This is a genomic window from Lentzea californiensis, from assembly GCF_024648825.1.
GTDB classification, from domain to species: domain Bacteria; phylum Actinomycetota; class Actinomycetes; order Mycobacteriales; family Pseudonocardiaceae; genus Lentzea; species Lentzea californiensis.
The window spans coordinates 452,173-509,843 of record NZ_JANBBE010000003.1 but is presented as its reverse complement, the minus strand read 5'-3'; the positions used below and the strand labels follow the sequence as shown (position 1 = coordinate 509,843).

Here is a 57,671-nt window from a genome sequence, read left to right as displayed (position 1 = left end):
CCGTCTGGTGGGCGAACACGTCCGCCACGTCGACACCCAGACCTGCGGCGCGAACGCGAGCCACGATCTGCAGACTCAGGATCGAGTCGCCACCCAGCTCGAAGAAGTTGTCGTGCACACCGACGCGGTCGACACCGAGCACACCACTCCACACCGCCGCAAGCGTTTCCTCCGCAGCGGTCCGAGGTGCGACGTAGGCCTCGCCCGTCGTCTCGGGCTCGGTATCGGGCAGACCGCGCCGGTCCACCTTCCCGTTCGGCGTCAGCGGAAGGCGATCCAACGCCACGAACACCGACGGCACCAGGTAATCCGGCACCCGCTCCCGCAGCCACGACCGCAACGCCGAGCCGCTGAACTCGCCCTCCGCCACGACGTACGCGACGAGGCGCTTGCCGCCGTGCGGCCCGCCATCACGAGCCACCACAACAACGTCACGCACGTCGGGGTGATCGCCGATGACGACCTCGACCTCACCGGGCTCGACCCGGTAGCCACGGATCTTGACCTGCTCGTCGACGCGCCCGAGGAACTCGATCGTGCCGTCAGCACGCCACCGAGCCCGGTCACCGGTCCGGTAGAGCCGGTCGCCGCCGGCACCGAACAGGTCGGGCACGAACCGCGCCGAGGTCAGGTCGGGACGTCCCAGGTAGCCGCGCGCCACACCGGCGCCGCCGACCAGCAGTTCGCCCGGAACACCCACGGGAACGGGCCGCAGCGCGGAGTCGACCACGACCGCGCGGGCGCCGGCCAGCGGCGTGCCGATCGGCACCACGGCAGCGGGGTGGTCCTCCGTCACGGCGTGGAAGATCGAGTCGATCGCCGCCTCGGTCACACCGAACACGTTGCCCGGCACCGCGTTCGGCGCCACCTCGCGCACAGCGGCGGTCAACGCGTCATGCGTCCACATGTCCGTACCGGAGATCACCAGGCGCAACGACTCGACCGGCCCGGCGACCCGGCAATGTGCCGCCAGGTCCCGCAAGAGCATGCCGGGAACGATCTCGGCGATCTCGATCCGGTGCTCCACCAACGTCGCGTGCAGCGACTCCACCGACACGTGCTCGTCGTGCGGCAGGAACACCACGCGCTGACCGAAAGCCAAAGCCCGCGTCATGTCACCGATCGACACGTCGAACCCAGGCCCGGACATCGACAGCACCGGGCCGGGGCCGCCCAGCGCGGCCAGCCCGTCACGCCAACCGGCCACGTAGGACGACAGCGCGGCATGCGTGACCGCGACGCCCTTGGGCCGTCCCGTGGAACCCGACGTGTAAGCGATGTACGCCAACGAGTCCGGGTCGACCGGAGCGAGCTCGCCGACGACGGCCACGTCCTCCACCAGCAGCACTTCACCGGCGAACCCGGCCAGCTCGCCCACCAGCGCCGCGGTCGTGACCGCGACGTCCGCACCGGCATCGGCCAGCAGGAACGCGAGACGTTCGGCCGGAAGCCCGGGGTTGATCGGCAGGTAGACGCCGCCGGAGCGCAGCACGCCCTGGAACGCGACGGCCAGCTCAAGCCCACGCGGCACCAGCACGGCGACCGGCGACTCCACCGTCACACCGGCCCCCTGGAGCCGGACGGCGAGGCCATCGGCGCGAGCGTTCAGCTCGGCGAACGTCAGCCGGTCCTCGCCGCACACCACGGCGACGGCGTCGGTGTCCGACCAGCTGTGGATCAGCTCGGGCACGGACGGCTCGGTGGCCGGGACCGGGGTCTCGCCCCACGCCACCAGTTCCGCGGCCTGCTCCGGCCGCTGCAACGGCACGTCCGCGACGGCCAGCGAAGGCCGTTCCGCGACGGCGGTGAGCACGACCACCAGCTGGTCGAGGACGCGTTCGACCGTCACGGCGTCGAAGGCGGCCGTGGAGAACTCGGCCTCGATGCGCAGCGTGCGCTCCAGGTCGACCGCGAAGGTGAGCGGGTAGTTGCCCTGCTCCACCGAGTCGACGGAGGCGTACCCGTCCGGGATCTCGGCGAGGTCGTCCGGCAGTTCCCGGTGCGGGTAGTTGCCGAACACCACGATGGAGTCGAACAGTGCTCGCCCACCAGGAACGGCCGACCAGCGCTGCACGTCCACCAGCGGCGTGTACTCGAACCGCTGCACCGCGACCTGGTTGTCCTGCAGCTCGCGCAGCCACGACGTGAACGGCACGTCGGCGGGCACGACGGCCCGCACCGGCAGCGTGTTGATGAACAGGCCGACGATCGACTCGACGCCGGCCAGGTCAGCCGGACGACCGGACACGGTGAGCCCGAACAGCACGTCGTCCTCGCCGGACGACGCGGACAGGACCTTGGCCCACGCCGCCTGCACCACCGTCGACAGCGTCACGCGTTCCCGGCGCGCCAGCTCCACCAGCTTCGTGGTGACGCGCTCGTCCAGCATGGTCCTGCGGCGGTCCTGCGCGTAGTGGCCGGCCGCCAGCCGGTCCACCGGCAACGGTGTGGGCGCCTCGAACCCGTCCAGCGCCCTGCGCCAGAACGACTCCGACTCGTCCGGATCACGCCGGTCCAGCCATGAGATGAACTCGCGGTACGACCGCACCGGAGCCAGCGGCGAACCGTCGTAGGCGGCCAGCACCTCGTCCATGACGACGGGCAGGCTCCACCCGTCGCACAGACCCTGGTACAGCCCCCACACCAGCCACAACCGGCCCTCGCCGCGATCGACGAGGTAGAGCCGCATCAACGGCGGTGCCGCCAGGTCGAAGCCCAGTGCACGGTCCTCCGCCAGCAACTCGCGCAGCCGTGTCTGCTGGGTGTCCCCGTCGAGATCCGACCAGTCGCGCACCTGGAGTGGAACGTCCACATCGGACAGCACGACCTGCACCGGTTCGCTGACGCCCTCCCACACGAACCCGCTGCGCAACGCGGCGTGCCGGGAGATCACGGAACGCCAGACACCGGCGAGCCGGTCGGTGTCGATCGGACCGGCGAGGTCGTAGACGCTCTGACCCCAGTAGAGCCCGTCGACAGGAGAACCTGCGACGCCGAACAACATCCCGGACTGCACGGGTGCCAGCCGGTAGACGTCCGCCACCGGATAACGCTCGGCGAGCCCGTCGAACTCGTCCTGCGTCAACGACGCCAACGGGAAGTCGGACGGGGTGAAGCCCGTGACACCCGTCCGGCAGTGCGCCACCAGCGCGCGCAACGCCTCGACGTAGTGCGCGGCGACCCGTTCCACTGTCTCGGAGCGGTGCAGGTTGGTGCTGTGCAGCCAGTCGATCCGCAGCCGTCCGTCGTCCGCGCGGACCACTTCGAGCTGCAACGGGTAGGCCCGCGTTCCGCCGGGGCCCTGCATGGGGCCGGCCAGTTCGGCGGGAAGCTCGCGGCGGATCAGCCCGGCCGAGTCGACGGCGTCGAACGCACCGAGGTAGTTGAACAGCACCGGCCGGTCCGGCGCACCGGCCGGCTCGTCCTGCGCCCACCGCAGCACGCCGTAGCCGACACCGCGGCGCGGCACCGCCCGCAGCTGCTCCTTGACGGCCTTCACCGTCGCGCCGACACCCTCGTACCGGCTCAGCCGCACGGGGAAGATCGAGGTGAACCACCCGACGGTGCGCGACAGGTCCAGGCCTTCCCGGCCGTGGCTCTCCAGGTCGACCGTGACGTGCTCGGTGCCCGCCCACTCCCCCAGGACGTTCGCCAGTGCGGCGAGCAGCAGGTCGTTGGCCTGCGTCCGGTAAGCCCTGTGCGCCTCACCGAACAGCGCCGCGGTCGTGTCGGCGTCCAGCCAGGTGCTCACCACGGTGCTGGACGCCTCGGTGTTCGGGCCGTCGCCGTCGGCGGGAAGCGCGACCACGTCCGACGTCGCCGCCGCCCAGTGCTCCCGCTCGCCGCCGGCCTCCAGCTCCAGCAGGTGTTCCGCCCACTGCTGGAACGACGTCGTCTTGGGCCCCAGCGCCTCCGAGCGGTACGCGGTGCCGAGGTCCTCCAGCAGCACGTTCCACGAGACGCCGTCCATCACCAGGTGGTGCACGGTCAAACCCAGCCACGCGGGCTGATCACCGCGGTCGAAGTAGACGGCGGCCACGAGCGGGCCGTCGTTCAGGCGCAACGACGTCTGCGCCGCGGTCATCTCCGCGACCACAGCCTCATCGCCCACGACGACGCGCAGGAACCCACCGGTCCCGACCGGAGCGTTGTGCTGGCCGTCCGGACCGAACCGGATCCGCAGCGCGTCGTGGTGCGCGACGAGGACGTCGAGCGCCTGACCCAGCCGGACCGGGTCGGTGCCGGGCGCCAGCTCGAACACACCCGACCAGTTCCAGTGGTCCCGGTTCGGGACGTCCTGCGCCAGGAACCAGTGCTGGATCGGCGTCAACGGCACAGCCCCGGTTACAACGCCCTGTTCCGCCAGCGAGACCGCAGGTGCTTCCCGCACCACGAGCGCGAGCTCGGCGATGGTCTGGTGGGCGAACACGTCCGCCACGTCCACACCCAGATCAGCGGCACGAGTGCGCGCCACGATCTGCAGACTCAGGATGGAGTCGCCGCCCAGTTCGAAGAAGTTGTCGTGCACGCCAACGCGTTCGACACCGAGCACACCGCTCCACACCGCCGCGAGGATCTCCTCGACGGCGGTCCGAGGCGCGACGTAGGTCTCGGCGACCGCCTCCAGCTCCGGCTCGGGCAGACCGCGCCGGTCCACCTTCCCGTTCGGCGTCAGCGGCAACCGGTCCAACGCCACGAACACCGACGGCACGAGGTAATCCGGCACCCGCTCCCGCAGCCACGCCCGCAGCACCGAGCTGCTGAACTCGCCTTCCGCGACAACGTACGCGACCAAGCGCTTGCCACCGTGAGGCCCACCATCACGTGCCACCACAACGACGTCACGCACGTCCGGGTGATCGCCGATGACGACCTCGACCTCGCCCGGCTCGACCCGGTATCCACGGATCTTCACCTGCTCGTCGACACGACCCAGGAACTCGATCGTCCCGTCGGCACGCCACCGAGCCCGGTCACCGGTGCGGTACAACCGACCGCCGGATCCACCGAACACGTCGGGAACGAACCGCTCCGAGGTCAGGTCGGGCCGGCCCACATACCCCTGGGCCACACCGGATCCACCGACCAGCAGCTCACCGGGCACCCCCACCGGCGCCGGTCGCATCCTGGCGTCCACCACGACGGCACGGGCACCGGCCAGCGGCGTGCCGATCGGCACGACCGCGGCAGGGTGGTCCTCGCCGACCGGGTGGAAGATCGAGTCGATCGCCGCCTCGGTCACACCGAACACGTTGCCCGGCACCGCGTTCGGCGCCACCTCCGCCACAGCGGTCGTCAACGCGTCGTGCGTCCACATGTCGGTGCCGGAGATCACCAGGCGCAGCGACTTCACCGGCCCGGCCTCCCGGCAATGAGCCGCAAGGTCGCGCAACAGCATGCCCGGCACGATCTCCGCGACCTCGACCTCGTGGTCCACCAAGGTCTCGCGCAGCGACTCCACCGTCACGTGCTCGTCGTGCGGCAGGAACACCACCGTCCGGCCGAACGCCAACGCCCGCGTCATGTCACCGATGGACACGTCGAACCCAGGACCCGACATCGACAGCACAGTGCCGGGACCGCCCAGATCGGCGAGCCCTTCCCGCCATCCCGCCACGTACGACGACAACGCGCCGTGAGACACCGCAACGCCCTTGGGCCGTCCAGTCGACCCTGACGTGTAGGCCACGTACGCCAACGCGTCGGGATCGATGCGCACCGGCAGGGCGCCGAACCCCGGAGAGTCCTCGTCCAGCACCAGCACCTCGGCGAGCCCGGCCACCTCACCGGCCAGCGCCGGAGTCGTGACCGCGACCGTCGCACCGGCGTCGGCCAGCAGGAACGCCAGCCGCTCCGCGGGAATCCCCGGGTTGACCGGCACGTAGACGCCACCGGCGCGCAGCACGCCCTGGAAGGCGACGGCGAGGTCGATCCCGCGCGGCACCAGCACCGCGACCCGCGAGCCCACGGTCACTCCGGCGTTCTGAAGCCGGCCGGCCAGTGCGTCGGCCCGGAAACCCAGCTCGGCGAACGTCAGGCTCTCCGCACCGCAGACCACCGCGACCTCGGGCGAGATCCGAGCCCAGTCGTCGACCAGGTCCGGCACCGGCCGCTCGGTGGCGGGCTCGGGGGTCTCGCCCCACGCCACCAGTGCCGCCGCCTGCTCCGGCCGCTGCAGGGGCACGTCCTGCACGGGCAGGTCCGGCCGTTCGGTCACCGCCGTCAGCACGACGGTGAGCTGGTCGAGGATCCGTTCGACCGTCACCGCGTCGAACGCGGCGGTGGAGAACTCGGCCTCGATCTTGAGCTCGGCCTCCACGTCGACCGCGAAGGTGAGCGGGTAGTTGCCCTGCTCCACCGAGTCGAGCAACGGCGACAGCTCGAAGCCGGCGGCCCGGCTCCGGCCGCCGGGGTAGTTGCGCAGCACCACGATGCTGTCGAACAACGCGCGGCCACCGGGCACGGACGACCAGCGCTGCGCGTCGACGAGCGGCGTGTACTCGAACCGCTGCACCGCGCCCTGGTTGTCCCGCAGCTCCCGCAGCCACGACGTGAACGGCACGTCCGCGGGCACGGCGACCCGCACCGGCAGCGTGTTGATGAACAGACCCACGGTCGACTCGACCCCGGGCAGGTCGGCGGGGCGGCCCGACACGGTCAGGCCGAACACCACCTCGTCCTCACCCGAGGTGGCCGACAGCACCTTGGCCCACGCGGCCTGCACGACCGCCGACAACGTCACGCGTTCCCGGCGGGCCAGGTCGACCAGGGCGGCGGTCACGCTCGCGTCGAGGTGCGTGCGCCGCCGGTCCTGCGCGTAGTGGCTGGTGGCCAAGCGGTCCACCGGCAACGGCGTCGGCGCCTCGAAACCGTCCAGGTAGGACCGCCAGAATCCCTCGGCCTCGCTCGGGTCACGCCCGTCCAGCCACGAGATGAACTCGCGGTACGACCGCACCGGAGCAGGCGACGAGCCGTCGTAAGCGGCCAGCACCTCGTCCATGACGACGGGCAGACTCCACCCGTCGCACAAGCCCTGGTAGAGCCCCCAGAGGAGCCAGTGCTGCCCGAGACCGCGGTCGACGAGGTACAGACGCGTCAGCGGCGGCGCGGCGAGGTCGAACCCCAGTGCGCGGTCCTGCGCCAGCAGCTCCCGCAACCGGGTCTGCTGGGTGTCCCCGTCGAGATCCGACCAGTCGTGCGCCTGGAGTGGAACGTCCACATCGGACAGCACGACCTGCACCGGCTCGCTGACGCCCTCCCAGACGAACCCGCTGCGCAGCGCCGCCTGGCGCGCGATCACCGAACGCCAGGCGCCGGCGAGCCGGTCCGCCTCGACGGTGCCGGTGAGCTCGTAGATCCCCTGCCCCCAGTAGAGCCCGTCCTCCGCGGGAGCACCCACGACACCGAACAACATGCCCGACTGCACGGGCGCCAGCCGGTAGACGTCCGCCAGGCCGGGGAACCGCGCCGCCAGCCGGTCGACCTCATGCTGCGCCAGCGACGCCAGCGGGAAGTCCGACGGCGTGAGACCCGAGACGCCGGACCGGCAGTGCTCGACCACCGCCTCCAGCTCACGCTGATAAGCGCCGGCGAGCCGTTCGACGGTCGCGGCCTCGTGCAGTCCGGCGCTGTAGTGCCACTCGACCTGCAGCCGCCCGTCGGCGGTGCGGGTCACCTCGAGGTTCAGCACGTGGGACCGCGTGCCTTCGCCGGACGTCGCCGCACCCCTTGATGCCGCAGGCAGTTCGCGGCGCAGCAGATCGCCGGTGGCCGCGGCGGCCCCCAGGTAGTTGAACAGCACGGGGCGATCCGGCGCATCGGCCAGTTCTCCGTGCAACCAGCGCAGTGCGCCGTAGCCGACACCTCGGCGCGGCACAGCCCTGAGCTGCTCCTTCACGGCTTTCACCGTCGTGCCGAGATCCTCGTCCCGGCGCAGTTGCACGGGGAAGATCGACGTGAACCACCCGACGGTCCGCGACAGGTCGACCCCGTCGGTGATCGCCTCACGGCCGTGGCTCTCCAGGTCGATGGTCAGCTCGTCGGTGCCCGCCCACGGGCCGAGCGTCCGCACCAGCGCCGCCAGCAGCAGGTCGTTGCCCTGCGTGCGATAGGCCTTGTGCGCGTCGCCCAGCAACGCGGCGGTCGTCCCGGCGTCCAGCCACGTCGTGTGCACCCGTGCGGAACGTTCGTCGTTGAGCCCGTCGCGGTCGACCGGCAGCGCGACCACCCCGGAGGTCGCCGCGGCCCAGTGGTCCCGTTCACCGCTGGGGTCGAACGTCTGAAGCTGCTCGGCCCACTGCTGGAACGAGGTCGTCTTCGGGCCCAGCGCCTCCGAGCGGTACGCGGTGCCGAGGTCCTCCAGCAGCACGTTCCACGAGACGCCGTCCATCACCAGGTGGTGCACGACCAGGCCCAGCAACGCGGGCAGGTCGCCGCGGTCGAAGAACACAGCGGCCACCAGCGGGCCGTCGGCCAGACGCAACGACTTCTGCGCCGCGGTCATCTCCGCGACCACGTCCGCGTCGCCCTCGACCACCCGAAGCAGGCCAGCGGTCTCGACGCCGTCGTTGTGCTGGCCGCCGGACGAGAACCGGAGGCGCAACGCGTCGTGATGCGCGACCAGGGCGTCGAGTGCCCCGGCCAGCCGACCGGGGTCGGTGCCCGGTGCGAGCTCGAACACGCCCGACCAGTTCCAGTGGTCCCGGTCCTCGATGTCCTGCGCCAGGAACCAGTGCTGGATCGGCGTCAACGGCACAGGTCCGGTGACCACACCCTGCTCCGCCAGCGTCACCGCGGGGCTGTCGCGCACCGCGGCCGCCAGCTCGGCGACGGTCTGGCGGGACAGCACGTCGGCCACACCGAGGCCCAGACCGGCGGCACGGGCACGCGCCACGATCTGCAGGCTCAGGATCGAGTCGCCGCCCAGCTCGAAGAAGTTGTCGTGCACGCCGACGCGGTCGACACCCAGCACCTGCGACCACACCGCCGCCAGAGCGTCCTCTGTGGACGTCCGGGGTGCCTCGTACACCTCGCCCGTCTCGGGCTCGGGGTCTGGCAGGCCCCGGCGGTCGACCTTGCCGTTCGGCGTGAGCGGCAACCTGTCCAGCGCCACGAACATCGACGGCACGAGGTAGTCCGGCACTCGCTCGCGCAACCACGACCGCAACGCCGAGCCGCTGAACTCGCCTTCCGCGACGACGTACGCGACGAGGCGCTTGCCTCCGTGCGGGCCACCATCCCGTGCCACCACAACGACATCACGAACGTCCGGGTGGTCACCGATGACGACCTCGACCTCACCAGGCTCGACCCGGTAGCCGCGGATCTTGACCTGTTCGTCCACCCGGCCGAGGAACTCGAGCACGCCGTCCGCACGCCACCGGGCACGGTCGCCGGTGCGGTACAACCGACCGCCGGATCCACCGAACACGTCGGGCAGGAACCGTTCCGCGGTCAGGTCCGGACGGCCCACATAGCCACGGGCCAGACCGGCGCCCCCGACCAGTAGCTCACCCTCGACGCCCACCGGCACCGGCCGCAGCGACCCGTCCACGACGAAGACGCCGACACCGGCCAGCGGTCCGCCGATGGGGACCACCTCGCCCTCGTGCTCCGGCCGCTCCAGGACCGGGTGGAAGATCGAGTCGATCGCGGCCTCGGTCACGCCGAACACGTTGCCCGGCACGGCATTGGGCGCCACGGCCGCGACGGCCGACACGAGTGCGTCGTACGTCCACATGTCCGTGCCGGAGATGACCAGGCGCAACGACTCGACCTGGCCCGCCTCCCGGCAGTGGGCGGCGAGATCGCGCAGGAGCATGCCGGGCACGATCTCGGCGACCTCGACCTCGTGGCCGGCCAGCGTCCGGTGCAGGGACTCGACCGAGACGACCTCGTCGTGCGGCAGGAACACCACCGTCTGCCCGAACGCCAGCGCCCGCGTCATGTCACCGATGGACACGTCGAAACCGGGGCCGGACATGGACAGCACGGTGCCGGGACCACCCAGCGGGGTGAGCGCCTCACGCCAGCCGGCCACGTACGACGACAGCGCGGCGTGCGTCACCGCCACACCCTTGGGCCGCCCGGTCGATCCGGACGTGTAAGCCACGTACGCCAACGCGCCGGGCTCGACGCGCACCGGCGCACCTTCGGCGACCGGGGACTCCTCGCCGAACACCAGCACCGTGGCGAAGCCGCTCAGCTCACCGGCCAGCTCCGGCGTCGTCACCGCGGCGACCGCGCCGACGTCGGCCAGCAGGAACGCCAGCCTTTCCGCGGGCAGTCCGGGGTTGATCGGCACGTAGACGCCACCGGAGCGCAGCACGCCCTGGAAGGCGACAGCCAGTTCGAGCCCGCGCGGCACCAGCACGGCGACCGGTGACTCCGCGGTCACCCCTGCGCGTTGGAGCCGGGCGGCGAGCGCGTCGGCCCGCTCCCCCAGCTCGCGGAAGGACAGCTGGTCCTGACCGCACACGACGGCGGACTGTTCGGGCCGGGTCTCGGCGTACCCCGCGATGAGGTCGGGGACGCTCGCGGCAGCGCCCGGCGTGGCTCCAGATCCCCACCGCCGGGTGAGCCCTGAATCCACAGTGGACGAAGGCAGTCCGTCGTCCACCGGCCCGCGGGCGAGCTTTTCGAGGACATCGAGGAACCGCTGCTCGTGCAGAGCGAGTTCGGCGTCGGCGGCCACGCCGTCCTCGACGTCGACGTCGAGCCACGCCTGATCACCGCGCGACCAGCCGTAGGTGGTGACGGTGAGGTCGCGAACGGGACCGACCGCGAGGTTGCGGGGCGCGTCGGCGTGCACATCGGGGCCGAAGGCGCGTGACCGGTTGAAGTCGACCACGTTGAGCGTGGGACCGAACCAGGCGCCGTTGCCGGCGACGCCGATCCGCCGGGCCAGGTCCTCGCCCCGGTACCGCGACCTGGCGCCGATCTCGGCCAGCCGCGCGGTGGTGGCGCCGGTCAGCTGCCGGACGGTCGTCGTGCCCGGCACGTGCAGGACCACCGGCGCGACGTTGGCCAGCAGGCCGGGGGTCGCGCGGGCCAGCGGACTGCGCCGGGCGGCCGTGGGGAGGCTGAACACCACGTCGTCGCGATCGGTCAGCTGCCGCTGGTAGGCGGCGAACGCCGAGACGAGGAAGTGCGGGACGCGCATGCCCAGTTCGGCACAGCAGTCGAGGACCGCGCCGCGCAACGCCGCGTCGACGGCGACCGTGCGCCGCCGGGACGGCCGCTGCCGGTCGGCACGCCGTTCGTCCTGCCTGTCCCGCACCGCTTCCGCGACCGAGTCCAGCCAGTACCGCTCGTCGGCCGCCCTGTCGGCGGAGTGCTGGTAGGCCTCGTCCTCGGTCACAACATCGGCCCAGGAACCGAAGTAGCGCGGCCGGTGCTCCCCGGAGCAGATCTCGGCGACGCGTTGCGTGAGCAGGTTGAACGAGAAGATGTCCGTGATGAGGTGGTGCGCCCGGTGGTACCACCAGTACTCGGCGCCGGCGACGCGCAGCAGCGCCCACCGCCAGAGGGGCGCCGACCGGTGGTCGATCGGCCGGGCGCCGTCGGCGTGCATCCACGCCCGCGCCGCCTCCGCCGGATCGGCCTCACCGCGCAGGTCCACCACCGGCATGACGTCGTCGGGCAGCTCGCCGGCGAGCGCCTGCCAGGGCGCACCGTCCGCGTGCTCACCGAAGTACAGCCGGTAGGCGTCGGTCTCCTGGGCCGCGACGCGGGCGCCTGCCCGCAGCAGCTCCTCGTCGACGGGCCCGCGGAGCACCACGTACTGCGCGGGGTTGAACTCCGGGGTGTCGCCGAGCAACTCGGCCGACAGCCACATGTCCACCTGCGCCGCCGTCAGCGAGTACCGAACGCCGGGCGCGCGCCGCTCAACCACTGAACTGCTCCTCTTTGCTGATTGTCCCGGCACACCAGGACAGAGAGACCGCTGAAGTCACAGATACAGCGGGTGAAGGAGCCCCTTTCGAAGTCCGGGCTCGTGGACTGTCGCCGTGCACGAGATGCCGGCGGATCAGGTCGCGTCTTCGGGAGTACGCCGCGATATGCGGCTCACTGATGCCACACCCGTGCGGGCAACGCGCACGTCGGCGACCCATGCGTCAATTCTCGGACAACAGCCATGAAAACCCCCTTGCGTCATCCGCCTACACCACCGGACGCGAGAAGCGCACGCGAATCAGCGGGTCGGCGAAAGCACCCCACCCCAAAGAAGCCCCCAGAGCCGCCGAAGCGACAACCGCAGATTAGCCAGGCCCAGGACCTGCATGAATCCGCCGAACAGCCCAATTCAGAAATAGAATAAAGTTCATCAATCCGCTTATACGCCGATCGGCGGACTACTGCACGTTGTTACCTCGCGCACCCACTCAGACACAGGCAGTGACTGAATGCTGTGCCACGCGTCACATGCACCCCGAAAGCCCCAGCCTTCAGCGGCGATTTGGTATTCACGCACGGATTCCCCCACCAGTTGAGACGGGCCGAAGACGAGCTTGCTGTCGTTTGTCGGCCATTCCCCAATTTCGATGCCATTGCACAACGATGTGTCCCGGCACATGCTATAGACGCACGTCCGACTATGACGGTTCCATCGGATTCAATCTTCTTCGTGTTTGATTCTGCGTCAGAGGCGATTGCTGCCAATTGGAGCAATGCGCGGAGCTGATCATCGATAGCATCGCCGTCGCGGTGACCCCCGTGGTCACCACGAGGGGAGCGATTCGGTGTTCACGATCGAGGGCGTGGCGGCGCGAACCGGCTTGGCCGTACCGCTGGCGCGACGCCCGGTGGCGGTGGTCGCGGTGCTCTACGCGGCCCTGGTGTTCCCGTTCGCCGGGAACTACGGACTCTCGGCGGACGAGCTCTACTTCCGGATGCTGGGCGACGATCCGCACTGGGGGTACTTCGACCAGCCACCGCTCGCGCCGCTGCTGGCGAAGGCGGGCGCGGTGCTGTTCGGCGACACGGCTTGGGGTGTCCGGACGCCGGCCCTGCTGTGCGGCCTGGCCGTCGTCGTGCTCGCCGCGCTGGTCACCGCGGAACTGGGCGGCGGGCCACGGGCACAGGTGCTCGCGGCGGCCACCTCCGGCACGTCGGTGACCGTGCTCGTCGTGGCCCACTTCCTGCTGACCAACAGCCCGGACCTCGTCGCCTGGAGCGCGGTGGCGCTGTTCGCGTTGCGGGCGCTGCTGCGCGGGGACGGCCGGTGGTGGCTGGCCGCCGGTGCCACGTGCGGAGTGGCGACCTACGCCAAGTACGTCGTACTCCTGCTGCCGGTGACGCTGGTGCTGGCGCTGCTCGTGGTGGGGCCGCGCCAGGAGTTGCGCAGCCGGTGGCTGTGGGCAGGCGCCGGGCTGACCCTGCTGATCGGCGCGCCGAACGTCATCTACCAGGCGGTCAACGGCTGGCCGCAGCTCGTCATGGCGCGGACGCTGTCCGAGGGCAACTGGACAGACGGGCTGATGTTCCCCCTCTACGTCGCGTTCCTCACGGGGCCGGCAGTGGCCTTCGTCCTGGTCACGGGCGTGGCAGGCCTGCTGCGGCGGCCGCGATGGCGACCGGCGCGGGCGCTGGGGGCGGCCTACCTCATCGGCACGGCGCTGGTGCTCGCCGTCGCGCCCAGCGGCATCGACTACACCGAGGGCTACCTGGTGCCGCTGGTCGCCGCGGGCTGGGTGATCGCGGACGAGTGGCTGACCCGCGGACGGTCGCGGTTGCCAGTGGCCGTCTCGGTGCTGTCGGTCTTCGCCGTGGTGCAGGTGGCGGTGATCGTGCCGGTGCTGCCGGAGCGGATGTTCGCCCGGTTCCCGGCGACGAGCCTGACGACCGAGACCATCGGCTGGGAGCGGGTGGCCCGGCAGACCGCCGACGCCTACGCCGCACTGCCCGAAGGTGAACGGTCGCGCGCCGTGGTGCTGACGAAGAACTTCGGCGAGGCGGGCGCGCTGCACTGGATGCGCGACGACTACCCGCTCCCCCCGATCTACAGCGGGCACAACGAGCTCTACTTCCGCGGATCGCCGCCCGAGAGCGCGGACGTCGTGATCGCGGTGGGGGTGGGCGAGGACCTGCTGGCGCGGGACTTCCGCGAGTGCTCCGTGGCGGCGCGCATCGACAACGGGCAGGGGCTCGCGACCATGGAACAGGGCCGGGCCATCTCGGTGTGCCGCGAGCCGCGGGCGCCGTGGGCCGAGCTGTGGCCCGGCTACCGGCTGATCGGCCCCTACTAGGGCCTGCAACAGCACGACAACGTCGCCACAACAGCACGCCGGTACTTCTTCGGTCGGCAGTCCACAACCGATGGAGGACATGGTGAAAGCCCCACTGGCAACGGCGCTGGCAGGCTTGCTGGCGGCCGCGGCGCTCATCGCTCCGGCCGCGAGCGCGACGCCGTTCCAACGCGACGTCTTCGTCCGGGACAACGTGAGCGACGTCGGCAACGAGCCGAGCACCGGCAGCATCTACCACAGCCCGGACATCAAGGTGTGCACGACGCCGGTGCCGTGCGCGGTGTCCCAGAACCCCGTCGTGGGCGTGAACAACTACGTCTTCGTCACCTTGAGACGCAAGCCGGGCGGCATCGGGACCGTGGACGGCAACCTCCACCTGTACCGCAGCAACCTCGGCGGCGGCACGGCCTGGCCGGGCGGCTGGACCTTCATCGGCACCGCGGGCTCGACCGTGCCGGTCAGCGGTACCACGGTCATGATCACCTGGCCGGGCTGGAACGTGCCCGGCCCCGCGCACTTCTGCCTGCTCGCCCGGTGGGTGTCGAACGCCGACCCGATGACGTTCGCCGAAGTCAGCAACACCCAGCAGAACGCGCAGCGGAACAACAACATCGCGTGGCGCAACGTCGACTCCGTGCGGGTCCGCCCGTTCGAACCCGTCCGCGTGCCGTACACGATCGGCAACCCCGAACGCACCGACGCGCGGCAGAACCTGGTCCTCGAGCAGCCGCGGCCGTTCGCCGGCGCGATCACGTTCGACCTCGGCCAGGAGCTCACGGCGCGGTGGAAGGCCACCGGCGGCAGGGCGACCGGGGTGAAGCAGGTGGGCGAGACGCAGTTCCAGCTCGTCGACACCAAGGCGCGCTTCGACAACCTGACGCTCAAGGCGGACGAGCGCGTCCAGACCGCGCTGACGTTCGAGACCGACAGGGAGGCGGGACCGGCCGAGCTGCACGTGCGCCAGACCGACGCGCAGGGCACGGATCTCGGCGGGGCGCAATACCTCATCAACGAAAAGGACTGAGTATCAACCCCGGTGGGTCCGTCTCCGTTACTCGGAGACGGACCCACCGAAAGGGTTGTCAATGAGAACCATCATGGTGTTGTTGCTGCTTCTGCTCGGGATCGTGCCCGCGCACGGAGCAGCGGACTGCGAGCCGCCGGACTGCCCCGTCGTCGTGGACGCGATCGACGGGCCCGTGCACGAGTCGGCGGACTCGTACACGGCGGCGCTGCAACTGCGCGACGGCCCGGTGCAGCAGAACGTCGAGGTGACCTACAGGTTCGTCGACGGCACCGCGAAGCAGGGTGAGGACTACCAGGCCGTGTCACGCGGAACGGTCGTCATCAAGGCGGGCCAGAGCCAGGCGGGTGTGCCTTACAAGGTGTTGCGCGTGACGGGCGAGCAGAAGACGTTCACCCTGGAGATCACGTCCGTGAAGCCGGGACAGGTCGGCAAGCGCGTCGCCGTGTTCACGATCGGCGGCGAGAGCTGAGCAGCGTGACCGCCTGAGCCAGGTGCCGGGCTGCCTCGGTCCATCGCCCGCTCCGGCCCTCCAGGTCGGCGAACGTGCGGTGGGCCAGGGCCTGCTCGAACCCGTCCGGCGCCTGAACCCTTGCCTCCAGGGCGGCGGTCAGGTGCTCACGGGCGGCGGCGAGGTCACCGAGCGCGAGCTCGGCGTCGGCCAGGTCGCGCAGGGTCGACGCCTCGCGGTGCCCGTCCCCCAGCGCCCGGCACACCGCGAGCGCCGCGGTCAGGCATTCCCTTGCCGCCACGGGATCTCCGAGTGCGAGCCGGGTGACACCGAGGCCGGTCAGCGCGTCCGCCTCGAAGCGGTCGTCGGTGATCTCGCGGCTGATCCGCAGCGCGTCACCGAAGTGGCGCAGCGCCGGTTCGAGGTCGGCGAGCCGGTGGAAGGCGTTGCCCAGCGACATCAGCGTCGCCGCCTCCAGCCGGAGGTTCTCCTTGGCGCGGAACGTCTCCAGTGCCGCGAACAACGGCTCAGCGGCCAGTTCCGGCCGGCCCATCCGGACGTAGGTGTAGCCGAGGTTGCGCCGTGCCAGCGCCACGCCCACCTCGTCGCCCGCGACCCCGTGCACGTCCATCGCCACGCGGTAGGAGTCCAGCGCGAGGTCGAACTCGCGCAGTTCGGAGTGCGCGTTGGCGATGTTGTTGTGCAGCCGTGCTTCCCCGCGGAGATCGCCCGCCTCGCGCACCAGGGCGAGCGCTTGCCGTTGCACCACCATGGCTTCGGCGATGCGCGAGGTCATCTGCAACGCGATGCCCTGTCCCCGCAGCATCTCCGCCTCGGCCCGCTGGTCGCCGAGCGCGCGGGCGGCGACCACGGCGTGCTCGCACTGCTCGACCCGCGCCGCCCAGTTGCCCCGCGCCTCGAAGTAGGCGGTCAGCAGGTACGCCAGCTGCCAGGTCTCGCGGTGCAGTCCCGAACGCGCGGCCAGCCGGATCATGTGCAGCACGTTGTCGCGTTCGGCGTCGAGGCAGGCGAGCACCTCGACCCGGTCGCCGGTGAACGGCAGGTCGTCGCAGCGCGGCCGCGTCACGAGGTCGTGGCGCGGGTTGAGGACCTCCCCCGCGGCGTGGGCGATCGTGAGGTACCGGTCGAGCAGGCGCTCCACCCCGTCGCCGATGTCGCCGCTCTGCCGGGCGAACAGCCGGATCAGGTCGTGCAGCGCGTACCGGCCGTTGCCGACCTCGCTGACGAGGTGCGAGGCGACGAGCTCGTCGAGCCCCGGGCCCATGGCGTCGGCGAGGTCGGCGGGGAAGCTCGCGCCGGGGTGTTCCCCCAGCACCCGGAACAAACGCGCGGCCTGGGGGCTCAGCGTGCGGTGCGCGCTGGCGAACACGGTGCGGACCGTGCGGTCGTCGCCGTCGACCGACAGCACGTCCAGCGGGTCGTTGCGGGTCAGCTCGCGCACGAGGTCGGCGATCCGCCGGCCCGGCCGGATCGCGAGCCGCGCGGCGGCGATGCGCAGCGCGAGCGGCAGCCGTCCACAGTGGACCACCAGCTCCGCGGTCGCACCGGGCTCGGCGTGCACCCTGGACGCGCCGAGGATGTCGGCGAACAGGTCGTGCGCCTCGGGTTCGCTCAACAGGCCGAGGCTGATGGTGTGCACGGCGTGGTGCGTGCCGAGGGCCGAGAGCGCGTCGCGGCTCGTGATCAGCAGCAGGTTCCCCTGGTCGCCTGGAACGAGTGGCAGCACGTCCCGCGCGCGGCGGACGTCATCGAGCAGGATGAGCACTCGCTTGCCGTGCAACAAACTCCGGTACGTCGCGGACGGGTCGGCGGGCACCCGGTCCGCCGGGACGCCGAGGCTGTGCAGCATCTCGGTCAGCGCCTGGGCCGGGGTGAGGCGCTGCAGGTCCAGGAACACCTGCCCGTCCGGGAAGCGGCCGGCGACGCGGCGCGCCCACTCGACGGCGAACGTGGTCTTGCCGACCCCGGCGACACCGGAGACGACGACGATCGGCGGGAGGCCTGCGAGGGAGGCGAACTCGGCGGCGCGGCCGGTGAAGTGGCCCGCCCTGGCGGGCAACTGGGCGGGTCTCGCGCTGTGCAGCGACGGATCGCGGCGGAGGATGGCGGTGTGCAGGGCGGTGACGTCCGGGCCGGGGTCGGCGCCGAGGTCGTCGGCGAGCCGGTGTCTGAGTCTTCGGAACACCTGCAGCGCGTCGGCGTGCCGTCCGCCGAGGTGCAACGCCCGCATCAGCAGCCCGACGAGCCGTTCCCGCGTCGGGTGGCCGACTACGAGTCGTTCCAGCTCCTCGATCGCGTTCCGCCCGTCGAGCCGCTCACCCCAGTACGTCTCCAGCGCGGCGATCCGCTGGTCCCGCAACCGGTCGATCTCCGCCCGGCCCCAGCCGAACAGCTCCGTGCCCGCCAGCGGCTCGCCCCGCCACAGGCTGAGGTCCCTGGTCCGTTCGAACGTCACCGCGTCGACGGACGCGTCGAGCTGGTAGCCGCCGGGCTTGGTCATCAGCGCGCCGGGCAGGCCGCAGTCGGCGAGCGCCTGCCGCAGCCGCGCGACATGGCTGTGCAACGACCGCACGGCCGTGCGCGGCGGATCCTCGCCCCACAGCACGTCCACGAGGCAGTCGACGGAAACAGGTGTGCCCGCGCGCAGGGCCAGCACCGCGACGATGCTGCGCTGCCGGGCCCCGGTCAGCACCGCGAGGCCGTGCGGGCCGCACACCTCGACCGGCCCGAGAATCCTTACCTCACCACCTGTTCCCAGCACATCGCGTTACGCTAGCTTCCCGCAATGTGCTGGTGGCAGCGCTGATCGTGGGACAGAACCGGCAGTTCGCCGCTGCTCAGCGGAGCAGTTCCGCGAGGTGGACCACGTCGTCGCGAGCCCACGTCCGCCGCGCTCCGCCGTGCAGGACGACCCGTGCGTCGTCGTCCAGAGCCACCTCGACCACCTGGCCGATCGGGCCTATCGAGCCGTGCAGCCGGATGGTGTCACCCGGCTCCAGTTCGTCCGCGCGGCACGTGTCGACGTTGCGGGCCGTCGAGGCCGGCCGCAGTCGCGTGGTGAAGAGCCACCACAGGACGCCGGACACCACCGGGGTCGTCAACGTCAGGACACCCGCGGCGACCGGGAACTCGGTCACCAGCGCGGCCGCTCCGACCAGCGCCCACAGCAGTCCCGCCACCGCGGCCAGCAGCACCGAGCTCACGGGGTGGTCGCCGACCTGCAGCCAGCCCGTCGTGCGCACCCAGCCCTCGGCGGTCAGTCCGCGGGGCCGTCCGCCGTCCACCCGCGTCGGTGCCGGGTCGGCCTCCACCGCTTCGGCGAACAGGTCGACGTGGTCCTCAGTCCGCACGCTGCCACCTCAGCTGTCCCCTGGGTCCGCGGGTGCAGACGATCTCGGTCCCCTTCGGCGACGTCCTGCGCGTCCCTTCGAGGAGACACCGCTTGCCCTCGAACCTGGCGAGCCATTCGTCGTCGCCGGGTTCCTCGGTGGCCGTGGGAGGTGGCTCCGGCGCGGGTTCCTCGGTCGTCGTGGTGGGCACCGGCGGTGGTGTCGTCGTGGTCGTCGTCGGAACAGCCGTGGTGGACGAGGTCTGCGGTGTGCTGGACGGCGGCGCCAGCGCGTCGTCGCGGTAGCCGGTGCACCCGCCCGCCCACAGGCCGCGGCGTTGCAGGCGCGCGGCCGACTCGACCGGTCCGAGCTCCCCGCGCGCCGCCACGTCCGCGGACGCCGTGCCCTCGTCCACGACGGTTCGCGCGTAGTCCGTTCCGTCCGGCAGTTCCACGTCGACCAGGAGCCGATCGGTGCCGGTGTCGCCGTCCTTCTTGACGATGAGGCGCACCTTCTTGCCTCGCAACAGGTTCTCCGCGACCGCCAGGGACTGCGACTGCCAGCAGGGCGCCGCGCTCACCCCGGCGACACGGGCGCCGAAGACCCGTCCGGTGCCGGGCTCCACGCCCTCGAACAGGTCCACCCCGGACACCGCGCGGACGGTCACCTCGAAGGAGTCGCCCCTGTGCACGGCCACACCGGGTCCGCCGCGTTCCGCCAGGCGTGCGTCGCCGCTGAAGCCGGCCGCGCCGGTGACGGCGAGCGCCCCGAGGACACCGGCGCACGCGACCGCTAGCCTCGTTCGCTGGCCGCTGCGCCACCAGAAGCGGCGGACGATCCCCGGACTGGTCGTCGGGGGCTCGGAGGCGTTCGGCAAGGGCGCTCCCGGCTCGTTCCGTCGTTGTCCCGGGGAAGTGTTGTCGCAGGTAGCACGGCCGTCAAGGACGAAAACGGTTCAATCGGATCGCTATGCAATCCTTCACAGAACGCCCGTTGTGATCGCATCCGCACACAGCGCGACCGTCATAGGGTGCACGTCGGCAGAAATTTTCCGTTATCGCCGGCCGCCGGGGACATCTCCTGGTCAGACGACCCCGGACTGGCAAGTGAGGTGGGCATGGCGATGGCCGAGGAACCCGGCGTCGCGACGGTGACGGCCGCGCGGGACGGCGACCAGCGAGCGCTCGACGACCTGGTGAGCGGGTACCTGCCCCTCGTCTACAACATCGTCGGGCACGCGCTCGGCGGTCACCCGGACACCGACGACGTGGTCCAGGAGACGATGCTGCGCGCGGTGCACGGCCTGCCGGGGCTGCGCGATCCCGCCGGGTTCCGGTCGTGGCTCGTCGTGATCGCGATGAACCAGATCCGGCTGCGGCACCGCGACCACCAGCGCCTGCCGATCACCGGTCCGGTGCCCGAGGACGTGGCCGATCCCGGCGCGGACTTCGTCGACCTCACGATCATGCGCCTGCAGCTCTCCGGGCAGCGCCGCGAGGTCGTCACGGCCACGAGGTGGCTCAGCGAGGACGAACGCGAGCTGCTGTCGCTGTGGTGGCTGGAGGCGGCCGGACGACTGACCCGCGCAGAGGTCGCCACCGCACTGGAACTGACCCCGCAGCACACCGCCGTGCGCGTGCAGCGGGTCAAGGCCCAGCTCGACGCCGCACGGATCGTCGTGCGGACGCTGGAGCGCACACCGCGCTGCCCGGAGCTGGCCTACATCGTCGCCGAGTGGGACGGCGCGCCCAGTCCGTTGTGGCGCAAGCGGATCGCCCGGCACAGCCGGGACTGCGCGCGGTGCGAACGCTGCGGCCGCGACCTCGCGTCCGTCGAGGGGCTGCTCGCGCGACTGCCCCTGGTGCCGCTGCCCGCCGCGCTCGGGTTCGACCCGGCCACGCTCACCGGTTCGCACGTGGCTATCACCCAGGTCACCTCCGCTCCCGCCACCGGCGGCAAGGCCGGCCTGTTCTTGAAGGGCGCGCTGGTGAAACCCATCGCGGCCGCCGCAGCCGCGGTGGTGGCGGCGGGCATCGTGGTCGCCGTGCTGCCCTCCCGCGAGGAGCCGGTCGCCCGCGCGATCCCGGTCGCCGAAAGCACGACGTCCTCGCCGTCCACCACCTCTGCTTCGCCCATTCCCCCGTCGTCGTCGGCGCCGCCGTCGACGACCACCACGTCCGCCAAGCCCGTGCCGCCGCCCGCGGTCCCCGTGACGGCGTCGGTGAAGAAGGGCGTGAGCACCTGGAACTTCGACGGTGCCGGCAAGGCGCTGACCGACGTCCGTGCGGGCTGGTACTACAACTGGGCCGCGCACCCCGACGGCGTCCCGACACCGCCGAACGTCGAGTTCGTGCCGATGATCTGGGGCACGAAGTTCACCGACGACGCGACGCTGGCCAGGGCGAAGGCGAACGGCAAGGTGCTGCTCGGCTTCAACGAGCCGGACTTCCCCGACCAGGCGAACATGACCCCGGAACAGGCGCTCGACCTGTGGCCGAAGCTGGCCGCGACCGGTCTGCGCCTGGGCAGCCCGGCCGTCGCGCACAGCGGCGACAAGGCGGGCGGCTGGCTCGACCGGTTCATGACCGGCGCGGCACAACGAGGCCTGCGCGTCGACTTCATCGCGGTGCACTGGTACGGCTCGGACTTCAGCGACGCGGCCGTCGGCCACCTGAAGAACTACCTCGCCGCGGTGCACGCGCGGTACGGCAAACCGATCTGGCTGACCGAGTACGCGCTGATCGACTTCTCCGGCGGCACGGCCCGCTTCCCGACCCAGGCACAGCTCGCCGCCTTCGCGCGCGGTTCCAGCGCGATGATGGAAGGCCTCCCGTACGTCGAGCGCTACGCCTGGTTCGCACTGCCCGCGGACAAGCCCGGCACCGGCCTCTACACCCCCGGTGGCATCCCGAACGAGGCCGGTGAGGCGTACCGCGCCGCGGGCTGATCGGCCGTCGTCGAGAATCACGGCGTGCCAACCGCGACGAACACCCGCCTCCTGGTCACCACCGGGAGCGCCGGGCCCTCGATCACCGACCTGGTGATCCCCGCACTGCTGCTGCGCACCCCGGGCGCGCCGTGGCAGCAGCTCGTCCACATCTACGTGCCGGCCGGTCCCACCGTCGCCTTCAGCGGCAGGGACCTCCGCTCGCCCGGCATCGCCGAGGCCACCGCACTTGCCCGCGAGGCGGGCTTCGCACCGGTGGTCAGGTCACCGGGCGGGCGGATGGTCGCCTACGACGGCGGTGCCGTGGTGATCGACCACCTCGACAGCACCACGGACATCCGCCACGCGGGCAGCGCGACCTTCGCCGCGAACGCCGAGAGCCACGTCCGCGTGCTGCGCGGACTCGGCGACGTCGACGCCCGCATCGGCGAGGTCGAGGGCGAGTACTGCCCCGGCGAGTACAGCATCAACGTCGCGGGCGTCACGAAGGTCGTGGGTTCCGCACAACGCGTCACCTCCACCGGTTCCCTGTTCAGCACCGTCGTCCAGGTCGCCGTCTCGGACCGGGTGCGCGCCGTGATCACGGACGTGTCGCGCGCACTCCGCTACGACCTGCGGCAGAGTTCCATCGCCGGTCTCGCCGACTACGAGCCCGCGCTGACCGCCGCCGAGGTGGCCGCGGCGTTCGTGGCGGACTACCGCGACCGGCTCGACATGACCGACGGACAGCTGCCTCCCGCGGTGGTCGCGCACGCGTCCCAGGCCGGCGGTGGTTCGCCGTTCCACGTCGACGACTGGACGCGGGCGAACCCGCTGCCGGACAGGTAGGGCCCAAAGGCCCGTTTTCGCCGTCGATACGTCGGGTATGTACGAATCCGTGACTGTCGATTCAGCAGAGTTACTCGCCGAGGGCTACACCGCGAAGTTCCCGGACAACGACGAACCGATCCTCCTGGACGCCAACGGCGACGAGGTGCTCACCTGGCGGGAGAACTACCCGTTCACCGAACGGATGCCCCGCGACGAGTACGACCGCCTCAAGCGGTTGCTGCAGATCGAGTTGCTCAAGCTCCAGCACTGGGTGGCCGAGACGGGGCAACGTCTCGTCATCCTCTTCGAGGGCCGTGACGCCGCCGGCAAGGGCGGCACGATCAAGCGGTTCACCGAACACCTCGACCCGCGTGGGGCGCGCACGGTCGCGCTCGACAAGCCGAGCGAGCGCGAGCAGGGCGAGTGGTACTTCCAGCGCTACGTCCGCGAACTTCCCACCGCGGGCGAGATCGTGCTGTTCGACCGGTCCTGGTACAACCGCGCCGTCGTCGAGCACGTGATGGGGTACTGCACCCAGGCCGAGTACGACCTGTTCATGCGGCAGGCGCCGGTGTTCGAGGAGATGCTCGTCGAGGACGGCGTGCTGCTCGTGAAGTTCTGGTTCTCCGTGTCGCGCAAGGAACAGCGGACCCGGTTCGTCATCCGGCAGATCGACCCGGTGCGCCAGTGGAAGCTCAGTCCCAACGACATCAGGTCACTGGACCACTGGGACGACTACACCGAGGCCAAGGTCGCCATGCTCCGCTCCACGGACACGGAGATCGCACCGTGGACGGTGGTCAAGAGCAACGACAAGAAGCGGGCCCGCATCGAGGCCATGCGCAGCGTCTTGGCCCGGTTCGACTACCACGACAAGGACTGGGGCGTCGTCGGCACTCCGGACGTGCGCATCGTCGGCGCCGCGGCCACGCTGCTGGAGGAGGGCGAGGACGACACGGCCCTCAGTCCCACTCCCATCGCTCCCAGCGCCGAACCGGGTCCAGGGCTGCACCCCTGAAATGGCCGGCCTGCGGACCAGGCCCTGACCGGAAGGTCTCACCCACTACGACGGACCACCACACCACCCGAACTTGAGCGCACACGGCTCAAGTCACCATGCGCACGCGGGGACCTTTCGTGCGCATGGAGCGCACGCGGGGACCCCGCGTGCAGTGGTGAGCAGGGCGGACGGGACGTTTTGGCCGGGCGCCTAGGCCGGAGTCAGTGCGTCCATCACGGACGACCGGACGCCCAGCACGCTCATCAGTTCCAGTGCCTGCAACGGTCGCAGCACCGCGGCGGTGTTCGCGACGACCACGAGCGCGCTGCCCCGGCGCAGGCACAGGTCCTGGTGTTCGAGCAGCAGTCCGATGCCCTGGGCACCGAGGAACCGGACGCCGCTCAGGTCGGCGACGACCGGCGCGGGCGGGGTGACCGATCTGATCGCCTCACCGAGGCGTTCCGCCAGGTCAGGGGCGGTGGTGAAGTCGATTTCACCGGCGACGCGCACGAGGACGGCGGAGCCTGCGGTCTCGAATGCGGTGCGGAAGGGGACTTGACCGTCGGTGAGCACGTGGCAACCTCCAGTTATAACGGCGCGCATGGCCGTTCAACGGGCTGGCTGCTCAACCCACACCGACGGTAGCGCAGTACACGTGTGTTCGCGGATCGGAGGTCTTCCGGCAGCGGCCGAATGCCAGGTTCCCCGGGATGAACGCCTCAAAGCGGGCGTAGCATCGGTCCCTGTGACCGGTTTCTTCCACGAGACCGCCTTCTACGGCACTGACGACGACTTCCTCGCGCACGCCGTGCCGTTCCTCGAGGACGGCCTGCGCGGAGGTGAGCCGTGCGTTGTGGCGTGCTCCGAGCAGAACACCGCTCTGCTGCGCGGCGCGCTGGGTCGCACCGGTGTGATCTTCCGGCCGGGCTCCGACCAGTACTCCCGGCCGTCCGAAGCCATCGCGAGCTACCGCGACCTCTTCCGCGAGCACACGGCCGACGGCGCGCAGCAGATGCGCGTGGTCGGTGACATCCCGCACCCCGGCACGGGCGCGCGCTGGGACTGGTGGGCGCGCTACGAGGCCGCGGCGAACCAGGCGTTCGCCGAGTTCCCGGTGTGGGGCCTGTGCCCGTACGACACTAGAACAACGCCCGCCGACGTGCTGGCCGACGTGGTGAGAACGCACCCGAACATCGCGACCACGCCCGGCACGCACGAGGCGAACGCCGGCTACCGCGAGGGTCTCGCCGCGTCGCCGCAGCTCCCGGACGTGCTCGAAGAGGGTGTTCCGCTGCTCGAGCTCCTCGACCCGGCCGCCAGTGCGGTCCGCGAGGCCGTGGGCAACGCGATCGACGGGCTGGACCTGGACGAGGACGCCACGCACGACGCCGTCTACGCGGCCAGCGAGATCGTCACGAACGGCCTGACGCACGGCATCGCGCCGGTCCGCTTTCGGCTGTGGGCGGGCGGCTCACGCGTAGTGCTCGCGGTGACCGACCACGGGCCCGGCCCGTCCGATCCGATGGCGGGCCTGGTGCCGACGACCGAGACCCGCTCGGCCGGGCTCGGGCTGTGGATCCTGCATCGCACGTGCGACTACGTGTCCATGGGCCGCGACGCCGACGGGTTCACCGTGCGGGTCAGCGTCGGCGGCCAGACGTAGGGCAGGTCGTCCGGCACGCTCGAGAAGAACCTGCGGTAATGGCCGGGGTCCTTGCGCACCAGCGCGGACTGGTGGCTCAGGTGCACCTCGGGGTCGCCCAGCCAGGCGGGGAGTTCGTCGGCGGCGGCCAGTTCGTCCTGGGTGCGCACGACGACGATTCCCCTGGCGCGGGCCAGGTCCGACCGCATCGTCGCCTCGCAGGTGTCCCGGAACCCCTGCGAGCGCCACTCCGCGCAGATCTCCACGCCGTACCGGACCAGCGCCTCCTCGAACCCCGCCCACATCTTCACGGCCGGGTGGTGGCGCCAGCCGTGACCGGGCACCACCAGCGCGCGCTGGACCTGGAGCGTCTCGACCCGTTGCTTGCCCAGACGGCGGTGGTCCAGCACACGGGCCGTGGCGACGAAGTCGGGGAACGGCAGGAAGGTCTGCATGGCGTCAGAGCACGTACTTCGCCGCTTCGGCAGCGCGTTCGCCGTCGACGTGCACCTCGTACCGGCGCGCCTGCAGGGTCATGGTGCTCGCGAAGTCACGGCGTCCGCGCGTGCTCCAGTGCGCCACGAACCCGAAGACCGCACCCCAGAACGCGCCGACCGCGAGACTGATGAACACGAACCAGGCCCAGGTCTGGCCGGCGGTGAACAGCCCGAAGAGCACGCCGATGAACACACCGAACCACGCACCGCTGGCCGCGCCCGTCACCGCGGCGCGGCCTCGCGTCATGCGTCCGGTCACCTGCTCGACCGTCCGGACACCGTCGCCGATGATCCGCACGCTCTCGACCGGGAACCCGTCGTCGGACATCCGGTCCACCAGGCGCTGGGCGCCGAGGTAGTCCGGGAAACTGGCCAGCAGCGACGACTCCCGGGGCACTTCCGTCTGGGTCACTTCGTGCTTGATGTCCACGTTCCCCGGTTACCCGCGGGCGTGGCGTTCAACACGATCAACTTCCCCGGCCGGTCTTCTCCTGGAGCCGGTCGATGAGCTGCGACGCCTCCACCTTGGTGAGCTCGGCCGGCACTTCCTCGCCCGCTTCCTGGGCGAGTGTGTGCAGGTACGACTCCTGTGGACCGGTCATCGGCTCGTCACCGGTCGTCCAGTCCTGCGGGTCCTTCTCGGGCGTGCGGTTCACCACGACCCCCTTCCACTCGAACGTGCGTTCGAGATACCCAGGGCGGTGGTGCTCCAATCACCGGCCGAGAACGACGTCACCGGGAGTCGAGGGAGCCGGTACGGCCATCGAGCGCGAGACCCGGCTGAGCAACCGGTGAGCGACGGTCAGCAGCATCCGGGCCTCCATCCGCTCGCCGTAGTGCAGGTGCTCACCTGCGGCTTCGACGCATCCCGCGACCTGCGGCGACACCGTGGCGTGCGCGGCCGAGCAGGCTGCCAGCGCCTCCGCGAGGCCTCGGCGGGCCTCGTCCGGGTCGACACCCGCGAGCGCGGTGCAGACCGCGGTGTCCAGCTTCTCCAGAACGACGGCGCGCTGGTGCCGCGACGACGGCTCGTCGAGTTCGGTGGTCATGGTCATCGCCTGCCTTCACAGCCGGGAACTCCGCGCCGACTGCTTGACGCGCACGCGCCCGTGTACCCGGTTCGAGCGCCCTCAAACCGGCATTTCACCGGACGCCGCTACGGTGTCGGAATGCGTGTGACCTGGCGCGAGAAGAACGCGCGACAGTGGATCTCCGAACTCTCCGACCGGATCGGCGTGGCCGGGTGGGCGACACTCGCCCTCACCCCCGCGCTCGCCGCCGAGGTCGACCAGCACGGTGCCGCGGTGCGCGACATCCTCCTGTTCGGCGTCGAGGGCGCCGGCACGGTGGGCGCGGTCGTGCTCCTCGCCGCGTACGGGCGAGGCCTGCTGGACAACGCGCTGGAGCCGGACTGGACACCGACGTCGTGGCTCGGCGTCCGCCTGATGGCCATCTGCCAGCTCGCGCACCTGCACGACGCGAGGCCGCTGGCCGACGAGGTGCACGCGCTCCCGAAGCTCACATGAGAAACGAGGCGCACCCGAGCGGGTGCGCCTCGCCGTTGATCCTCGTTCAGCGCTCGTCGAGCCTCCGCTCGCCGAGCACCGGGTCCTCCCCCGGCACCGGTCGCGCGGCGGCGGTGGGCACCGGCGCGGTGACGGGTTCGGCCTGGACCTGAGCCGGGGTACCGGTGCGCACGGCGTCCTCACGCCCGCGCTGGTACGCCTCCGCCTGAGCCTGGGCCTGCGGCAGCTCCTGCTCCGCGCGTCCCAGCCAGCCTTCCCAGCGCTGCTGCATCGGCTTCACCAGGCCACCGCCCACACCGACGACGAGGATGCCGCCGGCCGTGGCGAGCACCGCGATCAGGACCGGCGTGGTGACCGTGGTGGCGACACCGATCTGGTTCAGCGCGGCGATGATGCCGAGCGCCCAGATGAAGATCGACGCGATGTTGGCGAGGACGCGGCCGTAGGACAGGCCACCCAGCGCGCCGCCGATGAAGTCCTTGGCGGCGTTGGCGACCGCACCCGCCACGACGACGATGATGATCGCGACCGCGGCCTTCGGCAGCCACGACACGATGCCGGTCAGCAGCTCGGAGACGGGGTTCGGGCCCCAGACGCCGAACGCGATCTGCAGCGTGATCAGCACCAGCGCGTAGAAGACCAGCTTCGCGAGCAGGTCAGAGGCGTCGTACTTGCTGTTCGCGAGCATCCTGCGGATGCCGCCGCGTTCCACGAGCCGGTCGAACCCGACGCGTTCGAGCACCTTGTCGACGAGCTTCGCCACCGCTTTCGCGATGAACCAGCCGATCAGCAGGATCAGCAGGAACGCCGCGAGCTTGGGCACGAACGTGGCCACGGCGCGCCAGGCGTCGGTGAGCCCTTGCCTGAAGTCCATGTCGAACTCCCTTCGCACGGGCGCCCGGCCGGGTCACCCGCACCTGGCATTACCCGGTGCGGGCGCCCTTCACACGGACTTCACGAGACCTGTCGCAACTCGCGATCGCTGGCCACCAGATGCTCCCAGGTCCGGCCGCGCTGGCTGGGCGGTGCGGAGCCGTCCGCGGTGCACACCGGGTACACCAGGCCGAAGGGAACCGGCTGATCGAACTCGTCACCGGTGCGAACGTCGACGAGACGACGCAGATGTGCCATGACAACCACTCCTCACGACCGCGCTGAGGGACGCACGCGTCCGGGTAACCACCCGAACGGGGGACCTGGGGTTTGGGATCATCGAATACCCCGTGAGCTGCGCGGACATGCGCGGCACCATTGCGACATCAGAGTGAAACTGTCAGTCCACAGTGGACTAACGCGCCGTGACCGTGAGGGTGAACGTGCCGTCGTGCGGGACGGTGAGGACCCGCATCCGGCGGCCGGGATAGATGATCGTGGTGGCCGGCCGCAGCCGGGGCTCCAGTGCGCGCCCCCAGTCGAACCGGATCACCGTGCGGCCGCGGGTGAGCGTGAGGCCGCGCGAGTCCAGCGCCACCGTGTCGGAATTCCTGACCACCAAAGGAATTTGCTCGGTGGCCGCGCTTGCGGCCCGCACCGACCGCACGACCCGGTCGCCCACCGCCACCTCCGTCACGACCGAACCGGACGGCGTGCGGTAGCGGAACCGGTACGGCTCGCCGCCGAGGAACTCCGCCTGCTGCACACCGTCGGAGTCCGGCACCTGACCGGGCAGCACCGTGGCCCAGCAGGCGTGGTCGTTGTTGTTGATCGACTGCACCAGCATGCCCGCGACGGGGTGCCACAGGAACGTCAACCCGGTGCGCGCCAACGAGGTCGCCCGGCGCGTGCCGAAGTATCCGCCGACGTACCAGCGTGGCCGCCGCACGAACAGGAAGTCCTGCCCCTGGTCGCTGCGCCGCTCGGTGAAGTGCGTGCGCCGGTAGGGCAGCCGCGCGATGGCCGCCGTCCTTTCGGCACGGCTCGGGTAGCGCTCGCCGTACATCGCGTGCGTGAGGATGCGCGGTGAGGTGTCCGGTTTGACGAGCGCGGGCACCGGCGCCGTCGAGGCCGCCCAGTCCGCACGCGCGGCGGCCAGGTCCTCGCGGCTCGACACGAACGCGGCCAGGCCGGGAACCTCCGGCACGAACTGGGCGTTGAGCGCGGTCCGTTCGGGATCGGGGCGCACGTCGGCGTAGAACTTCGAGGACGTGCGGGAGTTAGGGGCGATGTTGGCGAACCAGCCGGAACCGTCCGGTTCGCGCAGCAGGTTGTAGCCGAGCCAGTCCGTGTACCTCCGGGTCATGGCGACGAGGTTCGGGTCGCCGGTCTGCCGCCACGCGTCCGCCATTTCCGGCAGCATGACCTCGAAGTTGTAGTTGGTGTCCGCACCGGACTCCTCGTAGAAGTACCCGGCGGGGCTCTGGCCGGCGGTGGCCAGCCGCCGGAACGCCTCGGTCAGCCGCTGCCGCAGCGCGGCGTCCGGGTCGCGCCTCAGCGCGAGCGCCGCACCGGCGAGGCCTGAGGTCGTCTGGTTCGCCCAGGTGAGCGGCGACTGCCAGACGGTGTCGTTGGACGGGTCGAGGAACCACGTCATGGCCCGCCGCAGCGCGGCGCTGATCTGGGCCTGCCGCGACCGCAGCACTCCGGCGCGCTTCAGCAGCGCGTTCGTCTTGCTCAGGTAGCCCATGCCGAACCCGGTCGCCGCCAGCGAGTGCTGGTCCGCCGAGTACTCCGGCCACGAGCCGTCGGCGTGCTGCAGCCCGAGGTAGTGGCCGAGTCCCGCGTCGAGTGCGGCGAGCACGTTCGCGTTGCCGCGGTAGGGGTTCCACGAGCGGGACTGGGTCGCGAACCAGGCCAGCGTGTAGACGTGTTCCTGGACGCGGGCGTTGTACGAGGCGTTGGGGCTGCGCCACCAACCGCCGCCGAAGAAGCCGCTCGCGTTCATGTCCGCGACCATCGGCGAGACGAGCATCAGGTACTGCGCGAACCGCTGCTCGTCCGGCACGAACGAGCGGCGGTCCGGGGTGACCGGCGGGGGCGCGGGCAAGGCGTGCGCTGACGCCGGCAGAGCGGCGAGCAGTCCGACCGCGGTCGCACCGGTGATCAGGCTGCGACGGCTGAATGCGTTCACGGGCCTACCTCCTTGGTGGCGCACCCTCGCTCGCACGAACCCGGCCCGTCAAGATGCTAATTCGAATTATTACAGGGTTGACGGCGATGCGGATGCTGTCGCAGACTCCCTGCCAATTCGAATCGGCAGGTGCTCATGGCGAAGAGGCTCACCCAGCAGGACATCGCCCGGATGGCGGGCGTCAGCCAGGCCACGGTGTCGCTGGTGCTCAACAACCGGACCGACAGCGGCGTCCGGATCGCGGAGGAGACGCGGGCGAGGGTGCTCGAGGTGATCCGGCGGACCGGTTACGTCGCGAACCCGATCGCGCGCCGGTTGCACGACCAGCGCAACCGCATCCTCGGCGTCTTCACCTACGAGGCCGTCTTCCCGAGCACCCGCGCGGACTTCTACCAGCCGTTCCTCGAGGGCATCGAGGAGCAGGCGGAGGAGGCGGGCTGTGACCTGCTGCTGTTCACCAGCGCCAAGGCGACGAGCGGGAAGCGGCGGATCTTCAGCGACGACAGCAGGATCCGGCTCGCGGACGGCTGCGTGCTGCTCGGACGTTCGATCGACCGCGACGACCTGGCGCAGCTCGTCAAGGAGGCCATCCCGTTCGTCTCGGTCGGACGGCGTGACGACGCGGGCGGCCCGGTGCCGCACGTGGGTGCCGACTACGCCGCCGCTGTGCGGGACCTGGTGGGCCGCGCGGTGGCTCTGGGGCACCGCGAGCTCGCCTACGTGGGCGCCGGCACGGGCGCGGAGTCGTCGGCAGACAGGCTGCGCGGGTTCAAGCAAGCCGTTGCGGCACAACGGGTCAAGGGCACGCACGTCCAGTTCGCCGGGCTCGGCCAGTTGCTCGACGCGGGTGTCACGTGTGTGCTTTCCGAGGAGGTCTCCGACGGTGCCGCGCTCGTCCTCGCCGCCCGGGAGCGCGGCCTGTCGATCCCCGGCGACCTGTCCGTGCTGACGCTCGGCGCCGCCACCCGGCCCGCGCCGGACGACGTCCGGCTCACCGGTTTCCGCATCCCGCGCCGCGAGATGGGGCGGCGGGCGGTGCAGGCGCTGACCGAGGTGCTCGCACACGGCACCACCCCGCAGGAGCTGCTGGCCTGCGAGTTCGTCGAAGGCACCACGCTGGGCCACTCCACCGCCCAGCGTTGATCTGGAGGAATCTGTTGCCGCACAACACTGACGTCGTCGTAGTGGGTGGCGGGCTGGGCGGGGTCGCCGCGGCCCTCGCCCTGCTGCGCGCCGGCCGCCGGGTCGTGCTCACCGAGGAGTTCGAGTGGCTCGGCGGGCAGCTCACCAGCCAGGCCGTGCCGCCGGACGAGCACAGCTGGGTCGAGCGCTTCGGCGTCACCGCGTCGTACCGCGCGTTGCGTGAAGGCATCCGCGACTACTACCGCCGCCACTACCCGCTGACACCGCAGGCACGGGCGTGGCGAGAGCTCAACCCCGGCGCGGGCAACGTGAGCCGCCTGTGCCATGAACCCCGCGTCGCCGTCGCCGTGATCGACGAGATGCTCGCCCCCTACCGGGGCAGCGGCAGGCTCACGGTCCTCCAGCCCGCCCGGCCGGTCTCCGCGCGCACCGACGGTGACCGGATCGTGTCGGTCACCGTCGAGCACAACGGCACCGAGGTCGAACTGGCCGCACCGTACGTCCTCGACGCGACCGAGACCGGCGAGCTGCTCCCGTTGTCCGGCACCGAGTACGTGACGGGCTTCGAGTCCACTCTGGACACCGGGGAGCCCAGTGCGCCCGAGACCGCCCAGCCGGCGAACATGCAGGCGATGTCCGTGTGCTTCGCGATCGACCACGTCGACGGCGACCACACCATCGACAAGCCCGAGCGGTACGACTTCTGGCGCGTGTACCAGCCCGCCTACTGGGGCGACCGGATGCTGTCGTTCCGCTCCCCCGACCCGCGCACGCTGACCACCGCCGAGCGCACGTTCACCCCGAACCCGGACGACGACCCGCTGTCGGTGCTCTCCGACCAGCGGCTCAGCGCCGGTGACAGCAACCTGTGGACGTTCCGCCGCATCGCCGCACGCCGCAACTTCGTCGAAGGCGCCTACGACAGCGACATCTGCCTGGTCAACTGGCCGATGATCGACTACTTCGAGTCGCCGGTGATCGACGTGCCGGACGCGGAGAAGCACGTGGCGGCGGCGCGGGAGCTGTCGAAGTCGGTGCTGTACTGGCTGCAGACCGAGGCACCGCGGCAGGACGGCGGCACCGGCTTCCCCGGCCTGCGGCTGCGCGGCGACGTCACCGGCAGCGCCGACGGCCTGGCCCAGGCGCCCTACATCCGCGAGTCGCGGCGGATGCGGACCGAGTACACGATCGTCGAGCAGGACCTCTCACTCGCGGTGCGCGGCGACAAGGGCGCCGTGCAGCACGCCGACGCCGTGGGTGTCGGCATGTACCGCATCGACCTGCACCCCTCCACCGGCGGCGACAACTACCTCGACGTCGCGAGCTGCCCGTTCGAGATTCCGCTCGGCGCGCTCATCCCCCAGCGCGTCGAGAACCTGCTACCGGCGGGCAAGAACATCGGCACCACCCACATCACCAACGGTTCCCACCGGCTGCACCCGGTCGAGTGGAACGTCGGCGAGGTCGCGGGCGCGCTCGCGGACTTCTGCCTGGCGCACCGAGTCACCCCTCGCGCGGTGCGCAACACCCCCGGCCTGCTCGCGGACTTCCAGCACCGCCTGGAACGCGACGGGGTCGAGCTCCGCTGGCCGGACGTGTCCGGTTACTAGTCCAGGGAGACAACGATGTCCCGCCTCACCGCTCTGATCGTCGCCGCGCTGCTGGCCCTCACCGCCTGCAGCGGTTCCTCCGCGCAGTCCGGCCCCAAGTCGCTGCGCATGACCGTGTGGACCGCCAACGAGGCGCATCTCAAGCTGCTCAACGAGATCGCGTCCGAGTACAAGGCGTCGCACCCGGACATCACCGAGATCAAGTTCGACTCGATCCCGGCCGACGGCTACACCACCACGCTCACCACGCAGATCGCCGGCGGCAACGCGCCGGACCTGGCGTGGATCCTCGAGGAGTCCGCACCGGACTTCGTCTCCTCCGGCGCGCTCGCGCCCATCAAGGGCAAGGTCGAGAAGGCCGACGAGCTCGTGCCCTCCGCCACGAAGCTGTGGGAGAAGGACGGCGAGCTCTACGCGTATCCGTTCTCCACCTCGCCGTTCGGGCTGTTCGTCAACACCGATCTCGTCAAGGACCTGCCGAAGACCTGGGAGCAGGCCGTCGCGGCCTCAGCCGGCAAGAACCTGGTGCTGCCGGACTTCAAGTACCAGAACTGGGCGGTGCTCTCGGCGATCTGGCGCGGCTGGGGCGCGAACGCGTGGAGCGAGGACGGCAAGCAGTGCGGCTTCTCCAGCCAGGAGATGAAGGACGCCATGACGTTCGTCCACAAGGCGATCTTCACGGACAAGGCGATCCCCGGCCCCGGCACGACCGTGGACTTCTTCGCGGGCAACGCGGCCATGGCCGTCAGTCAGATCTCGCGGGCGGGCGCGCTGAAGGACGCCAAGTTCGGCTGGACGCTGCTGCCGCTGCCGCAGGGCCCGAAGGGTGACTACGCGGTGATCGGCCAGGCCGGCGTCGGCGTGCTGAAGCGGTCGAAGAACGCCGACGCCGCCGCGGACTTCCTGGGCTTCTTCACCAACTCGGCCAACTCCGTGAAGCTCGCCCAGTTCTTCCCGCCGGTCCGCCAGTCGCTGCTCAACGCCGAGACGCTGGCCAAGAGCAACCCGCTGATCAAGCCGGAGCAGCTGCAGTCGGTCGTGATCGACGGCATCAGCAAGGGCGTGGTGAAGCCCAGCCACCAGGGCCAGGAAGAGCTGAACCAGACGATCCGCGCGGCGCTCGACCCGCTGTGGAAGCCGGACGCGAACGTCGGCCAGGTGCTCGACGGCGTGTGCGCGAAGATCAAGCCGTTGCTGGAGCGCCCGTGACGTTCTGGACGTATCGCAGACGCGACAACCTGGTCGGCTACCTGTTCGTCGCGCCCGCTCTGCTCGGCAGCCTCGCGTTCGTGCTCGTCCCGCTGGGAATGGTCGGCTGGTACAGCCTCAACGAGTGGAACGTGCTCGGCGGGACGTTCGAGTTCATCGGCGGTGAGAACTACGCGCGGCTTCTCGCCGACGAGAAGCTGCGCGACTCGCTCGTCGCCACGGCCTGGTTCGCCGCCGGGCTGGTGGTGCTGAACCTGTCGCTGGCGCTGCTGCTCGCCGTGCTGCTCAACCAGAAGCTGCGCGGCACCACGCTGTTCCGCACGTTGTTCTTCTCCCCCGTGCTGGTGTCGCTGGTGGCGTGGACGCTCGTCTGGCAGCTCATGCTGCAGCCGGAGGGCAGCGTGAACGGGCTGCTCGGCGTCTTCCGCGTCGACGGACCGAACTGGCTGCGGGGTGAGACGACCGCGATGGTGTCGGTGGTCGTCGTGCAGGTCATCAAGAACGTCGGGCTCAACATGGTGCTGTTCCTCGCGGCGCTGCAGGGCGTTCCGGCTCCGCTGTACGAGGCCGCGAAGATCGACGGCGCGGGCGCGTGGAGGCGGTTCCGCAGCATCACGATCCCGTTGATCAGCCCGACGATCCTGCTCACGTCGATCATCACGATCGTCGGCTCGCTGCAGGTGTTCGCGCAGATCGCGGTACTCACCCAGGGCGGGCCGGGCACGTCCACGACCGTCTTGATCTACTACCTGTACCAGCAGGCGTTCCAGTTCCACCACTTCGGCTACGGCGCGACGATCTCGGTGCTGCTGTTCGTCATCGTGGCCGCCCTGACGTTGCTGCAGTGGCAGATGCGCCGGAAGTGGGTGCTCCATGAGTCGTAACGTCTCCAAGCGGAACGTCGCGCTCTACGGGTTGTTGTGCGTGCTGTGCACACCGTTCGTGTTCCCGACGTGGTGGATGGTCACCTCGTCGATGAAACCGATCAGCGAGATCTTTTCCGAGTCGCTGCTGCCGTCGGAGTGGACGTTCTCCACGTACGAGACGGTGTTCCGGATGCAGCCGTTCGGGCAGCAGTACTGGAACAGCCTCTACATCGCGGTGGTCGTCACGGCCGGCACGATGGCCGTCGCGGCGCTCGCGGGCTACGCGTTCGCGCGCATCCGGTTCCCCGGCCAGAACGCGCTGTTCGTGGTGGTGCTGACCGGCCTGCTAATCCCGAGCGAGGTCACGATCGTCCCGTTGTTCCAGATGTTCCAGTCGCTCGGCATGACGAACACGCACTGGCCGCTGATCATCGTGCCGGTCTTCGGGGCGCCGTGCGTGCTGGCGATCTTCATCATGCGCCAGTTCTTCATCGCGCTGCCGCCGGAACTGGAGGAGGCCGCCCGCATGGACGGCCTGGGCCGCGCCGGGATCTTCTACCGGATCGCCCTGCCGCTGTCCCGGCCCGCGCTGGGGGCGGTCGCGATCTTCACGTTCCTGCACTCGTGGAACCTCTACCTGGAGCCGATCGTGTACCTGTCCACACCGGACATGTTCACGCTGCCGCAGGCGCTGACCCAGTTCGTGGACATCTACGGCGGGCCGATGTGGAACGTCCAGCTGGCCGCGGCGACGATGACGGCCGTGCCGATCCTGGTGGTGTTCGTGGTGGCCCAGCGGCAGTTCATCGAGGGACTCGCGCACACGGGTGTGAAGGGGTGATCGACCCGGAGATCGCGGCGGCGGTGGACTTCTCCCGGCCACCGCTGACCGCGGCCGGGATCCCGGAGCGGCGCTGGAACGGACGGGTCGCCACCGATGCCGAGCTCACCAGGGGCGGCACGGTGACGTTCAGCGAGGAGGACGCGGACGGCGTGCCCGTGCTGGTGCTGCGCCCGGCCGGTTCCGCGGGCCCGCCCGTCCTGCACGTGCACGGCGGTGGGATGGTCGCGGGTACCCGCCGCTCCGACCTGCACGTGCTGGCGGAGTGGGTGTCGGAGCTCGGCGTCACGCTGGTCTCCCCCGAGTACCGGCTGGCGCCCGAACACCCGCACCCGGCGCCGGTGCAGGACTGCTACCGGACGCTGACGTGGATGGCGCGCAACGGTCTCGCCTCCCCGGTCGTCGCCGGCACGTCCGCGGGCGGCGGGCTGGCGGCGGCCGTGACGCTGATGGCCCGCGACCTCGGTGGCCCGGCCGTCCGCGGCCAGCTGCTGATGTGCCCGATGCTGGACGACAGGTGCGAAACGCCGTCCAGCCACCAGTTCCTCGACGGCACCACCTGGGTGCGCGCCTCGAACATCACCGGCTGGACGGCGTTGCTCGGGGACGCGCGGGGCGGGCCGGACGTGTCGCCGTACGCCGCTCCAGCACGTGCGGCGGATCTCGCCGGCCTGCCACCGGCCTACGTCGACGTCGGCTCGGTCGACGTGTTCCGCGACGAGGCCGTCGGCTACGCGTCACGGATCTGGCAGGCGGGTGGGGACGCGGAGCTGCACGTGTGGCCGGGTGGCTGTCACGGCTTCGACCAGCTCGCGCCGGAGGCGGCGTTGTCACGCCGTGCCCGGGCCGCGCGGATGGCGTGGCTACGCCGAGCCTTCGCGTGACTCCGCGTCGGCGACCACCACCAGTGTGAACTCCCCCGCCGCACGGACCGCCTCGGCAGGCGCCAGTTCGACCGGTCTCCCACTCCGTTGGGCCAACGCTGCCCTCAGGAGCGGCTGCCACGCTCCGCCGAAGACGTCGAGCGCGTACTCGGCGGCGGCCTCCTTGGAGATCACCTCTCCGGTGACGACCGTGTGGTGCAGCCGCGGCGACCCGAGCACGCGGCTGATCGCCGCCCGATGCGCCGGCACGAACAGCTTGTCGCTCGCCGGTCCGGTCAGCAACCGCTCACCCCAGCTCCGCCAGTGACCGCGCAACTGGCCGAGGTTCCACTCCCGCAGCTTCGCCGGTTCCGGGTCCAGCCCGAGCAGGCCCGGCTCCGGCCCACGCACCGCTATCCCTCTTTCCCGCAGCACCTTCCACATCACCGGGTTCACGTCGAACCCGCGACCCACGTGGAACCTCCTGCCGCTGTGGGACGCGATCGGCCGGATCGCCGTCACCGGCTTCCCCATGTCCGCGGCTGCGACGAACGCGCCGTTCAGCGTCCCCGGAATCGTGGGATCAACCCTGCTGACCGCCCGCGCGGCTGCCGTGAGGTTGCCCAGCACGTGCAGCGCGCGCAGGCGGCGCGTCGACGTGGCACCGTCGACGACCGCGATGAAGTCGATGTCGCTCAGGTCAGGACGCCAGGTGCCGAGCGCCGCCGAGCCGACCAGGTAGAACCCGGTGATCCGGCCCGGCAGCACCCTGTCGGCCACGGCGAGGTAGCGGGTCGCGTCTCGAGTAGGAAGCATTCCTCTATTTGTAGCGCGGATGCGTGGTGTGCCATTCGAAGCCGCCACCCATCCACGCCTTGGTGCCCTTCAAGAACCGGTGCAGCTCCACCGACGGCACCGCGAGCAACGCCTTGTGCCCTGCCTCGAAGTCGCGCACCAGCTGGTTGTGCAGTTCCACGGTCCGTGCGGTGGCCTCCGCGATCGAGCACTCACGGTCCGCGGCGATCTGCAGCACCATGTTGCAGACCGGTTGCTCGTCGGCGGCGTCCTTCTCCACCGACACCAGGTCGTTCACCATCACCGCCGCTGTGCCCGCGGCCGTGAGCAGCTGCCGCACGCGCGGGTCGTAGTACAGCGGCGCGGGCAGCTCGTAGCCGCCGACGGCGTCGATCAGCGTCATCGACGTGTAGAAGGTGTCGTGCTGCCTCGTCGCGAGGTACTGCCACGCGGGCGGGTAGTTGCCGGTGTGGCGCCAGGCCGCGTAGGCGCCCCACGACACGAACATCGCGAACGTCGAGTAGCAGACCCGTTGCACCACGGTGGCCGTGCTGCGCGAAGTGAGGTGCGCGATGCCCGAGCGGAGGCCGACGAGCACCGGGTCGGACGCGATCCTCTCCTCCAGGTCCACGGTGAACTCGGCGGCGGGCGCGACCGGGTCCATCGCGGCCATCGCGAGCGCGAGGCGCGGCGGCAGTTCGGCCGGGACCGCGCCCATCTCCGTGTCGTCCGCGTACAGGTCGTCCGCGGCCCACCACGCCGCGTTCAGCTTCGCCGCGATCAGCAGCTGGTCGACGTCGTCGGTGTCGACGTGGGTCAGCACCGCGAGCCGGCCGAACATGCCGCCCAGGAACCGTTCCGGCTCCTCGAACCCGCACTCCCCGGCCCACGCGACGAGGCGCTCGTCGACGGCGGCCGCCAGCAGCGCGTCCTCGCGTTCGTGCACCGGCACGTACAGCGATGGAGCGGTGCCGTCACCCCACGGGCGTTCCGCGTAGCCGGGTTCCGGCGGCAGTGCGACGGCCTCGGGCCGCCCGAACCGGGCAGCGGAGGTGCCCAGCCCGGACGGCCCGGTGAGGAGGTCCTTCATCAGATGCGGTCCGCCACGATCAGCAGGTAGTGGAACGACCCTTCCTTGTAGGCCGTGAGGAACGGGTCCTCCACACCGGTGGCGACCGACGACTGGGCGCGCAGCTCCCAGTACGGGATGGTGTCCGGCGTCAGGTCGACCACGCTGATCGGCACGAAACCGTTGTCCGCCAACGCCCGGAAGTACTCGCTGCGCGGGTGGATGTTGCAGATGTAGTGCTGGTCGATCTGGCTGACCGCCCGCGACCGCAGGCCGGTCAGGTCGTTGGAGCAGCCGGTGATGCAGACGTACCGGCCACCAGGCGCGATCAGGCGCGCGAACTCGCCGTACAGCTGCTGGAGGTCCACGTACATCGTGGTCTCGTTGGTCCAGATGCCGTTGAACGAGCCGGTCTCGAAGCCGGTGTCGAGCATGTTCTTGAAGTGGAACCGGACCTGGTCGGCGACACCGCGCTCGACGGCCTGGTCGTTGGCGAAGGCGACCTGTTCCTCGGAGATGCTCACGCCGTCGATGCGGGCGCCGAACCGGGCGTTGGCCATGAAGCTGGTGCCACCGCGGCCGGAGCCGCCGTCCATCAGGTGGCCGCCGACGGGAACGTCGCCGAACGCGTCGAGCAGCACCTCGGCCTGCGCGGTCTCCAGCCGGTGCATCTCGGCGATCATCGCCTGGTCGCGCACCTCGGCGGGCGCCTCCAGCACCGCGGGGTCGTACTGGCCGAGCCCGTAGTGGTGGTGGTAGAGACCGTCCACCTCACCGAGCTTGATGTTGACCGGATCCTTCTCCTTGTTCCAGTAGTCCGCGACGGAACGCTGGTAGTCGGTGCGCAGAACCGGCTTCACAGTGGGGCTCGCCATGACCTGAGTGGCTCCTGTTCGTTCAAACGCTCACTGCCGAACAGCAACTGACCTTTGCAGCCAATGGCCCAGCGGGCCATCCGCCGTTCAGGCTTGGTTCGGACACGAACGGGTAGGCCCGATGTCGCGTTCTGGTGCGTCTCTTAGCCCCTGCGAGCAGGTCGTCGTCCCCACTTTCGTGGGTTCTTCGCCACCGACCGGATGACAGGACGGACTAAAATTCCAGGTCACCTGGACGACAACCCGATCAGGCGTTCTGGCGCATCCCCCGCACTTCCTCCCGCAGCGCCCGGACCTCCTGCAGCAGCAGGTCGTCGTGTGACGCGGAACGGGGTGCGGGCAACTGCTGCACCTCCGGCTCCATCGCGCTGCACACCACGGCGATGAACAGGTTGAGCATGGTGAACGTGCCGGCCATCAGGTAGCAGAGGAAGAAGATCCACGCGAGCGGCTGGTACTCCATCGAGTCGCGCATGACGTCCGACCAGCCGTCGCCCGTGGTGATCTGGAACAGCGTCAGCAGCGTCGACCCCAGGCCGGCGAACCGCGGGTCGCCGGAGTCGCCGAACAGGTTGCTCGCGATCACTCCCCCGATGTACAGCAGCAGCATCAGCAGCCCGGTGAGCGAGAGCAGGCCGGGAACGGACTTCACCAGCGCGGTCACGACCCTGCGCATGCTGGGCACCATCGCCACGAGTCGCAGCGCCCGCAGGATCCGCAGTGACCGCAGCACGCTGAGCGGACCCGCGGCCGGCAGCAGCGCCGCCGTCACGATGACGAGGTCGAAGACGTTCCAGGGATCGCGGAAGAACCGCCAGCCGAACGCGTAGAGCCGGGCGGCGAGCTCGGCGACGAAGATGGCGAGCGCGAGGTGGTCGATGGCGCCCAGGAGGCCGCCGTGCTTCGCGACGATCGAGGGTGAGGTCTCGGCTCCCAAGGTGGCCGCGTTCACCACGATCACACAAATGATCATCCACTGGAACCGTGTGCTGTCGACGACCTCGCCGATGCGTGCGCGCAATGTCATGCCTGACTACTCCTTGCCGGGGGGACAAGGGCACTATCGGTACGCAGGACCCCGAGCTGATCACCCGGTGGTGTTGATCAGCTCCAGCCTGCTGGCGGTGCGGGCGAGGTCGCGCACCTCGCCACCGACGATCTCGCCGAGCGCGTGCTCACTCACGAGTGTCAGCCTGACGTCCTTGTCCACCAACACGTCCACGACGTTCGCGAACCGCTGCCGGGCCTCCCGGTCACGGGCCCGCAGCCGTGGCACGCCGACGATCACCCAGTCGTCGAAGCGGTCCGCGAGCACCAGGTAGTCCTGCGTCGAGGTCGGCTTCTCGCACAGGTCGCCGAAGTCGAACCAGATCCTCTCGTCCTCGGTGCCGAGCGCGGTGATCGCGCGGCCGTTGACGTCGAGGGTGACCGGCGTGGCCGGCAGCGGGGCCGCTGTGACGATCGCGCCGGTCTCGAACCGCGATCGCGGGGCGCCGTGCAGGTGCCGGTAGTCGTTGGGGCCGTTGAGCTCCACGGTGTCCATGAGCTCCTTGACCAGCGCGATGCCGGGCAGGAAGCGGTCGTGGTGCAGCGGGTCGGGCAGCAGGCCGTCCGGCGGGTAGTTGGAGGTCGCGATGATCATCACCCGGCGGTCTTGGAGCGCCTCCAACAGCCGCGTCATCAGCATGGCGTCGCCGACGTCGTGCACGTGCAGCTCGTCGAACGCCAGCACCTCCGCCCGTCCGACCAGCTCCCGCACCGCCTCGGCGACGGCACCGCGCTGGTGCAGCCGTGCGGAGATCCGCCGGTGCAACTCCTGGAAGAACGCGTGGAAGTGCACCCGCTTCTTCGGCTCCGGCAGCACGTCGAACAGGGCGTCCGCCAGGAAGCTCTTGCCGCGGCCGACCGGCCCGTGCAGGTAGACGCCCCTGCGGCGCCGCCCGAGTTCCTCCAGGCGCGCGACGGCTTCCTGCTGTGCGGAGTCGAGCTCGTACCCCCGGCTCGACGCGTGTGCGTGAAGATCCACTATTACCCCCGCGCCAGCTTACGATCGACCCCGTGAGCAATGTCGAGGCCGAGCCCGCAGAAGTGACGTGCACCTCCACCCCCGGCGGTGTCGAGGTCCTGACCCCGCGCGACGTCCCGCTGGGCGGCCCGCGGGCGATGTCGGTGCGCCGGACGCTCCCTCAGAAGCAGCGCTCGCTGATCGGCGCCTGGTGCTTCTGCGACCACTACGGCCCGGACGACGTCACCATGGACGTGGCCCCGCACCCCCACACGGGCCTGCAGACCGTCAGCTGGCTGTTCACCGGCGAGATCGAGCACCGCGACAGCCTCGGCGTGCACGCGTTCGTCCGGCCCGGCGAGCTCAACCTCATGACCGGCGGCAGCGGCATCTGCCACTCCGAGCAGTCCACCGCCTCGTCCTCGGTCCTGCACGGCGTGCAGCTCTGGCTCGCCCTGCCCGACGCCCACCGCGACGCGCCACGCGACTTCCAGCACCACGTCCCGCCGACGGTCGTGGTGGACGGCGCCTCGGTGCGCGTGTTCCTCGGCTCACTCGCTGGTTCGACGTCACCGGTGCGGACGTTCACGCCGTTGCTCGGCGCCGAGGTCGTGCTGCCCGCGGGTGCGTCGCTGACCTTGGACGTGGCGCCGTCGTTCGAGCACGGCGTCCTGCTCGACACCGGTGACGTGACGCTGGGCGAGACCGCTCTGGAGCCCGGCGACCTCGGCTACGTCGGCACCGGCCGTTCGACGCTGACGCTGTCCTCGGCCGGCGGCGGACGGGTCGTGCTGCTGGGAGGCGTGCCGTTCGGCGAGGAGATCGTCATGTGGTGGAACTTCGTCGGGCGCACGCACGACGAGATCGCCGCGTTCCGGGAGGAGTGGCAGGCGGAGACCGACCGGTTCGGGCGGGTCGAGGGCTACCCCGGTGCCCGCCTGCCGGCGCCGCCGCTGCCCGGTGGACGGCTGCGGCCGCGCGGCAACCCGGCCTGACCCGACATCACTTTCCGTGCCGAAATAGCTACGGAAAGCACCTCCGGCTTTAACTGGAATTAAGGTTCTCCACCTCACGTCATCCCGCCATTCGGGTCGCGAGCTGCCCGTCCCAGCCCGTGATCCCGTCCACAGATGACCGAACCCCACCAGGTCGAATATCGCAAAAGGCCTGGTCAGGTCAGGTGGGCAGGTTCGTCTCACCTGGCGGCCGGCGCTGCATGTGAAAAGTCATACTTGAGGACCATTGAAAATCACGTTCCGATCGCTTTTCCTGATCGAGGCATCCACGGAGGCTGCCGGACGTCTAAGGGGGCATGAGGAACGTGACACGAGTGGGCGCCGACTCGACATTCGCCTTCATCGCTCCGTCGGGGCGCCCGTTGCCCGTCGACGTCGAGCTCGGCTACCGCGCCGACGACCCGCACGCCGTGACCATGACGTTCCGCATGGGACGCCAGGAGACCGTGTGGCTCGTGAGCCGGGACCTGCTCGCCGACGGGTTGATCACCACCAGCGGCGCGGGCGACGTGCGGCTGCGGCCCCACAACTCCACGACCGCCGTGCTCGAACTGCGGTCCGACGTGTCGCAGGCCGTGTTCCACGTCCGGTCGTCCGAGCTGCAGGAGTTCCTCAACTCCACCTACGACGTGGTCGCCCCCGGCTGCGAGACCGACTACGTCGACTTCGACGCGGAGCTCCGCAAGCTGATCGACTAGCACGTTTTCACCCGAACGAGCCCGTACCATGGAGTAATTCCAACCCATACGTTCGAAGTCGTGACAGTGACGACTTCCACCGCGTACAGCAGGGATCTGGGCGACGAACTGCGCCGGCTCCGGCAGAGGTTCACCGGGTTGAGGGGCCGCGCCATGGCGCTGCAGCTCGGCTGGGACCCGAGCAAGGTCTCCAACCTCGAGCACGGCAAGATCCGGGGCAGCGACATCGACCTCGCGCAGTACCTCACGGTCTGCGGCAAGGACATCGACTACTTCGAGGACTTCCTCCGCCGCTACCACAACGCCTTCGACCCGTACCTCGCGCAGACGCCGGACACCACGCGCACGCTCGCGATGACGGAGTCGACGGCCACCGGCATCACGGCCTACGACGTGCTGACCGTGAACAGCCTCCTGCAGACGCCGAACTACGCGCGCGCCCTGCAGGCCGCCACCGGGCAGGCCGCCGAGGACCTGGACAGGCAGGCGGTCATGCGCCGCCCCAACGGCCCCAAGTGCGTCTTCTACCTGCACGAGCTGGCGCTGCGGATGCGGCTCGGCGGCAAGCAGGTCATGGAGGAGCAGTACGTGTGGCTCCTGGCGAACTCCGCCGTCATCCGCGTCGTACCGGAAGAGGCGGCCACGGCCGCGTTCCAGTCGGCGTGCACGCTGTTCGAGTTCGAGAAGGCACCACCGCTCGTCTACGCGGAATCCGGCCTGGCCAAGATCTTCGCCCAGGGCGAGGCCGCCGTCGAACGCGGCCGCGTGCTCTTCGACCTGCTCGACGAGGTCGCCCTGGACGAGGCCCAGACGCGGCGCAGGCTCGCGGAGTACCGCGGGCCCACGCCGCTGCGCGCCCTGGCTCAGTAGCCGTGCACGAGGTCGAACGCGAGCTGTGGGTCGAACTTCCCGGCGTCGACACCCGGCGCCTTGCCGCACCGCCCGTCCGAGTCGCCGGGGACCTTGACCCACAGCAGCATCTCCGCACCGCCACCGGTACGCGCGGGCGTGCCGAGCTTGCGGCCACCGGGGTTGCACCACTCGCCGTTGTGGCCGTTGCCGTTGCGGCTGGTGTCGATCACGTACGGCTTGGTGTAGCCGGGCAGCGCACCGCTGACCGAGTTGCCGTACGCCGTCGAGGCCGCGGTGGTGTGGTAGTTCGACACGTTGATCGAGAAGCCGCGGACGTTGCGCACACCGGCTGAGTCCAGCCGGCCCGCCATGGTCGCGGCCGGCACCCACTGCGCGTTGCCGGCGTCGAGGTAGGCCCACGTGTTGGGCGCCTTGGCCTTGAACTGCTCGGTGGCGTACTTGATCATCGCCGTCCGCTCGGCGACCTTCCCGCCGTCCATGCAGCCGAAGTCCGCCAGCGAGTCGGGCTCGATCACCACGACGGCCGGCCGCGAGCCGATGGCCGAAGCGAAGGAGGAGATCCAGGCCCGATAGGCCTCAGGCGTCCCCGCGCCGCCACCGGAGTGGCCACCGCACGCGTCGCGGCCGGGGATGTTGTAGGCGACCAGCACGGGCAGCTTGGTGCCGGTCTTGTTCACGTACCCGCTGACAGCGGTCTTGATGTCGCCGCTCCAGGCACCGAACCAGCGTGCGATCGGCTTGGTCGAGATGTTCGCCTTGATCGCGGCCTGGCGGCCGTCGCCCGCGTGGTCGCGCACCCACACGGCGGGGTTGGAGTCGGGGTCGACGTAGAAGCCGTCGGTCAGGCTGACGGGACTGGCGGCGTGCGCGGCCGGGGCCGTGGCCACGACGGCCAGCAGGGCCAGTGCGAGTGCTCTGATCATGGCTTCGACCCTCGCGCGGGCCGCTTAAGGAGCGGTAAGTCGAGACTGAAACCGCACTCAGGGCCCGAGCAGTCCGGCCTGCAGCGGCAACAACGGCGCTGCCACCCGAGCCAGCGACCCGCTCCGCACCACTCCCCCATCCGGTCCGGCGAACGGCGCGGCCGGGTCCACCGAGTCGGGCAGGCGGGCCCACACGGCCCACCGCTCGTCCCAGGCCTGGATCACGTCGAGGTGCCCGCCGGGGAGGAACCGAGCCAGGTGCACCCCTGCGACCTGCCCGGTGTTCCCCAGCAGCGGGAGCAGCCGGAAGCCGCCCTCCCGCCGCAACCTCTCGATCAGCTCCGCGCTGTCCATCTCATCTCGCCGCCAACTCCGTGTCAGCCCGATAGGTCTTCACAGCCGCGTCACGTACAGCCGAGGACCAGCCCAGCGGACCGGCGATCAGATCGGCGACCTCGCCCGCGACCGACGCGCCGAAGTCCAGGTGTTCCATCGCGATGCGGGTCCGGCGGGCGAGCACGTCCTCCAGGCCCAGCGCGCCCTCGTGCGTCACGGCGTACACGATCTCCGCCGCCAGGTACCCGGCGACGGGGGTGGCGAGCGACGGGTCCTGCGCGATCATCGCCAGCACGTCGGACACGGCAGAGCCGTAGCGGCGCAGCAGACGTTCCACAGTGGACGTGGGCAGGCCGGACTCCGCAGCGACCCGAGTCCGGTCCGCCCACAGCTCTTGGAAACCGACGGCGCCGCACAACGGCAGCCGCGCGGTCAGGGAAGGCGCCACCGCGCGCCCCAGACCAGAGACCGCGGCGTTCACGACGTCCGCGGCCATCACGCGGTAGGTCGTGTACTTGCCGCCCGCGATCACGAAGAACCCCGGCTCGGGCTGTGCGACGGCGTGTTCGCGGGAGAGCTTCGACGTGTCGCTCGACGCCCCGGCGAGCAGCGGCCGAAGACCCGCGTACGCACCCACGACGTCGTCCACCGACAAGGGTGACCGGAGGACGGCGTTGACGTGGTCGAGGATGTAGGCGACGTCGTCGGACGTGGCCGACACGTCCTCGGGCGCACCGGAGTACGGCGTGTCCGTGGTGCCGATGATCCAGTAGGCGCCCCAGGGGATCACGAACAGCACGGACTTCTCGGTCTGGGTGATCAGGCCGCCGTCGAGCTGGATCTTCGACCGTTCCACCAGCACGTGCACGCCCTTGGACATCCGCACGTGGAACGGCGGCGTGCCGGGCGACATCGAGTTCAGCGAGTCGGTCCACACGCCGGTCGCGCTGATCACCCGCCGGGCCCGCACGACGTGCGTCACGCCGGTGAGCTCGTCGCGCACCGAAGCGCCGGAGACCCGGCCCTCCGAACGCAGCAGCGACGTGACCCGAGCGCGTGACAGGACCGTCGCACCGTGCTGGGCGGCCGTGCGGACGAGAGTCGCCACGAGTCGCGCGTCGTCCATCTGCGCGTCGTAGTAGCGGATGGCGCCGGCGAACGCGGCGGAGTCCAGGGACGGCCCGAGTGAAGCCATCTTGCGGCGGGAGAGGTGCCGGTGCATCGGCACGGCTCCGGCGCCGCCGATCGAGTCGTACAACATCACGCCCGCGCCGACGTAGGCGCGTTCCCACTGCTTCTTCAGCGGGAAGAGGAACGGCACCGGCCGCACCAGGTGCGGTGCGAGCCGGCGCAGCAACAACCCGCGTTCCTTCAAAGCTTCCCGGACCAGCTTGAACTCCAGCTGCTCCAGGTACCGCAGCCCGCCGTGGACGAGCTTGCTGGACCGGCTCGACGTGCCCGCCGCCCAGTCGTCGGCCTCGACCAGGGCGACGGAGAGGCCGCGCGACGCCGCGTCGAGAGCAGCACCCGCGCCGACCACCCCGCCTCCGACGACGAGGACGTCGAACTCCGTGCTGCCCAGCGCTTCGAGCGAGCGGGCACGGCGAGCCGGATCCAGCCTTGCGAACAACTTCTTCAGCTCCTAAAGAGAGAAGTCAGCGGACGTCTGCGTCGACCCAGTCGAACGACTTGGTGACGGCCTTCTTCCAGTTGCGGTACTCGCGCTCGCGCTCACCGGAGTCGAGCTCCGGCGTCCAGCGCTTGTCCTCGGCCCAGTTGGCGCGCAGCTCGTCGAGCCCGGACCAGTAGCCGACGGCCAGGCCGGCGGCGTACGCGGCACCGAGAGCGGTCGTCTCGGCGACCACGGGGCGCACGACCGGCACGTCCAGCACGTCCGCCTGGAACTGCATCAGCAGCTCGTTCGCGACCATGCCGCCGTCGACCTTCAGCTCGGTCAGCGGCACACCGGAGTCGGCGTTCATCGCGTCCAGCACCTCGCGGGTCTGGAACGCCGTCGCCTCCAGCACGGCACGCGCCAGGTGACCCTTGTTGACGAAACGGGTCAGGCCGACGACGGCACCGCGGGCGTCCGCTCGCCAGTACGGCGCGAACAGACCGGAGAACGCCGGCACGAAGTACGCGCCACCGTTGTCGTCCACCGTCTTGGCCAGCGTCTCGATCTCCGCGGCCGAGCCGATGATGCCGAGGTTGTCGCGCAGCCACTGCACCAGCGAGCCGGTGACGGCGATGGAGCCTTCCAGCGCGTAGACGGGAGCCTCGTCACCGATCTTGTAGCAGACGGTCGTGAGCAGACCGTTCTTCGAGGCGACCTTCTCGGTACCGGTGTTGAGCAGCATGAAGTTGCCGGTGCCGTAGGTGTTCTTGGCGGTGCCGGGCTCGTAGCAGACCTGGCCGAACGTCGCGGCCTGCTGGTCGCCCAGGATGCCCGCGATCGGCACGCCCTTGAGCACACCGCCGGGGCCGCCGGTGCCGTAGACCTCGGAGGAGGAACGGATCTCCGGCAGCATGGACAGCGGGATGCCCATGTCGGCGGCGATCTCCGCGTCCCACTGCAGCGTGTCGAGGTCCATCAGCATGGTCCGCGACGCGTTGGTGACGTCGGTGGCGTGCACACCGCCGTTGGGGCCGCCGGTGAGGTTCCACAGCGTCCACGTGTCGGTGTTGCCGAACAGCAGGTCGCCGGCCTCGGCGCGCTCACGGGCGCCCTCGACGTTGTCGAGGATCCAGCGGATCTTGGGGCCGGAGAAGTAGGTCGCCAGCGGCAGGCCGACCTTCGCCTTGTAGCGGTCGGCACCGCCGCCGAGGGCGCCGAGCTCCTCGACGATCGCCTGGGTGCGGGTGTCCTGCCAGACGATCGCGTTGTAGACGGGCTCGCCGGTGTTCTTGTCCCACACCACCGCGGTCTCGCGCTGGTTGGTGATGCCCACGGCGGCGAGGTCACCGGTGTTCAGGTCGGCCGTGGACAGTGCCTGGCCGATCACGAACCGGGTGTTCTCGGAGATCTCCACCGGGTTGTGCTCGACCCACCCGGCGCGCGGGAAGATCTGCTCGTGCTCCTTCTGGCCCACGGCGACGATGGAGCCGCTGTGGTCGAAGATGATCGCCCGCGTGCTGGTCGTGCCCTGGTCGACGGCGAGAACGTACTGCGTCATCGAAACTGTCCTTTCCGGATGGTCAGATCAGAACGCGAGCGAGGCGATGACACCGGCGAGCGCGCCACCGATGATCGGGCCGACGACCGGCACCCAGGAGTAGCTCCAGTCGGAGTCCTTCTTGCCCACCGCTTCACCGTCGGTGCCCTTGTAGGACAGGGGAAGCAGCGCGTGCGCGATGCGCGGACCGAGGTCGCGGGCAGGGTTGATCGCGTATCCGGTGGGACCACCGAGCGAGGCACCGATGCCGACGACGAGCATGGCCACGGCCAGCGGGCCGAGCTGGGTCGGCGTCTTGCCGAGCGCGAGGACCACGAAGACCAGGACGAACGTGCCGATGATCTCGCACACCAGGTTCCAGGTGTAGCTGCGGATCGCCGGGCCGGTGGAGAACACCGCGAGCTTGAGGCCCTCGTCGGGGGTCTCGTCGAAGTGCGGCTTGTACGCGAGCCACGCGAGCACGGCACCGAGGAACGCGCCGAGCATCTCACCGGCGAAGTAGACGAGCGTCGAGCCCACGCCGACCGGCACACCGGGTGCGAACTCGTCCGCTCCGCTGGTGAGGATGCCGATCGTCACGGCGGGGTTGAGGTGCGCGCCCGACTTGTAAGCGATGTAGACACCGGCGAAGACACCGAGGCCCCAACCGAAGTTGATCAACAGCCAGCCGCCGTCGAAACCCTTCGACTTGGCGAGCAGCACGTTGGCCACCACGCCCGCACCCAGCAACAGCAAGATGCCCGTACCGAGCAACTCACTGAGGAACACTGTCCCGAGACCCACGCTGGCCTCCCATTCGTCCTTGAACGGCTGATCACCACGTGGTGATTGAGGCGGAACGTAATGACCCAGGTCACGCCTGCTCAACAGGCACGTTTCGACAATGTCGACACCTGTGACCCACGAACGTGTGACCGAGTGGTCACGCTGCGCGCAGACAAGGCGTTTCAGGCTTGTTTCCAGGGGTGACGGGTGCCCTAGCTGTTCGACATTGCCGACACGGGTCGTCTCAATTACGTTTCACGCGTGCCGGGACCCATCCAGTCGATCGAACGAGCCGCAGCCGTGCTGCGGCTGCTCGCGCGTGGCTCCGGCCACCACGGTCTCACGGAGATCGCCGACTCGCTCGGTCTCGCGCGGGGCACCGCGCACGGGATTCTCCGCACGCTGCAACGGGTCGAGTTCGTCGAGCAGGACCAGACGACGGGGCGCTACCGGCTCGGCGCCGCGCTGCTGCACCTGGGAACGTCCTACCTCGACGCGAACGAGCTGCGTTCTCGATCGATCAACTGGGCCGACACGCTCGCCTCGCGAAGCAGCCAGGAGGTCAGGATCGGCATGCACCACGACGGCGCCGTGCTCGTCGTGCACCACGTGTTCCGTCCCGATGACTCCGTGCAGACACTCGGCATCGGCGCGATGCTGCCGTTGCACGCCACGGCGCTCGGCAAGGTGCTGCTCGCCTACGACCCGGACCTGTCGGCGGCCGCACGCCGGCGGGAGCTCACGTCGTTGACGCGCAGGACGATCACGCGCACCCAGATGCTGGAGCGCGTGCTGACCGAGGTGCGCGGGCAGGGCTGGGCGGGCGAGGCCGAGGAGTACATGCCGGGTGAGGCGAGCATCGCCGCACCCATCCGCATCCCCGGTGGGCTCGTGATCGGCGCGATCGGCATCTCCGGCGCGGCGGACCGGCTGTGCGACTCCACGGGACGTCCGCGTGCGACGCTGGTGCGCCAGGTCGTGCAGGCCGCGGAATCCGTCACCACCTCTCTTGTCGACGAGAACTGAAGGGCTCGCCGTGCAACGGTTCGTAATGGCGATCGACCAGGGCACGACGTCGACGCGCTGCATCGTGTTCGACCAGAACGCCCGCCTCGTCGCGGTCGCCCAGCGCGAGCACCGGCAGTACCACCCGCGGCCGGGCTGGGTCGAGCAGGACGCCGTCGAGATCTGGCGCAACGTCGACCGGATCGTGCCGCAGGCGTTGCGGCAGGCGGGGATCAGCGCCGACCAGGTCGTCGCGATGGGCATCACGAACCAGCGCGAGACGTTCGTGCTGTGGGACCGGCACACGGGTGTCCCGATCGGACGCGCGATCGTCTGGGAGGACATCCGCACCGAGGAGCTCGTCACCGAGCTCGGGAAGAAGCAGGGCATCGAGGAGGTCCGCGACCGCTGCGGTCTGCCGCTCGCGACGTACTTCTCGGCGCCGTCGCTGCGCTGGATGCTCGACAACGTGGCAGGGCTGCGCGCGAAGGCCGACCGCGGCGACGTCCTGTTCGGCACCATGGACACCTGGCTGATCTGGAACCTCACCGGCGGCGTCAGCGGCGGCCTGCACGTCACGGACGTCACCAACGCGTCGCGGACGATGCTGATGAACCTCTCGACGCGGCAATGGGATCCGATGCTGCTGGAGTTCTTCGGCGTGCCGTCGTCGATGCTGCCGGAGATCCGTCCGTCGTCCGAGATCCACGGCAAGACCACGCGGGTGGTGCCGGGCATCCCGATCACCGCGGCTCTGGGTGACCAGCACGCGGCCCTGTTCGGGCAGACCTGCTTCGAGAAGGGGTCGATCAAGGGCACGTACGGCACCGGCGGGTTCCTGCTGATGAACACCGGGAACGAGTTGGTGCGGTCGAAGCACGGGCTGCTGACGACGATCGGCTACCAGATCGGCGGTGAACCGACCTACGCGCTGGAGGGCTCGATCGCCGTCGCCGGTTCGCTGGTGCAGTGGTTCCGCGACAACCTCGGACTGATCCACAGCGCGCCGGAGATCGAGACGCTGGCGCGCACGGTGAAGGACAACGGCGGCTGCTACATCGTGCCGGCGTTCTCGGGGTTGTTCGCGCCGCACTGGCTCTCGCAGGCGCGCGGGCTCGTCGTCGGGCTGACGTCGTACATCAACAAGGGACACCTGGCGCGCGCCGTGCTGGAGGCGACGGGCTGGCAGACGCGCGAGGTGGTCGACGCGATGAACGCCGACCTCGGCGTGCCGACGCCGGTGTTGAAGGTGGACGGCGGGATGACCGCCGACCACCTCCTGATGCAGTTCCTCGCCGACGTGCTGGACATCCCGGTGATGCGGCCGCTGGTGGCGGAGACGGTGTCACTGGGCGCCGCGTACGCCGCGGGTCTGGCCGCCGGGTACTGGCCGGACCTGGAGGGGTTGCGGAGGAACTGGCACCTGGCCGCGCGGTGGAACCCGGCGATGGACGCCCGGCACCGCGAGGACGAGTACGCGAACTGGAAGCGGGCCGTGGAACTCACGTTCGCCTGGGCCCGCTCCACTCCGTCCACTTAGGCGGTTGATGAGGGGAGCTTTCATAAACCTGACGTTTATGAAAGCTCCCCTCATCAACCACGTACCCAGGTCAGGAGCGCTGCTTGCGCACCCACGCGGCGACGTCGTCGGCCTCGATCGGCAGCGAGTCGGACAGGACGTCCGCGCCGGTCGAGGTGACGACCAGGTCGTCCTCGATGCGCACGCCGATGCCGCGCAGCTCCGGCGGCAGCGTCTCGTCGTTCGGGTGGAAGTACAGGCCGGGTTCGACCGTGAGCGCCATGCCGCGTTCCAGGATGCCCTGCTGGTAGGTCTCCTGGCGGGCGTCGGCGCAGTCGTGCACGTCGAGCCCGAGGAAGTGCCCGGTGCCGCAGACGATGTAGCGGCGGTGGTGCTGGCCGGACGGGTCGAGCGCCTTGTCGACGCTGACCGGCAGCAGGCCCCAGTCGTGCAGACCCTCGGCGAGCACGCGCATCGCCGTGTGGTGGAACGCGCTGTAGTCGTTGCCCGGCCGCACTTCCGCGAGCGCGGCGACGTGCGACTTCAGCACGAGGTCGTACACCTGGCGCTGCGGCGCGCTGAACTCACCGCTGACCGGGAACGTCCGGGTGACGTCGGCGGTGTAGAGGGAGTTCATCTCGACACCGGCGTCGAGCAGCAGCAGGTCGGCTTCGTCCACGCGGCCGTCGCAGCGCGTCCAGTGCAGGACCGGGGCGTGCGGGCCGGCGGCGACGATCGAGGTGTAGCCGGGGCCCTTGCCCTCGGTGCGGGCACGGCGGTCGAACGTGCCCTGCAGCCAGCGCTCTCCTCCGCCGCGCACGGCCTGGCCGAGCTCCATGGCGACGTCGGCGAAGCCCTTGACCGACGCGTCGACGGCCTGGCGGAGCTGGTCGACCTCCCAGTCGTCCTTGATCCGGCGCAGCTCGGCGAGCACGGTGCGCAGCTCGTCGCTGTGCGAACCGCTCAGCGCGTCGAGCAGCGGGTCGACGCCCTTGGCGACGAGCGTCTCCGGGTGGCGGCCGCGCAGGGCGTTCGCGAGGTCCTCGATCGGACGGGCCGTGATGCCGAGCGCCTGTCCCCACTCCTTCGGGCCGGCTGCGGCGCCGATCCAGAACGGGCTGCGGTCGGCGTCGCCGAAGAAGTCGACGCTGTGGGTCTCGCTCGGCACCGGTACGAACAGCGTGGCGTCGTCGCCGGTCAGCACCAGCACCGCGCCCTCGACCTGGCAGCCGGTCAACCACACGAAGTCGCTGTCGGCGCGGAACTCGTGGAACGTGTCGTTGGACCGGACGTGCGCGCGCCCGGCGGCCAGCGCGATCCGCTTGCCGGGCAGCGCCTGCACGAGCCTGGCGCGGTGGGCGGCGGCCGCCTCCGCGGTGCCCTGGGGCAGGTCGACGGCACTGTCCCAGTCACCCCAGCCGTCGCGGATGTACGAGCGGAAACCGTCCGCGTCCACCAGTTTCGCCATGTCGCGGCGTGTCCGAGCCAATTCGCGTCCTCTCAGAGTGGTCCTTCCTGCCACCCTCCCTCCTCTCGGAGGGGTCTCGCCAATCCGGATCGGGGATAGCCTCAGGCTATGGAACTGGAGATCCGGCACCTGCGGGCGATCTGCGCCATCGGCGACGCGGGCAGCCTGTCGCGCGCGGCCACGCAGCTCGGCATCTCCCAGCCCTCGCTCACCACCCTGCTGCAGCGGGTGGAACGCCTGGTCGGCGGCAAGCTCTTCGACCGCGGCCGCGCCGGCGCCGAACCCACGGCGCTGGGCGCGCAGATGCTGCAACGGGCCCGGTTGCTGCTGGTCGAGCTGGACGCGTTCGGCTCGGACATGACCCAGCGAGACGGACCGTCTCGTCTCGGCTCGGTGCACATGGAGTGCGTCGCCTCGCTGTACACCCGGCTGGAGGAGGTGCTCACGGACATCACGCTCGTGGTCGACCCGTCCTCGACCGGGCTGGCGCTGGCACTGGCGAACGGCCACCTCGACGCGGCGGTGATCGCGGTGGACGAGGACGCCGACCTGGGACTGCCGCGCGGGGTGGCGCAGCGGGTCGTCGTGCCGTGGGTACCGGTGTACATCGCCATTCCCGCTGCTCACCGGCTTGCTTCGAAGACAGAGGTGGAGCTGGCCGACCTGGCCGGGGAGTCGTGGGTGGGGCCGCCCGGTGCCGAGGACGGCTCGTTGACGTCGTTGCGCGCGGCCTGCCGGGCCGTGGGGTTCGTGCCGCGGATCCGGTTCGAGATGCCAAGCGGTGCGGGCCGTCAGCTGATCGCGGCGGGCAAGGCGGTGCAGCTGGTCGAGCCGACGTCGCAGGGCGGACCCGGTGTGGCGGTGCGGCCGCTGGCGGGGGCGCCGATGCGGATGCGGCTGGTGTTCGCGTGGCGGCGGGAGCGGCTGACCTGGAGTCAGGCCAGCCGCGTGTTCGCCGAGGTGCTCGGTGCCTATTCGGACCAGGCGCTCGCCAGCCCGGTGTTCCGGCCCTGGTGGGAGGAACGGGGCGCGGCCCTCACCGCGTCCGGCTGATCGGCGCGGCTCAGTTCGCGGCCGACAGCGAGCCGAGCCACGTGTACCAGTCGGCGTCGTAGCGGTCGCCGATCACCCGCGTCAGGTGGTCCCGGGCGCCCGCCCAGTCCCCTGCCCGGTAGTCCGCCAGCACCGCCGCGACGTCGGCCGGGTGCTTCTCCACGAGGTACCTGACGGCCAGGTAACCCCAGTTGTAGACCCGTTTGGCGTCGTGGTCGTAGGTGGTGCCGAACAGCGTGCTCAGCGCGTACGTCCGGTTCTTCGCCTCGGCCAGCGCGGCGGTGTAGGTCTCGCCCCGGTAGCTGTACGAGAGGTGCTCGGCGAAGCCCTCGATCCACCACACCGTCGGCGTGGTCATGTTCTCCTCGAAGTCGCCGTGCAGGTCGAACCGGCCGTCGAGGTAGTGGGTGTATTCGTGGTTGAGGTTCCAGATCGCGAACGTGGGCAGCCAGTCGGCCTCGTGCGCGATGAACCGGGCCTGGTTCAGCGCCGGGTCGCCTTCGAGGTACATGCCGCCGTTGTTCGTGGAGATGTCGAACAGCACCCCGGCGTACGTCCGGTAGTCGTCGCCGGTGTTGAAGACGACGACCTCGAGTGACGTGTTCTGGTCACCGGCAACGGGTCCCGGATCGCGCACGACCCGGTGGAACACCGCGTCCTGCCCGGCGAGCGACGCGCAGGTCTGGCGCAGCTGGGTGCTGGTGAGCTGCTGGGCGCGGATCTTCAGCGTGGCATTGCAGGTGTGCCGGACGGTCAGGACGCGGCGGTCGATCTGGGCGCGGAAATCGCACGTGCCGTACCGGCGGCAGTTCGCCTTGTCGTACCAGTCGGCCATCTCCGCGACGCCCACCCACAGCGGGGCGAGCCGGCCGACGACGTCACCGCGCGAAGCCATGTCCGCGAGCAACGGCCGCACGCGCGGCGCGATGTCCTCGTGCTGCAAGAACCTGCCCAGCTCGCGGGTCGCGTTCTGGACGAGGTACTGGCGGTCGGTGCCGAACAGGTCCAGGTGCCCCACCACGAACCGGCGCAGCGCCCGCAGGACCTCCGGCTCGGCGCGCACCGCGGCGAGGAACTCCGGCTGGGCGTGGCTGTAGTAAAGCAGCAGCATGCCGGCGTGCACGGCCGCGTCGTCGGCGCTGGTGTAAGTGTCGAGCAGGCGGGTCAACGCGCGCAGCTCGGCCGGGTAGTCGGCGACGGCGGCGGTGTAGATCGTCGAGTCGGGCCCGGCGTGCAGGATGGTCCTGGCGACGGCGGGCGGTAACAGCGGGCTGTTCGGCGCGCCTGCCGCGGCGGCCTGCGCCGCGGCAGGGGCCGGCAACCCGGCCAGCAGGGCAATGACCAGGGCGAGTGATCTCATCGGGGTTCCTCCGCAGGGTTCGAGGTGCCCCCGAGCGTCACACCGGCCGCCGCCTCGGAATCATCCCTTCCGCTCATAGCGCGCTGCTATGGAAGAGCTCACTGGTCCGGCTTCGCCGGCTCGGCGAACAGCAGGTGCCGCACGTGCGCGGGTCCCTTGGCCAGCGCCCGTGCCGTGTCCTGGTTCTGCTGGTCCACGACGGTGCCGCGTTCGACGTGCTGGCGCAGGTGCTCCTGCCACGTCGCCACGGTGAAGGTCTCCAGGAACGTCTCGGGTTGCTCGGTGTCCCGGAACAACCCCCACATCGTCGCCCCGGTGCGCCTGCGGGCCCTGCCGACGCGCTGCATGGCGTCGATGAACGCGTCCTCGTTCTCCGGCGCCACGGGCCACTCCACGGTGACGAGGACGGGGCCGGCGGCGGTGTCGGTGATCTCCGGTGGCTCCTCCCAGTACGTGGCGGGGCTGACGTCGAGCGGCCGGTCGTTCAGCGGCAGCCACCTGGTCGCCGCGAGCGCCAGCACGACCATCGCCACCGCGGGCACGATCATGGCCACCTGCAGGCTGTACGCGTCCGCGATGGCACCCCACACGACCGCGCCCAGCGCCTGCCCGCCCATGAGGATCAGCTGGTAGTAGGCCAGCGCCCGCGCCCGTGTCCACGCGGGCAGCAGGACCTGCGCGGTGGCGTTGAACGTCGACAGGGTGGCGATCCAGCAGGCCCCCGTCAGCAGCATCGCCACGATCACCAGCGCGAAGCTCTGCGTCAGCACCGCCGTGCTCGTCGCTCCCGCGTAGACGAACGTCGCGATCAGGACCATCCGGTTCTTGCTCATGCGCCGCAACAGTTTCGGCACCACGAACGCGCCGCCGATCGCCCCCGCCCCGACGCTGCCGAGCAACACGCCGTACCCGCTGGCGTCGAGCCGCAACGGCCCGCGCGCGATCGCCGGCAGCAGCGCCCACAACCCGCTGCCGAACACGATGAACAACATCAGCCGCGTGAGCACGCGCCGGAACAGCGGCGAACTGGCCACGTACCGCGCGCCCGTCCGCATCGCGGTCGTGATGTGCTCCGCGCCGAGCGGCCGGTGGTCCGACGGCCGCTTCCACCGCGTGAGCACGATCAGCACGCCGAAGAAGCTCACCGTGTTGAAGGCGAACGTCGCCTCCGGCCCCGCCAGCGCGATCAGCAACCCGCCGAGCGCGGGCCCGATGGCGCGCCCGACGTTCATGTTGACGCCGTTGAGCAGCGCGGCCTGCGGGATCTCCTCGCGAGACACCAGTTCCGGCTGGATCGCCTGGAACGACGGCATCGACAACGCCTGCCCGATCGCCATCAGCGCGAGCAGCCCCAGCAGGCTCGCCGGTGTGGCCCTGCCGGTGCCCGCGAGCAGCATCAGCCCGCCCGCGCCCGCCAGCATCAACGCCTGACCGGTGATCAGCACCTGGCGCCGGTCGAGGATGTCGCCCAGCGCCCCGGACGGCACCACGAGCAGGAACACCGGCAGCGTCGTGGCGGTCTGGACGAGCGCGACCTGCAGGGCGCTGCCGCCGAGGTCACCCATGAGCCATTGAGCGCCGACGGTCTGCGCCCACGTGCCGATGTTGGAGGCGAACTGGGCGAGCCACAGCGCACGGAACGCCTT

45 protein-coding genes (2 of these 45 only partly in view) are annotated in these 57,671 nt (G+C 70.4%); 20 read left to right on the top strand and 25 right to left on the bottom strand.

Features of this window, described 5'->3' with window-relative positions; translation table 11 throughout:
• A protein-coding gene (locus LX88_RS16590; RefSeq protein ID WP_258948672.1) for a non-ribosomal peptide synthase/polyketide synthase crosses the window boundary here: on the bottom strand, positions 1-11,893 show its 5' portion. Its footprint begins 18,983 nt before the window's first position; only the first 11,893 of its 30,876 coding nucleotides appear in the window; the start codon lies at positions 11,891-11,893; the stop codon falls past the left edge of the window.
• An 847-nt stretch (positions 11,894-12,740) separates the two neighbouring features.
• On the opposite strand from LX88_RS16590, the gene LX88_RS16585 reads away from it, so the two are divergent.
• The 3 genes from LX88_RS16585 (at position 12,741) to LX88_RS16575 (ending at position 15,742) form a co-directional block, all read left to right on the top strand.
• The gene (locus LX88_RS16585) at positions 12,741-14,246 is read left to right on the top strand and encodes a glycosyltransferase family 39 protein (protein WP_258948671.1); all 1,506 of its coding nucleotides are present in this window, start codon (positions 12,741-12,743) and stop codon (positions 14,244-14,246) included.
• Between the two features lie 82 nt (positions 14,247-14,328).
• Positions 14,329-15,270 (top strand): hypothetical protein, encoded by a 942-nt coding sequence (locus tag LX88_RS16580; RefSeq protein ID WP_258948670.1) that lies wholly within the window; start codon positions 14,329-14,331, stop codon positions 15,268-15,270.
• Positions 15,271-15,331: 61 nt separating this feature from the next.
• Entirely contained in the window at positions 15,332-15,742 is a 411-nt protein-coding gene (locus tag LX88_RS16575; protein ID WP_258948669.1) for a Calx-beta domain-containing protein, read from the top strand.
• Here LX88_RS16575 and LX88_RS16570 read toward each other — a convergent pair.
• The 3 genes from LX88_RS16570 to LX88_RS16560 form a co-directional block, all read right to left on the bottom strand.
• Positions 15,720-18,503, bottom strand: a complete 2,784-nt coding sequence (locus LX88_RS16570) for an AfsR/SARP family transcriptional regulator (RefSeq protein ID WP_258948668.1) — start codon at positions 18,501-18,503, stop codon at positions 15,720-15,722. The genes LX88_RS16575 and LX88_RS16570 overlap by 23 nt on opposite strands.
• Before the next feature lie 76 nt (positions 18,504-18,579).
• Positions 18,580-19,092, bottom strand: a complete 513-nt coding sequence (locus LX88_RS16565; RefSeq protein WP_258948667.1) for a hypothetical protein — start codon at positions 19,090-19,092, stop codon at positions 18,580-18,582.
• Positions 19,082-19,948, bottom strand: a complete 867-nt coding sequence (locus LX88_RS16560) for a thermonuclease family protein (RefSeq protein ID WP_258948666.1) — start codon at positions 19,946-19,948, stop codon at positions 19,082-19,084. Before LX88_RS16560 ends, LX88_RS16565 begins: the two co-directional genes overlap by 11 nt.
• 246 nt (positions 19,949-20,194) lie before the next feature.
• Here LX88_RS16560 and LX88_RS16555 point away from each other — a divergent pair, with 246 nt between their 5' ends.
• From LX88_RS16555 to ppk2, 3 genes are read left to right on the top strand one after another with little or no spacing between them, the layout of a single operon-like run.
• On the top strand, positions 20,195-22,018 hold the full coding sequence (locus tag LX88_RS16555) for a sigma-70 family RNA polymerase sigma factor (protein WP_258948665.1): 1,824 nt from the start codon (positions 20,195-20,197) through the stop codon (positions 22,016-22,018).
• Positions 22,019-22,042: 24 nt separating this feature from the next.
• On the top strand, positions 22,043-22,846 hold the full coding sequence (locus LX88_RS16550; RefSeq protein ID WP_258948664.1) for a lipoyl protein ligase domain-containing protein: 804 nt from the start codon (positions 22,043-22,045) through the stop codon (positions 22,844-22,846).
• A gap of 49 nt (positions 22,847-22,895) precedes the next feature.
• Positions 22,896-23,846 (top strand): polyphosphate kinase 2, encoded by a 951-nt coding sequence (gene ppk2 / locus LX88_RS16545; protein WP_372511325.1) that lies wholly within the window; start codon positions 22,896-22,898, stop codon positions 23,844-23,846.
• Positions 23,847-24,038: 192 nt separating this feature from the next.
• Here the strand turns inward: ppk2 and LX88_RS16540 are convergent, their stop codons facing one another.
• Positions 24,039-24,401, bottom strand: a complete 363-nt coding sequence (locus LX88_RS16540) for an STAS domain-containing protein (protein WP_258948662.1) — start codon at positions 24,399-24,401, stop codon at positions 24,039-24,041.
• A gap of 172 nt (positions 24,402-24,573) precedes the next feature.
• Between LX88_RS16540 and LX88_RS16535 the strand changes: the two genes are divergently transcribed.
• Complete coding sequence (locus LX88_RS16535) at positions 24,574-25,491, top strand: anti-sigma factor RsbA family regulatory protein (protein ID WP_258948661.1); 918 nt, start codon at positions 24,574-24,576, stop codon at positions 25,489-25,491.
• On the opposite strand, the gene LX88_RS16530 is transcribed toward LX88_RS16535, so the two are convergent.
• Genes LX88_RS16530 through LX88_RS16515 form a run of 4 tightly spaced genes read right to left on the bottom strand, consistent with a single transcriptional unit; the run spans position 25,425 to position 27,016 of the window.
• Entirely contained in the window at positions 25,425-25,925 is a 501-nt protein-coding gene (locus LX88_RS16530) for an MSMEG_6728 family protein (protein WP_258948660.1), read from the bottom strand. The genes LX88_RS16535 and LX88_RS16530 overlap by 67 nt on opposite strands.
• A 4-nt stretch (positions 25,926-25,929) precedes the next feature.
• The gene (locus LX88_RS16525; RefSeq protein ID WP_258948659.1) at positions 25,930-26,379 is read right to left on the bottom strand and encodes a YflT domain-containing protein; all 450 of its coding nucleotides are present in this window, start codon (positions 26,377-26,379) and stop codon (positions 25,930-25,932) included.
• A gap of 55 nt (positions 26,380-26,434) precedes the next feature.
• Entirely contained in the window at positions 26,435-26,623 is a 189-nt protein-coding gene (locus LX88_RS16520; RefSeq protein WP_090064545.1) for a DUF3072 domain-containing protein, read from the bottom strand.
• A gap of 57 nt (positions 26,624-26,680) precedes the next feature.
• Positions 26,681-27,016 (bottom strand): hypothetical protein, encoded by a 336-nt coding sequence (locus LX88_RS16515; RefSeq protein WP_258948658.1) that lies wholly within the window; start codon positions 27,014-27,016, stop codon positions 26,681-26,683.
• A 120-nt stretch (positions 27,017-27,136) separates the two neighbouring features.
• On the opposite strand from LX88_RS16515, the gene LX88_RS16510 reads away from it, so the two are divergent.
• Entirely contained in the window at positions 27,137-27,493 is a 357-nt protein-coding gene (locus LX88_RS16510; protein ID WP_258948657.1) for a DUF6401 family natural product biosynthesis protein, read from the top strand.
• Between the two features lie 46 nt (positions 27,494-27,539).
• On the opposite strand, the gene LX88_RS16505 is transcribed toward LX88_RS16510, so the two are convergent.
• From LX88_RS16505 to LX88_RS16495, 3 genes are all read right to left on the bottom strand, one after another.
• Positions 27,540-28,367: a mechanosensitive ion channel family protein gene (locus tag LX88_RS16505; RefSeq protein WP_258948656.1), complete on the bottom strand. Its 828-nt coding sequence runs from the start codon at positions 28,365-28,367 to the stop codon at positions 27,540-27,542.
• An 80-nt stretch (positions 28,368-28,447) separates the two neighbouring features.
• Positions 28,448-28,624 (bottom strand): hypothetical protein, encoded by a 177-nt coding sequence (locus LX88_RS16500; protein WP_166051932.1) that lies wholly within the window; start codon positions 28,622-28,624, stop codon positions 28,448-28,450.
• 157 nt (positions 28,625-28,781) lie between these two features.
• Entirely contained in the window at positions 28,782-30,560 is a 1,779-nt protein-coding gene (locus tag LX88_RS16495; protein WP_258948655.1) for a hypothetical protein, read from the bottom strand.
• A 135-nt stretch (positions 30,561-30,695) separates the two neighbouring features.
• On the opposite strand from LX88_RS16495, the gene LX88_RS16490 reads away from it, so the two are divergent.
• The 6 genes from LX88_RS16490 to LX88_RS16465 are packed head-to-tail and all read left to right on the top strand — an operon-like array spanning position 30,696 to position 37,113.
• A complete protein-coding gene (locus tag LX88_RS16490) occupies positions 30,696-31,703 on the top strand; it encodes a LacI family DNA-binding transcriptional regulator (protein WP_258948654.1) in 1,008 nt (335 codons plus the stop codon).
• Positions 31,704-31,717: 14 nt separating this feature from the next.
• A complete protein-coding gene (locus tag LX88_RS16485) occupies positions 31,718-33,313 on the top strand; it encodes an FAD-dependent oxidoreductase (protein WP_258948653.1) in 1,596 nt (531 codons plus the stop codon).
• Positions 33,314-33,328: 15 nt separating this feature from the next.
• Positions 33,329-34,522: an ABC transporter substrate-binding protein gene (locus LX88_RS16480; protein ID WP_258948652.1), complete on the top strand. Its 1,194-nt coding sequence runs from the start codon at positions 33,329-33,331 to the stop codon at positions 34,520-34,522.
• Positions 34,519-35,406: a carbohydrate ABC transporter permease gene (locus LX88_RS16475; protein ID WP_258948651.1), complete on the top strand. Its 888-nt coding sequence runs from the start codon at positions 34,519-34,521 to the stop codon at positions 35,404-35,406. Before LX88_RS16480 ends, LX88_RS16475 begins: the two co-directional genes overlap by 4 nt.
• Entirely contained in the window at positions 35,396-36,229 is an 834-nt protein-coding gene (locus tag LX88_RS16470) for a carbohydrate ABC transporter permease (protein ID WP_258948650.1), read from the top strand. The genes LX88_RS16475 and LX88_RS16470 overlap by 11 nt, the downstream gene beginning before the upstream one ends.
• Positions 36,226-37,113: an alpha/beta hydrolase gene (locus LX88_RS16465; protein WP_258948649.1), complete on the top strand. Its 888-nt coding sequence runs from the start codon at positions 36,226-36,228 to the stop codon at positions 37,111-37,113. The genes LX88_RS16470 and LX88_RS16465 overlap by 4 nt, the downstream gene beginning before the upstream one ends.
• Here the strand turns inward: LX88_RS16465 and LX88_RS16460 are convergent.
• From LX88_RS16460 to zapE, 5 genes are all read right to left on the bottom strand, one after another.
• Complete coding sequence (locus tag LX88_RS16460) at positions 37,093-37,908, bottom strand: nucleotidyltransferase domain-containing protein (RefSeq protein ID WP_258948648.1); 816 nt, start codon at positions 37,906-37,908, stop codon at positions 37,093-37,095. The genes LX88_RS16465 and LX88_RS16460 overlap by 21 nt on opposite strands.
• 4 nt (positions 37,909-37,912) lie before the next feature.
• On the bottom strand, positions 37,913-38,977 hold the full coding sequence (locus tag LX88_RS16455; RefSeq protein ID WP_258948647.1) for a family 2 encapsulin nanocompartment cargo protein terpene cyclase: 1,065 nt from the start codon (positions 38,975-38,977) through the stop codon (positions 37,913-37,915).
• On the bottom strand, positions 38,977-39,831 hold the full coding sequence (locus LX88_RS16450) for a geranyl diphosphate 2-C-methyltransferase (protein ID WP_258948646.1): 855 nt from the start codon (positions 39,829-39,831) through the stop codon (positions 38,977-38,979). The genes LX88_RS16455 and LX88_RS16450 overlap by 1 nt, the downstream gene beginning before the upstream one ends.
• 247 nt (positions 39,832-40,078) lie before the next feature.
• Positions 40,079-40,858, bottom strand: coding sequence for an ion transporter (locus LX88_RS16445; protein ID WP_258948645.1), 780 nt, complete (start codon positions 40,856-40,858; stop codon positions 40,079-40,081).
• A gap of 60 nt (positions 40,859-40,918) precedes the next feature.
• Positions 40,919-41,857: a cell division protein ZapE gene (gene zapE, locus LX88_RS16440; protein ID WP_258948644.1), complete on the bottom strand. Its 939-nt coding sequence runs from the start codon at positions 41,855-41,857 to the stop codon at positions 40,919-40,921.
• 32 nt (positions 41,858-41,889) lie between these two features.
• Between zapE and LX88_RS16435 the strand changes: the two genes are divergently transcribed.
• The 3 genes from LX88_RS16435 (at position 41,890) to LX88_RS16425 (ending at position 44,420) form a co-directional block, all read left to right on the top strand.
• A complete protein-coding gene (locus LX88_RS16435) occupies positions 41,890-42,831 on the top strand; it encodes a pirin family protein (RefSeq protein WP_258948643.1) in 942 nt (313 codons plus the stop codon).
• Between the two features lie 317 nt (positions 42,832-43,148).
• A complete protein-coding gene (locus tag LX88_RS16430) occupies positions 43,149-43,550 on the top strand; it encodes an SsgA family sporulation/cell division regulator (protein ID WP_090064079.1) in 402 nt (133 codons plus the stop codon).
• Between the two features lie 60 nt (positions 43,551-43,610).
• Positions 43,611-44,420 carry a helix-turn-helix domain-containing protein gene (locus tag LX88_RS16425; RefSeq protein ID WP_258948642.1) on the top strand — a complete coding sequence of 270 codons (810 nt, stop codon included), beginning with the start codon at positions 43,611-43,613 and terminating at the stop codon, positions 44,418-44,420.
• On the opposite strand, the gene LX88_RS16420 is transcribed toward LX88_RS16425, so the two are convergent.
• The 5 genes from LX88_RS16420 to LX88_RS16400 are packed head-to-tail and all read right to left on the bottom strand — an operon-like array spanning position 44,414 to position 49,638.
• The gene (locus LX88_RS16420; protein ID WP_258948641.1) at positions 44,414-45,346 is read right to left on the bottom strand and encodes a glycoside hydrolase family 6 protein; all 933 of its coding nucleotides are present in this window, start codon (positions 45,344-45,346) and stop codon (positions 44,414-44,416) included. The genes LX88_RS16425 and LX88_RS16420 overlap by 7 nt on opposite strands.
• 57 nt (positions 45,347-45,403) lie before the next feature.
• Positions 45,404-45,700, bottom strand: a complete 297-nt coding sequence (locus LX88_RS16415; protein ID WP_258948640.1) for a hypothetical protein — start codon at positions 45,698-45,700, stop codon at positions 45,404-45,406.
• Between the two features lies 1 nt (position 45,701).
• Positions 45,702-47,312: a glycerol-3-phosphate dehydrogenase/oxidase gene (locus LX88_RS16410; RefSeq protein ID WP_372511322.1), complete on the bottom strand. Its 1,611-nt coding sequence runs from the start codon at positions 47,310-47,312 to the stop codon at positions 45,702-45,704.
• Between the two features lie 25 nt (positions 47,313-47,337).
• The gene (glpK, locus tag LX88_RS16405; RefSeq protein WP_258948639.1) at positions 47,338-48,855 is read right to left on the bottom strand and encodes a glycerol kinase GlpK; all 1,518 of its coding nucleotides are present in this window, start codon (positions 48,853-48,855) and stop codon (positions 47,338-47,340) included.
• 27 nt (positions 48,856-48,882) lie between these two features.
• Positions 48,883-49,638 (bottom strand): MIP/aquaporin family protein, encoded by a 756-nt coding sequence (locus tag LX88_RS16400; RefSeq protein WP_258948638.1) that lies wholly within the window; start codon positions 49,636-49,638, stop codon positions 48,883-48,885.
• A 243-nt stretch (positions 49,639-49,881) separates the two neighbouring features.
• Here LX88_RS16400 and LX88_RS16395 point away from each other — a divergent pair, with 243 nt between their 5' ends.
• Entirely contained in the window at positions 49,882-50,646 is a 765-nt protein-coding gene (locus LX88_RS16395; RefSeq protein ID WP_258948637.1) for an IclR family transcriptional regulator, read from the top strand.
• Positions 50,647-50,671: 25 nt separating this feature from the next.
• Positions 50,672-52,165, top strand: coding sequence for a glycerol kinase GlpK (gene glpK, locus LX88_RS16390; RefSeq protein WP_258948731.1), 1,494 nt, complete (start codon positions 50,672-50,674; stop codon positions 52,163-52,165).
• Between the two features lie 70 nt (positions 52,166-52,235).
• On the opposite strand, the gene LX88_RS16385 is transcribed toward glpK (LX88_RS16390), so the two are convergent.
• The gene (locus tag LX88_RS16385) at positions 52,236-53,612 is read right to left on the bottom strand and encodes an aminopeptidase P family protein (protein WP_258948730.1); all 1,377 of its coding nucleotides are present in this window, start codon (positions 53,610-53,612) and stop codon (positions 52,236-52,238) included.
• A 108-nt stretch (positions 53,613-53,720) separates the two neighbouring features.
• Between LX88_RS16385 and LX88_RS16380 the strand changes: the two genes are divergently transcribed.
• A complete protein-coding gene (locus LX88_RS16380; RefSeq protein WP_090064069.1) occupies positions 53,721-54,665 on the top strand; it encodes a LysR family transcriptional regulator in 945 nt (314 codons plus the stop codon).
• A 10-nt stretch (positions 54,666-54,675) separates the two neighbouring features.
• Here LX88_RS16380 and LX88_RS16375 read toward each other — a convergent pair whose 3' ends face one another.
• The gene (locus LX88_RS16375; RefSeq protein ID WP_258948636.1) at positions 54,676-56,025 is read right to left on the bottom strand and encodes a collagenase; all 1,350 of its coding nucleotides are present in this window, start codon (positions 56,023-56,025) and stop codon (positions 54,676-54,678) included.
• A 98-nt stretch (positions 56,026-56,123) separates the two neighbouring features.
• A protein-coding gene (locus LX88_RS16370) for an MFS transporter (RefSeq protein ID WP_258948635.1) crosses the window boundary here: on the bottom strand, positions 56,124-57,671 show its 3' portion. 33 nt of this gene lie beyond the right edge of the window; 1,548 of the gene's 1,581 nt are visible here — the last part of the coding sequence; the start codon falls outside the window, past its right edge; the stop codon is at positions 56,124-56,126.

What these genes read in the sequence shown, in the direction of transcription:
- LX88_RS16500 (WP_166051932.1), bottom strand. Translation starts at nt 28,624, where the DNA reads ATGGCACATCTGCGTCGTCTCGTCGACGTTCGCACCGGTGACGAGTTC.
- LX88_RS16415 (WP_258948640.1), bottom strand. Translation starts at nt 45,700, where the DNA reads ATGGACAGCGCGGAGCTGATCGAGAGGTTGCGGCGGGAGGGCGGCTTC.
- LX88_RS16470 (WP_258948650.1), top strand. Translation starts at nt 35,396, where the DNA reads ATGAGTCGTAACGTCTCCAAGCGGAACGTCGCGCTCTACGGGTTGTTG.
- LX88_RS16420 (WP_258948641.1), bottom strand. Translation starts at nt 45,346, where the DNA reads ATGATCAGAGCACTCGCACTGGCCCTGCTGGCCGTCGTGGCCACGGCC.
- LX88_RS16530 (WP_258948660.1), bottom strand. Translation starts at nt 25,925, where the DNA reads ATGCAGACCTTCCTGCCGTTCCCCGACTTCGTCGCCACGGCCCGTGTG.
- LX88_RS16445 (WP_258948645.1), bottom strand. Translation starts at nt 40,858, where the DNA reads ATGACATTGCGCGCACGCATCGGCGAGGTCGTCGACAGCACACGGTTC.
- LX88_RS16385 (WP_258948730.1), bottom strand. Translation starts at nt 53,612, where the DNA reads ATGGCGAAACTGGTGGACGCGGACGGTTTCCGCTCGTACATCCGCGAC.
- LX88_RS16455 (WP_258948647.1), bottom strand. Translation starts at nt 38,977, where the DNA reads ATGAAGGACCTCCTCACCGGGCCGTCCGGGCTGGGCACCTCCGCTGCC.
- LX88_RS16515 (WP_258948658.1), bottom strand. Translation starts at nt 27,016, where the DNA reads ATGACCACCGAACTCGACGAGCCGTCGTCGCGGCACCAGCGCGCCGTC.
- LX88_RS16450 (WP_258948646.1), bottom strand. Translation starts at nt 39,831, where the DNA reads ATGGCGAGCCCCACTGTGAAGCCGGTTCTGCGCACCGACTACCAGCGT.
- LX88_RS16505 (WP_258948656.1), bottom strand. Translation starts at nt 28,367, where the DNA reads ATGGACTTCAGGCAAGGGCTCACCGACGCCTGGCGCGCCGTGGCCACG.
- LX88_RS16510 (WP_258948657.1), top strand. Translation starts at nt 27,137, where the DNA reads ATGCGTGTGACCTGGCGCGAGAAGAACGCGCGACAGTGGATCTCCGAA.
- LX88_RS16430 (WP_090064079.1), top strand. Translation starts at nt 43,149, where the DNA reads ATGAGGAACGTGACACGAGTGGGCGCCGACTCGACATTCGCCTTCATC.
- LX88_RS16480 (WP_258948652.1), top strand. Translation starts at nt 33,329, where the DNA reads ATGTCCCGCCTCACCGCTCTGATCGTCGCCGCGCTGCTGGCCCTCACC.
- LX88_RS16575 (WP_258948669.1), top strand. Translation starts at nt 15,332, where the DNA reads ATGAGAACCATCATGGTGTTGTTGCTGCTTCTGCTCGGGATCGTGCCC.
- LX88_RS16380 (WP_090064069.1), top strand. Translation starts at nt 53,721, where the DNA reads ATGGAACTGGAGATCCGGCACCTGCGGGCGATCTGCGCCATCGGCGAC.
- LX88_RS16460 (WP_258948648.1), bottom strand. Translation starts at nt 37,908, where the DNA reads ATGCTTCCTACTCGAGACGCGACCCGCTACCTCGCCGTGGCCGACAGG.
- LX88_RS16490 (WP_258948654.1), top strand. Translation starts at nt 30,696, where the DNA reads ATGGCGAAGAGGCTCACCCAGCAGGACATCGCCCGGATGGCGGGCGTC.
- glpK (WP_258948731.1), top strand. Translation starts at nt 50,672, where the DNA reads ATGGCGATCGACCAGGGCACGACGTCGACGCGCTGCATCGTGTTCGAC.
- LX88_RS16375 (WP_258948636.1), bottom strand. Translation starts at nt 56,025, where the DNA reads ATGAGATCACTCGCCCTGGTCATTGCCCTGCTGGCCGGGTTGCCGGCC.
- LX88_RS16555 (WP_258948665.1), top strand. Translation starts at nt 20,195, where the DNA reads ATGGCCGAGGAACCCGGCGTCGCGACGGTGACGGCCGCGCGGGACGGC.
- glpK (WP_258948639.1), bottom strand. Translation starts at nt 48,855, where the DNA reads ATGACGCAGTACGTTCTCGCCGTCGACCAGGGCACGACCAGCACGCGG.